We start from the raw sequence: 44107 nt of genomic DNA, 5'->3' as shown, positions 1-44107 counted from the left end.
GGGAACTCAAAGGAGACTGCCGGTGATAAACCGGAGGAAGGTGGGGATGACGTCAAGTCATCATGGCCCTTACGAGTAGGGCTACACACGTGCTACAATGGCGTATACAAAGAGAAGCGAACTCGCGAGAGCAAGCGGACCTCATAAAGTACGTCGTAGTCCGGATCGGAGTCTGCAACTCGACTCCGTGAAGTCGGAATCGCTAGTAATCGTAGATCAGAATGCTACGGTGAATACGTTCCCGGGCCTTGTACACACCGCCCGTCACACCATGGGAGTGGGTTGCAAAAGAAGTAGGTAGCTTAACCTTCGGGAGGGCGCTTACCACTTTGTGATTCATGACTGGGGTGAAGTCGTAACAAGGTAACCGTAGGGGAACCTGCGGTTGGATCACCTCCTTACCTAATGATATTGATTCGCGTGAAGTGCTCACACAGATTGTCTGATAGAAACGTAATGAGCAAAAGCGCTACCTGTTGATGTAATGAGTCACTGACTCATGCTGATACGAACCGATTAAGACAGTCAGTTTAATCGGATTTTCGTGTCCCCATCGTCTAGAGGCCTAGGACACTGCCCTTTCACGGCTGTAACAGGGGTTCGAATCCCCTTGGGGACGCCATCCGATAATGAGTGAAAGACATTATCACCGGTTCTTGGAACCGAAAACATCTTAAAGATGACTCTTGCGAGTCGTGTTTAAGATATTGCTCTTTAACAATCTGGAACAAGCTGAAAATTGAAACATGACAGCTGAAACTTATCCCTCCGTAGAAGTATTGGGGTAAGGATTAACCTGTCATAGAGTCTCTCAAATGTAGCAGCACGAGAGTGTTCTCTGTTTACAGAAACACCTTCGGGTTGTGAGGTTAAGTGACTAAGCGTACACGGTGGATGCCTAGGCAGTCAGAGGCGATGAAGGGCGTGCTAATCTGCGATAAGCGTCGGTAAGGTGATATGAACCGTAATAACCGGCGATACCCGAATGGGGAAACCCAGTGCAATTCGTTGCACTATCGTTAAGTGAATACATAGCTTAACGAGGCGAACCGGGGGAACTGAAACATCTAAGTACCCCGAGGAAAAGAAATCAACCGAGATTCCCCCAGTAGCGGCGAGCGAACGGGGAGGAGCCCAGAACCTGAATCAGTTCTTGTGTTAGTGGAAGCGTCTGGAAAGTCGCACAGTAAAGGGTGATAGTCCCGTACACTAAAATGCATTAATTGTGAGTTCGATGAGTAGGGCGGGACACGTGACATCCTGTCTGAATATGGGGGGACCATCCTCCAAGGCTAAATACTCCTGACTGACCGATAGTGAACCAGTACCGTGAGGGAAAGGCGAAAAGAACCCCGGCGAGGGGAGTGAAATAGAACCTGAAACCGTGTACGTACAAGCAGTGGGAGCACCTTCGTGGTGTGACTGCGTACCTTTTGTATAATGGGTCAGCGACTTATATTTTGTAGCAAGGTTAACCGTATAGGGGAGCCGTAGGGAAACCGAGTCTTAACTGGGCGAATAGTTGCAAGGTATAGACCCGAAACCCGGTGATCTAGCCATGGGCAGGTTGAAGGTTGGGTAACACTAACTGGAGGACCGAACCGACTAATGTTGAAAAATTAGCGGATGACTTGTGGCTGGGGGTGAAAGGCCAATCAAACCGGGAGATAGCTGGTTCTCCCCGAAAGCTATTTAGGTAGCGCCTCGTGAACTCATCTTCGGGGGTAGAGCACTGTTTCGGCTAGGGGGCCATCCCGGCTTACCAAACCGATGCAAACTCCGAATACCGAAGAATGTTATCACGGGAGACACACGGCGGGTGCTAACGTCCGTCGTGAAGAGGGAAACAACCCAGACCGCCAGCTAAGGTCCCAAAGTCATGGTTAAGTGGGAAACGATGTGGGAAGGCATAGACAGCCAGGATGTTGGCTTAGAAGCAGCCATCATTTAAAGAAAGCGTAATAGCTCACTGGTCGAGTCGGCCTGCGCGGAAGATGTAACGGGGCTAAACCATGCACCGAAGCTGCGGCAGCGACGCTTAGGCGTTGTTGGGTAGGGGAGCGTTCTGTAAGCCGTTGAAGGTGGCCTGTGAGGGTTGCTGGAGGTATCAGAAGTGCGAATGCTGACATAAGTAACGATAAAGCGGGTGAAAAGCCCGCTCGCCGGAAGACCAAGGGTTCCTGTCCAACGTTAATCGGGGCAGGGTGAGTCGACCCCTAAGGCGAGGCCGAAAGGCGTAGTCGATGGGAAACAGGTTAATATTCCTGTACTCGGTGTTACTGCGAAGGGGGGACGGAGAAGGCTAGGCTAGCCGGGCGACGGTTGTCCCGGTTTAAGCGTGTAGGGGGAGTGACCTGGTAAATCCGGTTACTTATCAACCCTGAGGCGTGATGACGATGCACTACGGTGCAGAAGTAGTTGATGCCAAGCTTCCAGGAAAAGCCTCTAAGCATCAGGTAACACAGAATCGTACCCCAAACCGACACAGGTGGTCAGGTAGAGAATACCAAGGCGCTTGAGAGAACTCGGGTGAAGGAACTAGGCAAAATGGTGCCGTAACTTCGGGAGAAGGCACGCTGGCGCGTAGGTGAAGAGACTTGCTCTCGGAGCTGAAGCCAGTCGCAGATACCAGCTGGCTGCAACTGTTTAATAAAAACACAGCACTGTGCAAACACGAAAGTGGACGTATACGGTGTGACGCCTGCCCGGTGCTGGAAGGTTAATTGATGGGGTCAGCCGCAAGGCGAAGCTCTTGATCGAAGCCCCAGTAAACGGCGGCCGTAACTATAACGGTCCTAAGGTAGCGAAATTCCTTGTCGGGTAAGTTCCGACCTGCACGAATGGCGTAATGATGGCCAGGCTGTCTCCACCCGAGACTCAGTGAAATTGAACTCGCTGTGAAGATGCAGTGTACCCGCGGCAAGACGGAAAGACCCCGTGAACCTTTACTATAGCTTGACACTGAACATTGAGCCTTGATGTGTAGGATAGGTGGGAGGCTTTGAAGCGTGGACGCCAGTCTGCGTGGAGCCAACCTTGAAATACCACCCTTTAATGTTTGATGTTCTAACTCGGCCCCATAATCTGGGGTGAGGACAGTGTCTGGTGGGTAGTTTGACTGGGGCGGTCTCCTCCCAAAGAGTAACGGAGGAGCACGAAGGTTAGCTAATCACGGTCGGACATCGTGAGGTTAGTGCAAAGGCATAAGCTAGCTTGACTGCGAGAGTGACGGCTCGAGCAGGTACGAAAGTAGGTCTTAGTGATCCGGTGGTTCTGAATGGAAGGGCCATCGCTCAACGGATAAAAGGTACTCCGGGGATAACAGGCTGATACCGCCCAAGAGTTCATATCGACGGCGGTGTTTGGCACCTCGATGTCGGCTCATCACATCCTGGGGCTGAAGTAGGTCCCAAGGGTATGGCTGTTCGCCATTTAAAGTGGTACGCGAGCTGGGTTTAGAACGTCGTGAGACAGTTCGGTCCCTATCTGCCGTGGGCGTTGGAAGATTGAGAGGGGTTGCTCCTAGTACGAGAGGACCGGAGTGAACGCACCACTGGTGTTCGGGTTGTCATGCCAATGGCACTGCCCGGTAGCTAAGTGCGGAAAAGATAAGCGCTGAAAGCATCTAAGCGCGAAACTTGCCTCGAGATGAGTCTTCCCTGGGTCTTTAAGGCCCCTGAAGGAACGTTTAAGACTAAGACGTTGATAGGCTGGGTGTGTAAGTGCAGCGATGCATTGAGCTAACCAGTACTAATGATCCGTGAGGCTTAACCTTACAACACCAAAGGTGTTTTAGAGAGATTGTAGAGATTTTCAGCGAGTTCCGAGATTGGTTTCAATGGCTGCGGGAGTGGCGGTTGGAATGAAACAGAATTTGCCTGGCGGCAATAGCGCGGTGGTCCCACCTGACCCCATGCCGAACTCAGAAGTGAAACGCCGTAGCGCCGATGGTAGTGTGGGGTCTCCCCATGCGAGAGTAGGACACTGCCAGGCATCAATTAAGCCAAGAGGCCATCCGCAAGGATGGCCTTTTTGCTATGTGCGAAAGAAAAAGGCGCAGCCAGGCTGGGTCTTGTTAGCCGATAATCTGCACTTTCCTACGAATAAATTCCTGCCAGTTATATTCGCGATTATAAATATGGTTAATGTTTAAAAAACATAACTGTTTTCAGATGAATGTAAATCAGCCCTAATTGGATTGGTTTGGCTCTCAACAATAAGCGCACCCATCAAGAAAAACTTTTATTAATCACCTTAACCATTATCTCTAATGTATTACCTAATTAATTTATATAGAAATTACCTTATAAAACAATTAGAAATATTTCATCTATGGATGATCTCCAGATAAAAGCAATATCAATGAAAACAAATATTAGTCTGACGTACCGAATCGAGTAGACTAGGTGGAGGTTCATTTCCGTATAGGTATTTATCGTTATGTCTACTGAAGGCGCGTCATTAAAAAACCACAATACCTTTGCGCTCCCGGTCAACGCAGCGCATCTGGTCATTGCCAACACTATCGAATTAATGATCAAGGTTTGGCAGAAAACGCAGAAGCGCCAAGAGCCGCTGCTGGTACTCGGTGAAGGAAGTAACGTCCTGTTTCTTGAAGACTTTGCCGGTACGGTCATGATCAATCAATTGAAAGGCATTGATATTAGAGAAGAAAAGGATGCCTGGTTCCTCCACGTCAGCTCAGGTGAAAATTGGCATGGCCTGGTTTGTCGGACCCTGGATATCAGCATTCCTGGCCTGGAAAATTTGGCTCTGATCCCTGGCCTGGTCGGTTCTGCCCCCATTCAGAATATCGGCGCCTATGGCATCGAGCTCAAAAGCGTATGTGACTACGTTGATCTATTGGATCTGAGTACGGGAGCTATCGATCGCATTTCAGCGTCAGATTGTGGGTTTGGCTACCGTGAAAGCATTTTCAAACATCATTTTCAGAAGGGGCACATCATTGTTGGCGTAGGCTTGCGCCTGAACAAACAATGGAACCCGATGCTTAATTATGGCGAGCTGGCAAAACTGGATCCGCAAACGGTGACCCCACGTCAGGTCTTTGATTCAGTGTGCGCCATGCGTCGCAGTAAGCTGCCGGATCCTAAGGTGATGGGTAATGCCGGTAGTTTCTTCAAAAATCCGTTGGTCAGTAGTGAAAAGGCCGCTGCGCTGATGCTCGAATATCCTGGTATGCCGCATTACCCACAGCAGGATGGTCAGGTGAAGCTGGCAGCTGGCTGGTTGATCGATCAGTGTGAGCTGAAAGGTTATCGTATTGGCGGTGCGGCGGTACATAGTCAACAGGCGCTTGTTCTGGTTAATGTGGATAATGCCACCAGTCAGGACGTGGTCACCTTGGCACGCCATGTGCGTAATACCGTAGCGAAAAAATTTGATGTCTGGTTAGAGCCAGAAGTACGCTTTATCGGTAAGGATGGCGAGTTGAATGCCGTAGAGGTTCTGTCATGAAGGATACCAAAGTTCCCCTCAAGCTGATTGCAATACTGGCCGATGGTGGTTTCCATTCAGGCGAGCACCTTGGTGAATTACTGGGGATGAGCCGCGCAGCCATTAACAAGCATATACAGACCATCCGTGAGTGGGGCCTGGACGTGTTTACCGTACCCGGAAAAGGCTACAGTCTGCCTGCTCCAATCCAATTGCTGGATGCCGAACGTATTCTCAGCCAATTGGCAGATAAGCGTGTCATCGTGCTGCCGGTCGTGGATTCTACCAACCAATACCTATTGGAGCGTATTGCTGAGCTGCAGTCGGGTGATGCCTGTGTCGCTGAGTATCAGCAAGCCGGACGTGGTCGACGTGGACGCCAATGGATATCTCCATTTGGCGCCAATCTCTATCTTTCAATGTTTTGGCGCCTCGAGCAGGGGCCTGCCGCCGCAATGGGTCTGAGCCTGGTGATTGGTATAGTGATGGCCGAAGTGTTGCAAGGCCTCGGCGCGCAGGATGTCAGAGTCAAATGGCCGAATGATTTATATCTTAACGATCGTAAGTTGGCTGGGATCTTGGTCGAATTGACAGGGAAAACCGGTGATGCGGCACAGCTGGTCATCGGTGCAGGTATCAATTTGGCGATGCGTGAAACTAATGCCAATGCCATTAATCAAGGCTGGATAAACCTGCAGGAAGCGGGAATTAATATCGATCGCAATGAGCTGGCCGCGACTTTGCTTAATGAGCTACGCCAATCGCTGCGTCAGTTTGAGATTGAGGGTTTGACTCCCTTTATTTCACGCTGGCATGCGTTGGATAACTTTATTGACCGGCCTGTTAAGCTATTAATCGGTGAGCAGCAAATATTCGGCACTGCTCGCGGTATCGATCAGCAAGGGGCATTATTGCTTGAGCAAAATGGTGTTATTAAGCCATTCATTGGCGGGGAAATATCGCTACGTAGTGCAGAGTAAATTATTATTAATAAGGGGCTCTAAGGCCCCTTGTCGCTAATGAAATTACTTTCTCAAACGAACACTCTCGACTGCATGATTAGCGCTTTTGGTCATAATCAGGCTCGCACGTTCGCGTGTTGGAAGGATATTTTCCTGTAAATTCAATCCATTAATTTCATTCCACAGCTGAGTGGCTATATTAACAGCCTCAGGTTCTGGCAGCTTGGAATAGTTATGGAAATAAGAATCAGGATTAGAAAACGCTCCCTGACGGAATTTAAGGAACCGGTTAATGTACCAGGACTGTAACAGTTCTTCCGGTGCGTCGACATATATAGAGAAATCAACAAAGTCAGAAACAAATACGCGATGCGGATCATGAGGATAGTCCATACCGCTTTGTAAAACGTTGAGCCCTTCCAAAATAAGAATATCCGGCTGCTCGATGACTTTATTTCCTTCAGGAACAACATCATAAATCAAGTGGGAATATACCGGAGCAGTGACGCGTTTGGCGCCGGATTTCACTTCAGAAACGAACTTGACCAGGCTGTGCATATCGTAAGACTGCGGGAAACCTTTTTTCTTCATCAGCCCGCGTTCGTTCAACACTTTATTGGGATGCAGGAAACCATCAGTGGTTATCAGCTCAACGCTACGGTGTTCCGGCCAACTGCTAAGCAATGCCTGTAATAAACGTGCGGTGGTACTTTTGCCTACAGCAACGCTGCCGGCGATGCCGATAACGTAGGGGATTTTTTGTCCATCGGTTCCGAGAAATTGCTCGAGTACGGCCTGACGGCGCAGGTTGGAACTGATATAGAAGTTCAGCAACCGCGACAGCGGCAGATAAATCTGAGCCACCTCTTCCAAAGAGAGATCTTCGTTAATCCCTTTCAGTTTAACAATCTCTTCTTCTGACAGTGTCAGCGGCACCGAATCTCGCAACGCAGCCCACTGGGTACGATCGAACTGAAGATAGGGCGTCGCTAAAGATTGATCTCTTTTTATCATAAGCCAAATTCTGCCTGTTAACGCAGGTTGGGAAAGGCGCCGGACGCCAACTCCAGATAATAAACAAGCTGCATATTATAGACAGCTTCGTTTTTGGCGTAGACTTTTTTCGCAAAAGTTATCGATTGGCGGCAGTTTATGTCAATTGTGAGAAGCGGCGCGCAGTTGATGGCAGAGGCGTTGCAAAGCGGTATCGCTAGGAAATGATACCGCTTTCATGCTAGCTGGCGATGGCAGGGGAGGTTTGGTTAACCGCGAACAGGCGTTTGTAGTAAATGACTGTCGGGTGATAGTAGCCATCGGGTGCGGCGGCATAGTCAGGTAACTCTCCGAGACAGCGATAGCCCAATGAGCGATACAGCGCCTCTGCAGCGGACCCTGCCTGCGTGTCGAGATAAAGCAGGCCGCGCTGTTGCTGAAGTGCTGACTGTTCCAATGCTTTCATCAGGGCTTGTCCGACACCGTTACGACGTGCCCGGCTGTGGACTAATAGTTTTTGTACTTCAGCCCGGTTGCGTCCATTCGGTTTCTGGCACAGCTCCAGTTGTACTGTGCCAATGACGCCGCGCTCGTCTCTGGCAATCCACAACAACAGCTCTCCTTTGGCCAAGGCAGGCCTCAGGCTGTGGAAGTAACTCTCGGCGTCTTCATGCGGGATCAGTGTGTCGTAGCCCACTGAGGCCCCATGCGTTACCGCATCGGTCAACAGGCGAGCCAGTTCATTTCGGTAAATGGGCAGCGTGGCGGCATTAATCAGGACAATTTTCATCGGTCATTCCTCCTGGGTGAAGGGGGTAATGAAGGCTAGCAATAATTGCGCCAGAGCGGTGGTGGGGGCTGTGGCGGCGAAAGCGGTGAGAAATAATGATAGTTGATGTCATTACGTGGGGCACTCATCCCTTTTTTGGTGCATCGATATCACTCACAGTTTCCTGTTTTGGGTTTACGGATTTGAGATAACGGGCACGGGGAAAGAAAGGGTCAATACTTGCAAAAAGTGGATTAAATTGTAGAGAATGATGCCTGCAGTTGATGAATCTTTGCACGCTACGCGCAGTAAATTGCAATACACCGTGCAAAATTGGGTGATTTGTGAGCGAAAGTGCAACTAACGCAATTTTTTTGTTGCATAGGTCGTCCGGTCTACCTAGAATGCGCTGCACTTGATGCCGGCTTAGCTCAGTTGGTAGAGCAACTGACTTGTAATCAGTAGGTCACCAGTTCGATTCCGGTAGCCGGCACCAATCAAGTCACAGTAGTTAAAATCTGGTGGGGTTCCCGAGCGGCCAAAGGGAGCAGACTGTAAATCTGCCGTCACAGACTTCGAAGGTTCGAATCCTTCCCCCACCACCATATCTTGCCTTAGGCAGTTAACTGGCCAGCGATAATCTCGCAACGGTTGACTTGCAGAAGGAGAAGGTGAAAGCCTTCGCAAGGTTCGAGTTGTAGAGCGCATAGCGCAAACAACTCGAAGGGTGAGAGTTAAGCGATAAACAATCCTTCTCCTCCCTTAAAATTCTACAGAAAAGTCAGGTAGCCGAGTTCCAGGATGCGGGCATCGTATAATGGCTATTACCTCAGCCTTCCAAGCTGATGATGTGGGTTCGATTCCCACTGCCCGCTCCAAGATGTGCTGATATAGCTCAGTTGGTAGAGCGCACCCTTGGTAAGGGTGAGGTCGGCAGTTCGAATCTGCCTATCAGCACCACTTCTTATTATCTCGCCCCCTGATTTTCTTTCTGTTCTGGATTCAACAAGCAAATGCTTGGTTGATGTGGTGATACCACCGATTTATCCGTGTCTTAGAGGGACAATCGATGTCTAAAGAAAAGTTTGAACGTTCAAAACCGCACGTTAACGTCGGTACTATCGGCCACGTTGACCACGGTAAAACTACCCTGACTGCAGCAATCACCACCGTTCTGGCTAAAACCTACGGCGGTTCTGCACGTGCTTTCGACCAGATCGATAACGCGCCAGAAGAAAAAGCTCGTGGTATCACCATCAACACTTCTCACGTTGAGTATGACACCCCGACTCGTCACTACGCGCACGTTGACTGCCCAGGGCACGCCGACTACGTTAAAAACATGATCACCGGTGCTGCTCAGATGGACGGCGCTATCCTGGTTGTTGCTGCGACTGACGGCCCAATGCCTCAGACCCGTGAGCACATCCTGCTGGGTCGTCAGGTTGGCGTTCCTTTCATCATCGTATTCATGAACAAATGCGACATGGTTGATGATGAAGAGCTGCTGGAACTGGTAGAAATGGAAGTTCGTGAACTTCTGTCTGCTTACGACTTCCCTGGTGATGACCTGCCGGTTGTTCGTGGTTCAGCGCTGAAAGCACTGGAAGGCGAAGCTGAGTGGGAAGCTAAAATCATCGAGCTGGCCGGTTACCTGGATTCTTACATCCCAGAACCAGAGCGTGCTATCGACAAGCCGTTCCTGCTGCCAATCGAAGACGTCTTCTCCATCTCCGGTCGTGGTACCGTTGTTACCGGTCGTGTTGAGCGCGGTATCGTTAAAGTTGGCGAAGAAGTTGAAATCGTTGGTATCAAAGACACCGTTAAGTCTACCTGTACTGGCGTTGAAATGTTCCGCAAACTGCTGGACGAAGGCCGTGCTGGTGAGAACGTTGGTGTTCTGCTGCGTGGTATCAAGCGTGAAGACATCGAACGTGGTCAGGTACTGGCTAAACCAGGTTCAATCAAGCCACACACCAAGTTCGACTCAGAAGTGTACATCCTGAGCAAAGAAGAAGGTGGTCGTCATACTCCATTCTTCAAAGGCTACCGTCCACAGTTCTACTTCCGTACAACTGACGTGACCGGTACCATCGAACTGCCAGAAGGCGTTGAAATGGTAATGCCAGGTGACAACGTGAACATGGTTGTTACCCTGATCCACCCAATCGCGATGGACGACGGCCTGCGTTTCGCAATCCGTGAAGGCGGCCGTACTGTTGGCGCTGGTGTTGTTGCCAAAGTTATCGCTTAATCGCTGATAACGTTTGACGCGACACGCGGTAAAAGGGCATCATTTGATGCCCTTTTTCTACGCTGTGAACTAGAACCTATCTCATCAGCGATTTTGCAGTCATAATCATTGGTGAGATGGGCTCTTAAAGCCGTATTGACTGAGATACGTCATAGCGTAAAACACCGAAATGCTGCCGAGCGGCATTTGATCGGTTTGGTTTGTCTTGCTGTGCGAGGCAAAGTTGTCTGTTCTGAATTCATTGTGACAGGTTGGTTTATGAGTGCGAATACCGAGGCTCAAGGGAGCGGGCGCGGCCTGGAAACGGCTAAGTGGCTGATCGTCGCCGTTCTGTTGGTTGTAGCGATTGTCGGTAACTATTACTACCGTGATTTCAGCCTGCCATTACGTGCGCTGGCTGTTGTAGTGGTTATCGCTGTTGCTGGCGCTGTAGCGCTGATGACCACCAAAGGCAAGGCCACCGTAGCGTTTGCACGCGAAGCGCGCACTGAAGTGCGCAAGGTGATCTGGCCAACTCGTCAGGAAACGCTACATACCACGTTGATCGTTGCCGCGGTAACTGCCGTGATGTCACTGATTCTGTGGGGCCTGGACGGTATTTTGGTCCGTCTGGTATCGTTTATTACTGGCCTGAGGTTCTAAAATGTCTGAAGCTCCAAAAAAACGTTGGTACGTCGTTCAGGCGTTTTCCGGTTTTGAAGGTCGCGTAGCGCAATCGCTGCGTGAGCACATCAAACTGCACGATATGGAAGAACTGTTCGGCGAAGTGATGGTACCTACGGAAGAAGTTGTTGAGATCCGTGGTGGCCAACGTCGTAAAAGTGAACGTAAATTCTTCCCTGGCTATGTCCTGGTCCAAATGGTAATGAACGATGCCAGCTGGCACCTGGTGCGTAGCGTTCCGCGCGTAATGGGTTTCATCGGCGGCACCTCTGACCGTCCGGCACCGATCAGCGATAAAGAAGTTGATGCGATTATGAACCGCCTGCAGCAGGTGGGTGACAAGCCGCGTCCTAAAACGCTGTTCGAACCGGGTGAACTGGTCCGTGTTAACGATGGTCCGTTTGCTGACTTCAACGGTGTTGTTGAAGAAGTGGATTACGAGAAGAGCCGCCTGAAAGTTTCCGTTTCCATCTTTGGCCGTGCAACGCCGGTGGAACTGGACTTCGCTCAGGTGGAAAAAGGCTGATCAATTAATCAGCAGCGAGTGGCTTTTGCCGCTTGTCAGAGGCGCGAAATTGAACTATAATTTCGCGCCTTTTGTTTTTATAGGCCTTGCTCATTGAGTTGAGCGGGGTGAAACACGGGGAGCCTCTATTGAGGCGATATTACCCAAACCGAGGAATTGTAAATGGCCAAGAAAGTACAAGCCTACGTTAAGCTGCAGGTTGCAGCCGGTATGGCTAACCCAAGTCCGCCAGTTGGTCCAGCTCTGGGTCAGCAAGGCGTTAACATCATGGAATTCTGTAAGGCGTTCAATGCTAAGACTGACAGCGTTGAGAAAGGTCTGCCGATTCCGGTTGTTATTACCGTTTATTCTGATCGCTCCTTCACTTTCGTTACCAAAACCCCGCCAGCAGCAGTTCTGCTGAAAAAAGCGGCTGGTATCAAGTCTGGTTCTGGCAAGCCGAACAAAGACAAAGTAGGTAAAGTGACTCGTGCTCAGGTACGTGAAATCGCAGAAACCAAAGCTGCGGACATGACTGGTTCTGACGTTGAAGCGATGACTCGCTCCATCGAAGGTACTGCTCGTTCCATGGGCCTGGTAGTGGAGGATTAAGAAATGGCTAAGCTGACCAAGCGCATGCGCGTGATCCGTGACAAAGTTGATGCTACTAAACAGTATGACATCACCGAAGCTGTTGCTCTGCTGAAAGAGCTGGCCACCGCTAAATTCGTAGAAAGCGTTGACGTTGCTGTTAACCTCGGCATCGACGCTCGTAAATCTGACCAAAACGTTCGTGGCGCTACCGTTCTGCCAAACGGCACCGGTCGTTCCGTTCGCGTTGCCGTATTTGCCCAGGGCCCTAACGCTGAAGCTGCTAAAGCTGCTGGCGCAGAGCTGGTAGGTATGGAAGATCTGGCAGACCTGATCAAGAAAGGCGAAATGAACTTCGACGTTGTTATTGCTTCCCCGGATGCAATGCGCGTTGTTGGTCAACTGGGCCAGATCCTGGGTCCACGTGGCCTGATGCCAAACCCGAAAGTGGGTACCGTTACTCCGAACGTTGCTGAAGCAGTGAAAAACGCTAAAGCAGGTCAGGTTCGTTACCGTAACGACAAAAACGGCATCATCCATACCACTATCGGTAAGGTTGATTTCGAGTCAGACAAGCTGAAAGAAAACCTGGAAGCCCTGCTGGTTGCGCTGAAAAAAGCAAAACCATCTCAGGCGAAAGGCGTGTACATCAAGAAAGTTAGCCTCTCCACCACCATGGGTGCTGGCGTTGCTATCGATCAAAGCGGCCTGACTGCTGTAGCGAACTAATCGCCCTGCGATTATCGCTTTGACTTGGGGCTAAGGTTCGTCTAGAATCTTATGCCCCAAGGTTTTGCTATTGGCAATAGCCATAGTGGGACAAAGATTTTTCGGTTGGAGCCTGGCCTATCCAGGCCTCCGTCCAAGACCGCAGGTGTATCGAAAGGTACTTAATCCTTCCTGCGTAGACGGTGACAGAGCCTAAAGAAAATTTTTAAATTGTCTTTGCTGGATTCTGCTCACCGTGTTTGAACGCTCTCGCTGCGTGATTTATCACAAGGTGTTGAGTGATGTGAGTGCTGGGGATTTCCCCCGGCTAAATCCAGGAGCAAAAAGCTAATGGCATTAAATCTTCAAGACAAACAAGCGATTGTTGCTGAAGTCAACGAAGTAGCCAAAGGCGCGCTGTCTGCGGTTGTTGCGGATTCCCGTGGCGTTACCGTTGATAAAATGACTGAACTGCGTAAAGCAGGTCGTGAAGCTGGCGTTTACATGCGTGTTGTTCGCAACACCTTGATGCGTCGCGTAGTTGAAGGCACTCCATTCGAATGCCTGAAAGACACGTTTGTCGGTCCTACCTTGATTGCATTCTCTAACGAACACCCGGGCGCTGCTGCTCGTCTGTTCAAAGAGTTCGCGAAAGCGAATGCAAAATTCGAGGTTAAAGCTGCGGCCTTTGAAGGTGAGCTGATCCCTGCGGCACAAATTGACCGCTTGGCAACTCTGCCTACTTACGATGAAGCAATCGCACGCCTGATGGCAACCATGAAAGAAGCCGCTGCCGGCAAATTGGTTCGCACTCTGGCTGCACTGCGCGATCAGAAAGAAGCGGCATAAGCCCTCTTTCTTAGCCTTTGCTTACGTATTTAAACTATTTCTGAATTTTAGGAACATTTGTTATGTCTATCACTAAAGACCAAATTATCGAAGGCGTTGCAGCTCTGTCTGTAATGGAAATCGTTGAACTGATCGCCGCTATGGAAGAGAAGTTCGGTGTTTCTGCTGCTGCTGTAGCTGCAGGTCCTGCTGCTGCTGCTGAAGCTGTTGAAGAAAAAACTGAATTCGACGTTGTACTGAAAGGTATCGGCGCGAACAAAGTTGCAGTAATCAAAGCAGTACGTGGCGCAACTGGCCTGGGTCTGAAAGAAGCTAAAGACCTGGTTGAGTCTGCACCAGCAGCACTGAAAGAAGGCATCAGCAAAGACGACGCTGAAGCACTGAAAAAAGCTCTGGAAGAAGCTGGCGCTGAAGTTGAAGTTAAATAAGCCACTGCTTTCTGAGTGCAGTCTGTTTTAACTAACAGACTGATGGCTGGTGACTTTTTGGTCACCAGCCTTTTTGCGCTGTAGGGCGTCAGTAGAGTTTCACACTGTTTGGCTACTGACTAACCCCAATATTTCTTTCTATCGACGACTTAATATATTGCCTTCCCTGCCGCAGCAAAATCTGCCGTACAGCGCAACGAAATGATTTAAGCGTGATAGAAACGAGTATTGCGGAAAGTGTTCCCGCTTTCCGGTCGACAAAATGGTGTTGCGTGAACCGTCCTATATCCGGACGGACAGATAGGTTCGACTTTCCAGCGAGCTGAGGAACCCTATGGTTTACTCCTATACCGAGAAAAAACGTATTCGTAAGGATTTTGGTAAGCGTCCACAAGTTTTGGACATACCATATCTCCTTTCTATCCAGCTTGATTCGTTCCAGAAGTTTATCGAGCAAGATCCAGAAGGGCAGTACGGCTTAGAAGCCGCATTCCGTTCTGTATTCCCTATCCAGAGCTACAGTGGCAATTCGGAGCTGCAATACGTTAGCTACCGTCTTGGTGAGCCGGTCTTCGACGTCAAAGAGTGCCAGATCCGTGGTGTGACGTTCTCTGCACCGCTGCGCGTAAAACTGCGCCTGGTAATCTACGAGCGTGAAGCTCCGGAAGGTACGGTCAAAGACATCAAGGAACAAGAAGTCTATATGGGCGAGATTCCGCTCATGACCGAAAACGGCACCTTTGTGATCAACGGTACTGAGAGGGTTATCGTATCTCAGCTTCACCGTAGTCCTGGCGTATTCTTCGACAGCGATAAGGGTAAAACCCACTCTTCGGGTAAAGTGCTGTATAACGCACGTATCATCCCTTACCGCGGTTCATGGTTGGATTTCGAGTTTGACCCGAAAGACAATCTGTTTGTACGTATTGACCGTCGCCGTAAATTGCCTGCGACCATCATTCTGCGTGCATTGAACTACACCACTGAGCAGATCCTTGACCTGTTCTTTGCGAAAGTAGTTTTCGAGATCCGTGATAACAAGCTGCAGATGGAGCTGGTTCCAGAGCGTCTGCGTGGTGAGACTGCTTCGTTTGATATCGAAGCCAACGGCAAGATCTACATTGAGAAAGGCCGTCGTATCACCGCTCGTCATATCCGTCAGCTCGAAAAAGACGAAATTCATAGTATTGAAGTACCGGTCGAGTACATCGCGGGCAAAGTGGTCGCGAAGGACTATATCGATACCAATACCGGTGAGCTGATCTGCGCAGCCAACATGGAGCTGTCGCTGGATCTGCTGGCCAAACTGAGCCAGTCAGGCCACAAGCGTATTGAAACGCTGTTCACCAACGATCTGGACCACGGTGCGTACATCTCTGAGACCGTACGTGTCGATCCAACAAGCGATCGTTTGAGCGCGCTGGTAGAAATCTACCGCATGATGCGCCCTGGTGAGCCGCCAACGCGCGAAGCTGCCGAAAGCCTGTTCGAGAACCTGTTCTTCTCTGAAGACCGCTATGATCTGTCTGCGGTTGGTCGTATGAAGTTCAACCGTTCTCTGCTGCGTGACGAGATCGAAGGTTCGGGCATCCTGAGCAAAGACGACATCATTGAAGTGATGAAGAAGCTCATCGATATCCGTAACGGTAAAGGCGAAGTGGACGATATCGACCACTTGGGCAACCGTCGTATCCGTTCCGTCGGCGAAATGGCTGAGAACCAGTTCCGTGTAGGTCTGGTACGTGTTGAGCGTGCGGTGAAAGAACGTCTGTCCCTGGGCGATCTGGATACCCTGATGCCACAGGACATGATCAACGCCAAGCCAATTTCAGCGGCGGTGAAAGAGTTCTTCGGCTCCAGCCAGCTGTCTCAGTTTATGGACCAGAACAACCCGTTGTCCGAGATCACGCACAAGCGTCGTATCTCTGCATTGGGCCCAGGCGGTCTGACCCGTGAACGTGCCGGCTTTGAAGTTCGAGACGTACACCCGACTCACTACGGTCGTGTGTGTCCAATCGAAACGCCGGAAGGTCCAAACATCGGTCTGATCAACTCCTTGTCCGTGTACGCACAGACAAACGAGTATGGCTTCCTGGAAACTCCGTACCGCCGCGTGCGTGACGGCTTGGTTACCGATGAAATCAACTATCTGTCTGCTATTGAAGAAGGCAACTTCGTTATCGCTCAGGCGAACTCCAACCTGGACGAAGACGGCCGCTTCATAGAAGACCTGGTCACCTGTCGTAGCAAAGGCGAATCAAGCCTGTTCAGCCGCGATCAGGTTGACTATATGGACGTATCAACCCAGCAGGTTGTTTCCGTTGGTGCCTCACTGATTCCATTCCTGGAACACGATGACGCCAACCGTGCATTGATGGGTGCGAACATGCAACGTCAGGCGGTTCCAACCTTGCGTGCTGACAAGCCGCTGGTAGGTACCGGTATGGAACGTGCTGTAGCGGTTGACTCCGGTGTTACTGCCGTAGCTCGCCGTGGCGGTGTGATCCAGTACGTGGATGCTTCCCGTATCGTTATCAAAGTTAACGAAGACGAGATGCACGCGGGCGAAGCAGGTATCGATATTTACAACCTGACCAAGTACACCCGTTCTAACCAGAACACCTGCATCAACCAGATGCCGTGTGTGAATCTGGGTGAGCCAATCGAGCGCGGCGACGTGCTGGCAGATGGCCCGTCCACTGACCTGGGTGAACTGGCGCTGGGCCAGAACATGCGCGTGGCGTTCATGCCGTGGAACGGCTACAACTTCGAAGACTCCATCTTGGTGTCCGAGCGTGTAGTTCAGGAAGATCGCTTCACTACCATCCATATCCAGGAACTGGCGTGTGTGTCTCGCGACACCAAGTTGGGGCCTGAAGAGATCACTGCCGACATCCCTAACGTGGGTGAAGCTGCGCTCTCCAAACTGGATGAATCCGGTATCGTATATATCGGTGCTGAAGTAACCGGTGGTGACATTCTGGTCGGTAAGGTAACGCCAAAAGGTGAAACCCAACTGACGCCAGAAGAGAAACTGCTGCGTGCGATCTTCGGTGAGAAGGCATCTGACGTTAAAGATTCCTCTCTGCGTGTACCAAACGGCGTTTCCGGTACGATTATCGACGTGCAGGTCTTCACCCGCGATGGCGTGGAAAAAGACAAGCGTGCGTTGGAAATCGAAGAGATGCAGCTGAAGCAGGCGAAGAAAGACCTGACTGAAGAACTGCAGATCCTGGAAGCTGGCTTGTTCACGCGTATCCATGCGGTGCTGGTTGCCGGCGGTGTCGAAGCTGAGAAGCTGAGCAAACTGCCACGCGATCGCTGGCTGGAACTGGGCCTGACCGACGAAGAGAAGCAAAACCAGCTGGAACAGCTGGCAGAGCAGTACGACGAGCTGAAATCCGACTTCGAGAAGAAGCTGGACGCCAAGCGTCGTAAGATCACCCAGGGCGACGATCTGGCACCAGGCGTGCTGAAAATCGTTAAGGTTTATCTGGCCGTTAAACGTCAGATCCAACCGGGTGACAAAATGGCAGGCCGCCACGGTAACAAAGGTGTTATCTCCAAGATCAACCCGATCGAAGATATGCCTTACGATGAAAACGGCACGCCGGTTGACATCGTACTGAACCCGCTGGGCGTACCATCACGTATGAACATCGGTCAGATCCTGGAAACCCACCTGGGTATGGCTGCGAAAGGCATTGGTGAGAAGATCAACCAAATGCTCAAGCAGCATCAGGAAGTGGCCAAGCTGCGTGAGTTCATTCAGAAGGCCTACGATCTGGGCGACGACGTCTGCCAGAAAGTTGACCTGAACACCTTCACCGACGACGAAGTCCTGCGTCTGGCAGAGAACCTGAAAAAAGGTATGCCAATCGCAACGCCGGTGTTTGATGGTGCGAAAGAGACTGAAATCAAGCAACTGCTGGAAATGGGCGGGATCCCAACCTCGGGTCAGATTACGCTGTTCGATGGCCGTACCGGTGAGCAATTTGAGCGCCAGGTTACCGTTGGCTATATGTACATGCTGAAACTGAACCACTTGGTTGACGATAAGATGCACGCCCGTTCAACCGGTTCTTACAGCTTGGTTACTCAGCAACCGCTGGGTGGTAAGGCGCAGTTCGGTGGTCAACGCTTCGGTGAGATGGAAGTGTGGGCACTGGAAGCATACGGCGCGGCTTATACCCTGCAGGAAATGCTCACCGTTAAGTCGGATGACGTTAACGGCCGTACCAAGATGTACAAAAACATCGTGGATGGCGATCACCGCATGGAACCAGGCATGCCGGAGTCCTTCAACGTACTGTTGAAAGAAATCCGCTCGCTCGGTATCAACATCGAACTGGAAGACGAGTAATCGTTTTTCCAGCTCAGGCTCCCGGCCTTAGGGAGCCTGAGGGTGGTTGTTCAGGTCACACGGGTGCGCGATTTGTCAGCGTGCACCCAACAGGTTTAACTCCGACAGGAGCCAATCCGTGAAAGACTTATTGAAGTTTCTGAAAGCGCAAACTAAGACCGAAGAGTTTGATGCGATCAAGATTGCTCTGGCATCGCCAGACATGATCCGTTCGTGGTCGTTCGGTGAAGTTAAAAAGCCGGAAACCATTAACTACCGTACGTTCAAACCAGAACGTGACGGCCTTTTCTGCGCCCGTATCTTCGGGCCGGTAAAAGACTACGAGTGCCTGTGCGGTAAGTACAAGCGCTTAAAACACCGCGGCGTGATCTGTGAGAAGTGCGGCGTTGAAGTGACCCAGACCAAAGTACGTCGTGAGCGTATGGGCCACATCGAGCTGGCTTCACCGACTGCGCACATCTGGTTCCTGAAATCGCTGCCTTCGCGCATCGGTTTGCTGCTGGATATGCCGCTGCGTGACATCGAACGTGTACTGTACTTCGAATCCTATGTGGTTGTTGAAGGCGGTATGACTAACCTCGAGCGTCGTCAGATCCTGACTGAAGAGCAGTATCTGGATGCGCTGGAAGAGTTCGGTGACGAATTCGACGCCAAGATGGGTGCGGAAGCTATTCAGGCCCTGTTGAAAAACATGGATCTGGAAGCCGAGTGCGAGCAGCTGCGCGAAGAGCTGAACGAAACCAACTCCGAAACCAAGCGTAAGAAGCTGACCAAGCGTATCAAGCTGCTGGAAGCGTTCGTGCAGTCTGGCAACAAGCCAGAGTGGATGATCCTGACCGTGCTGCCGGTACTGCCGCCGGATCTGCGCCCGCTGGTTCCGTTGGATGGGGGCCGTTTCGCGACTTCAGATCTGAACGATCTGTATCGCCGCGTGATCAACCGTAACAACCGTCTGAAACGCCTGCTGGATCTGGCTGCGCCTGACATCATCGTGCGCAACGAAAAGCGTATGCTGCAAGAAGCGGTAGATGCCCTGCTGGATAACGGCCGTCGCGGTCGTGCCATCACCGGTTCCAACAAACGTCCTCTGAAATCTTTGGCCGATATGATCAAAGGTAAACAGGGTCGTTTCCGTCAGAACCTGTTGGGTAAACGTGTTGACTACTCTGGTCGTTCTGTAATCACCGTAGGTCCATACCTGCGTCTGCATCAGTGCGGTCTGCCTAAGAAAATGGCACTGGAGCTGTTCAAACCGTTCATCTACGGCAAATTGGAGCTGCGTGGCCTGGCCACCACTATCAAAGCCGCCAAGAAAATGGTTGAGCGCGAAGAAGCTGTCGTTTGGGATATCCTGGACGAAGTTATCCGCGAACACCCGGTACTGCTGAACCGTGCACCAACCCTGCACCGTTTGGGTATCCAGGCGTTTGAACCGGTTCTGATCGAAGGCAAGGCAATCCAGCTGCACCCGCTGGTTTGTGCGGCATACAACGCCGACTTCGATGGTGACCAGATGGCTGTTCACGTACCGTTGACGCTGGAAGCTCAGCTGGAAGCGCGTGCGTTGATGATGTCTACCAACAACATCCTGTCACCTGCGAACGGCGAGCCAATCATCGTTCCTTCTCAGGACGTTGTATTGGGTCTGTACTACATGACCCGTGACTGTGTTAACGCCAAAGGCGAAGGCATGGTGCTGAGCGGCCCGAAAGAAGCGGAGCGTATTTACCGCGCCGGTCTGGCTTCTCTGCATGCGCGTGTCAAAGTGCGTATCACCGAAGAGATCAAAAACACCGAAGGCGAGTCTGTACACCAGACTTCGATCATCGACACTACCGTTGGTCGCGCCATCCTGTGGATGATCGTGCCGCGCGGTCTGCCGTACTCGATCGTTAACCAGCCTTTGGGCAAAAAAGCTATCTCCAAGATGCTGAACACCTGTTACCGCATCCTGGGCCTGAAGCCGACCGTTATCTTTGCTGACCAGATCATGTACACCGGTTTTGCTTACGCAGCCCGTTCAGGCGCTTCCGTAGGTATCGACGACATGGTTATCCCGGCCAAGAAAGCGGAGATCATCGAAGAAGCGGAAACCGAAGTTGCCGAGATCCAGGAGCAGTTCCAATCTGGTCTGGTTACCGCCGGCGAACGCTACAACAAAGTGATCGATATCTGGGCTGCGGCAAACGAACGTGTTGCTAAAGCGATGATGGAAAACCTGTCGGTTGAAGACGTGGTTAACCGTGACGGCGTTGTGGAACAACAAGTTTCCTTCAACAGCATCTTTATGATGGCCGACTCCGGTGCGCGTGGTTCCGCCGCTCAGATTCGTCAGCTGGCCGGTATGCGTGGTCTGATGGCGAAGCCGGACGGCTCCATCATCGAAACGCCAATCACCGCGAACTTCCGTGAAGGTCTGAACGTACTCCAGTACTTCATCTCCACGCACGGTGCTCGTAAAGGTCTGGCGGATACCGCACTGAAAACGGCTAACTCCGGTTATCTGACCCGTCGTCTGGTTGACGTGGCGCAGGACTTGGTAGTTACCGAAGACGACTGTGGTACTCACAACGGCATCATGATGACTCCGGTTATCGAAGGTGGTGACGTTAAAGAGCCACTGCGTGAACGCGTTCTGGGTCGTGTGACAGCAGAAGATGTTATCAAGCCGGGTACGGCTGACATCCTGGTGCCACGCAACACCCTGCTGAACGAGAAGACCTGTGACCTGTTGGAAGAAAACTCTGTCGACAGCGTTAAAGTCCGTTCCGTAGTGAGCTGTGAAACCGACTTTGGTGTGTGTGCAAACTGCTATGGTCGCGACCTGGCACGTGGTCACATCATCAACAAAGGCGAAGCTATCGGCGTTATCGCGGCACAGTCAATCGGTGAGCCGGGTACACAGCTGACGATGCGTACGTTCCACATCGGTGGTGCGGCATCTCGTGCGGCTGCTGAATCCAGCATCCAGGTGAAAAACAAGGGTAGCCTGAAGCTGAGCAATGTGAAGTTCGTCATGAACGCCGCAGGCAAGCTGGTGATTACCTCTCGTAACACCGAACTGAAGCTGATCGACGAATTCGGCCGTACCAAAGAAAGCTACAAAGTGCCTTATGGTGCCGTGATGGGCAAAGGTGACGGTGCAGAAGTTAACGGCGGCGAAACCGTTGCTAACTGGGATCCGCACACCATGCCAGTTATCACCGAAGTGAGTGGTTTCATCCGCTTCGCTGATATGGTTGACGGCCAGACCATTACACGCCAGACCGACGAACTGACCGGTTTGTCTTCTCTGGTTGTACTGGACAGCGCAGAGCGTACCGGTAGCGGTAAAGACCTGCGTCCGGCACTGAAAATCGTTGATGCCAAAGGCGACGACGTGTTGATCCCAGGTACTGATATGCCTGCTCAATACTTCCTGCCAGGTAAAGCGATTGTGCAGCTGGAAGACGGCATTCAGATCGGTGCGGGTGATACCCTGGCGCGTATTCCTCAGGAATCCGGCGGTACCAAGGATATTACCGGTGGTCTGCCACGCGTTGCGGATCTGTTCGAAGCACGTCGTCCGAAAGAGCCTGCAATCCTGGCTGAAATCAGCGGGATTATCTCGTTCGGTAAAGAGACCAAAGGCAAACGTCGCCTGGTCATCTCTCCACTGGACGGCAGCGACGCTTACGAAGAGATGATTCCAAAATGGCGTCAGCTCAACGTGTTTGAAGGCGAAGTTGTGGAGCGTGGTGACGTTGTTTCTGACGGCCCAGAATCTCCGCACGACATTCTGCGTCTGCGTGGTGTGCATGCGGTTACCCGCTACATCACCAACGAAGTGCAGGAAGTTTACCGTCTGCAAGGCGTTAAGATTAACGATAAACACATTGAAGTTATCGTTCGTCAGATGCTGCGTAAAGGCACCATCGTCAGCGCAGGTGGCACCGAGTTCCTGGAAGGCGAGCAGGCTGAAGTGTCACGCGTTAAGATTGCCAACCGTCAGCTTGCTGCTGAAGGCAAAATCGAGGCAACCTTCTCACGCGATCTGCTGGGTATCACCAAGGCTTCCTTGGCGACCGAGTCCTTCATCTCCGCAGCATCGTTCCAGGAAACGACGCGCGTTCTGACCGAAGCGGCTGTTGCCGGTAAGCGTGATGAACTGCGTGGCCTGAAAGAGAACGTCATCGTGGGCCGTCTGATCCCAGCCGGTACCGGTTACGCTTATCATCAGGACCGTATGCGCCGTAAAGCACAGGGTGAAGTGCCAGTTGTTCCGCAGGTGAGCGCGGAAGAAGCAACGGCTAACCTGGCTGAACTGCTGAATGCAGGCTTGGGCGGCAACAACGATTAATCGTTGAATGCACTCGGGATCCGGCTTGCCGGTGCCTTGCCAGATAAACCGCTCCTCCGGGGGCGGTTTTTTTTTGCCCGCTCCGGCAGGGGGAATTTTTGCTACTATGAATAAACCCAAAATAATGGCTAAAATCACCTGCGTGCTATTACAACCAAGGATTGTACAGATATGGACAGCCTGATCACCTTCGAGAAACTTACGGCAAAACACCTGCCTTACCTGTATGAAATTAGATTCTCCGTCGAAGAGAACCCGCTTCACCCTCACCAGATCCAATATCTTCATAGGACCCAGGCACTGGATGATATCAATCAGGGGGGTGGTTGGATTTGTAAGTGCGGTGATGATTACGCCGGCGTAGGTTTCGGGCTCTTTATTCCTGAACCCTTGATCGGTGGGCTGTTTGTTAAACCGGAATACCAGTCGAAGGGGATAGGTTCTGCCTTACTGAATGCAGTAACGGCATGGTTATTCGAAAATGGCGCTCAAGAGATCCATCTCACTACCGATCCGGGATCGAAGGCTGAAGCGTTTTATCAGCGGCGCGGGTGGGTTGCCATTGGCAAGGATGAGTTTGGTCAGGCGGAGCTGGTTAAACGTAAAGGTGATAAGTAATGAAAATCAAAGGATTGATAGCATTATTTCTGATGTCTCTGTTTAGCGCTCCACTCTATGCTGGCGTTGATTATTTTTATCTTAAAAAGAGTGATGGCGAGAAGGTTAAGATTACGCTAAAGGCGTTAGAGGCGATGCCATCTTCTTCGATTAAAACCTCTACCAATTTCACTCCTGAGGCCGTTTTTACCGGCGTTGAGTTTGGCGTGCTGGCAAAGGAATATGGCCTGACGGGAAGTAAGGTTCGCGCTTTTGCCTGGGATGATTATTCATATTCAATGCCCGTTGCTGAGTTGGCTAAATACAAGGTTATTATCGCCTATAAGAAAAATGGCGAGCTTATGGACGTCGCACAGTTAGGCCCTTTTGCGATTATCTATCCTCGAGATAGCCACCCAGAGTTGAACAATATTGATGTGAACGCAAAAACCGTTTGGCAGATAAAGATGCTAGAGGTTAAGTGAAATGAGCAAAAAATTTATCGGGACGCTTGTCGCTCTGGTTGCAGTGTTGGTGCTCTTAGTTTTACTGATTGCCACAAATTTCGGCAATGTGAAAGAGCGATACAAGCAGATTGAGCCCAATCTCGATAATTACTCTGTTGCTGAAATCCTCTTTTTGTCATTTGAAAGGACAAAAACCGCATTGCTGCTGGGCGATGAGGATAACTACGACGCTTTTATGCTCAAAAAGAAAATATTTGCATCAAAAATTGCCATTCTTGAGGGGCGCTCGACGTTCAGCGATGCTTTTTATTATGATGAAGAATTTATAAAAACCATTGCGGTTTTGAAGCAGCAGTATGCTGAGCTGGATCAACTTAGCGTTGAGTTGTTAAATGGCACCAAAACCAGAGCAGATATACTCTCCTTTATGGACGAGATGGAAATTACCCTGGTCGATATTCAAGAGATAATCTACAAAATACAGATAAGGAATTTCACCGAGGTTAAAGACATCATCAAAGATAATTCAGGTAAAGCCGAGCTGTTTGCTATTATTTCACTGGTGCTGATTTTCTTGATGATGTTCCTGATTTTGAAGCATGCGTTTTCACTGAAGGAGATAGTTAAGAATAAGAATATCTTTATTTCTTCCATTTACCATGAGATAGCCGGCTCAACGCAGGCCATCGTGATTGCGGCAGACATCATGGAGCATGAGTTGGTGCAGGATGAGTTAAAAAAAGAGGCCAGGCTCATCTCGCATCACGGCAATAAAATTGCAGAGCAAACGCGTGAGGTCATGGATTACTCACGGCTTGAAATGGGGGAAGTAAAGGTCAATGATTCTCTGTTTTCACTCAATGAGGTGGTTGACGATGCTGTTGCTGCGGTGGGTGGGGACGGTCGCAATAAATTTATTGTCCGGTATTCGTCTTATTCAGGGGAAGTTCATTCCGATAAATACAAGTTATATCGAATAATCGTCAATCTGTTGGGTAATGCCGATAAATATACCCATTGCGGCTTGGTAATTCTGAATGTGAAGGTTTGTCACGGTCGTCTTTATCTTCTGGTGAAAGATAACGGTATCGGCTTTAACGTGAAAAATATTAACAGATTATATAAAGCATTTAATCAGGGGGTGGAAAGAGAGACGCGCCAGGGGCTGGGCTTGGGCCTGACCATTATAAAGAACTATGTGACCAGGATGAAGGGCACCCTCAGAGTAAAATCTGTTGAAGGTAAAGGCTCGTCATTCCTCATTTGCTTGCCAATAAAATCAGTTGAAAAACAAATGGGAAAGCAACAGTGAAGAAATAATCAGCGGCTTGGCTGGTTTCTCAATCAAATGTACGTCGTAGTTTAATATCATATCGCCGATGTTTTTCTCATAGTGGTGTAACTGGCCTGTCAGGATGATGATTTGTGCATGGGTATCCACTCGGTCTTTTATCTTTTCTACGACCTTTTCTGATGTCTCGCCAAAGTCTAACAGCCAATCAAGGATAAAGGCCTCGTAGGTATATTGCTCCAGGGTGTCGATGATCGCCTTAGCGGTTGGAAAAGTCTCTGTTTCGATACCGTAGCGGGTGGTGATTTTTTTTAGCAACTCCAGGATGTCTTGGTCATTGTCGAGGATGGCAATTCTGGGTGCCGGAAGAAAGTCTATTTTCCTGACCTTATACAGCTCTGTGCCCGCGCTTTTATCTCTGCCGGTGTTAATAATAAAAAGATCGTCTTTTCTGAACGCATAGGTTTCCCCGTCCTCAATGCTGTCTACCGGCTTGTCATCAACCTCGATATTGCACCGTTTATGTATGCTGTTCATGATAAACACGCAGTTGTGGGCTCTGCGTCCTTCAAACGATTCATTGAAGTATTGAAATACTCTTTTTATCTCGTCGAGAGTGATGCCTCTTTTACCGTCCAGCTTCTGCTTGGCGCTGTTATATTGAAGGTTCAGAATGCTTGCCATGGTTGATGCGTGCTTTCTGTCACCTACCCCTTTCTGGGCCAGCAACGTACTGATTGCCTCTGCGTAATTTGGCGTTTTTTTCATGATCACCTCGATTTTTCTGGTGTTGACCACGAGCATTTGCTGTCCCGAGGTTGCCTGCTGGCTCGATTATAGATGAAGTCAGGGTGGCTGCGGCGATATCCGTTTGATTTTCATGACTAAACTCAAATTACACTCAATAGCACTCAAAAAAACACTCAAAAGACATTCACATTTTATCGTTGATATGATTAATTAGCTCTTATATGTGCGATTCGCGTTCCTGGGGGGGCTGCCTGTCTCACAGAATAAGCTGCCTGCTCCTGTCTTCAAGCTAGGGGCAGGCAGCAAAAAAAGATACACGGCCGACGCCAGGGCCATTACAGCATCAGGGACTCATCACATCACATCACATCACCGCGGCGCAGGTGGTCACACCTTGCTCGCCTGTTGATATTGTCGCACGCTTTCTGCTACTTCTTCTGGCGCCACTACGCCTTCTTTCCCGACTACGACTGCCTGTGACGTGCCCAGTGCCACAATCCGATCGCCGACACTGAAAGTATGAGTCGCATAAAAGTAACGATCGTCCCAGTGGGTAATGGTCATACTGACTTGATAACGTTGGAAGGGCTGCAGCGCCTTTTTGTAATTCATATTCAGTTGACTGACGATCGGCGACCAACGCCGCTTGAGCATCAGCTTCATTAATCCGGTTCGCATAAACATATCCACCCGATTGAGGTCGCACACCGTCAGGTAGCGGCCATTATTCATGTGCAGATTGATATCGATATCATTTAGCCATACTCGAGTTTGCAGGGTGCTGGTCAGGTCATCCATTGACATGCGCGCTTTCCAGCGTGATGAGATAAAGATCCAAATCAGTCGCAGGTACAGGTTCATGGTTATTATTCCGCCGGGGGTGAGAGGTTAAATGTGGTCCAACCAGTTAGCTTTGTCAAAATCCCCGAACCGCGTTGATGAGTGCGCAAACCGAAAAGGAAGGCCCGGATCGCGCGGGAGGGTATCCGGTACGATCCGGGGATGGGTAAGGCGGGGCCATTGAGAAGGTAACGGCCCCGGCCGGCGCCGGGTTTGGCGGCCGGCAGAGGGACTATAGCCGGTGTGATTTTCGGCACCAGCTTGGTTGATAGACTTTGCGCAGTCTATCTTTGGATTTCCCTGCAATGGTTAATGGGTTGCAGCTTATTGCGCGCCACGCCCAAGATAGCCGTCCCAGTCTTTCCACACCGGCTGCAAACCGGCATCGCTAATCGCTTGCGCCACCTGTTGCGGCGTACGGCCATCATGCGGTTCGAACTGCTCCAGTTCAGGCGGCACGTCGTCGGCATAGCCACCGGGTTGTGTCTTGGATCCGGCACTGACGCTGTTGATCGCCACCGGGATCATATGATCGCGGAAGAACGGGGATTCACGCGTCGACAAAGAAAGTTCCACGTCGGGGGCGAACAGCCGGAAAGCACAGATCAACTGCACCAGTTGCGGTTCACTCATGATCGACGCCGGTTCTATACCGCCGGCGCAGGGGCGCAAACGCGGGAACGAGATGGAATAACGGCTCTGCCAATAGGTTTGCTGCAGGTAGAATAAGTGCTCGGCCAGCATATAGCAGTCGGTGCGCCAACTGTTGGAGAGCCCGACCAGAGCGCCGAGACCGATCTTGTCGATCCCGGCGCGGCCCAGGCGATCCGGCGTGGCCAACCGCCAATGAAAGTCCTGTTTCTGCCCACGGAGGTGATGCTGCAGATAGGTGGCGGGATGATAGGTTTCCTGATACACCAACACGCCATCCAGCCCCAGCGTTTTCAGTTCGGCATACTCTTCCTGCGCCAGCGGTTGTACCTCCATCATCAGCGAACTGAAATGGCGGCGGATCGCCGGAATATGCTGGCGAAAGTAATCCATGCCGACCTTGGTTTGGTGTTCACCGGTGACCAGCAGCAGATGCTCAAAACCCAAAGCTTTAATCGCCAGACACTCGCGTTCGATTTCTGCGGCATCCAGGGTTTTGCGCTTGATGCGATTGCTCATTGAAAAACCGCAGTAAGTGCAGTCATTAGCGCACAGATTAGACAGGTATAAGGGCACATAGAAGCTGACCACGTTACCAAAACGTTGGCGAGTCAGTTGCTGTGCACGTTGCGCCAAAGGTTCCAGATAGTGCGCCGCGGCAGGGGAGATCAATGCCATAAAGTCTTCACGCGTCAGCTTGTCCGCATTGAGTGCACGCTCCACATCCCGCGCCGTCTTACTGTTAATGCGCAGCGAGATGTCGTCCCAATCCAACTGCTGCCAGCGGCGGCTGAAATCATCGGCCATCACAACGTCTCCCCGGCCTGGCTGAGAAAAGCCGTCAGCGGGCTGGAAGCCGCCGCACTACGTTGGCTACTGCCCAAACCGGCTTGACGCGCCAGTTCACCGGCTTCCAAGGCCAAACGGAAAGCATGCGCCATCTGTACGGGATCGCGTGCCACGGCGATAGCCGTATTCACCAGCACCGCATCGGCACCCAGTTCCATGGCTTCCAGTGCATGGCTCGGCGCACCGATACCGGCGTCCACCACCACCGGCACTTTGGCCTGTTCGATAATGATCTCCAGAAAGTCGCGGGTGCGCAGCCCCCGGTTGGAACCGATTGGCGATCCGAGTGGCATGACCGCCGCGCAGCCCACTTCTTCCAGCCGTTTGCATAGCACCGGGTCGGCACCGCAGTAAGGCAGCACCACAAAGCCTTCTTTTACCAAGGTTTCCGCCGCTTTCAGGGTTTCTATGGGGTCCGGCAGCAGGTATTTCACATCAGGGTGAATTTCCAGTTTTACCCAGTGAGTGCCGAGTGCCTCACGCGCCAGCCGGGCGGCAAACACCGCTTCGCCGGCGGTTTTGGCGCCAGAGGTATTGGGCAGCAGGCGAACGCCCAACTGTTGCAGCGGCGCCAGAATGGCATCATTGCCACCGCGCAGATCAACGCGCTTCATCGCCATGGTGACCAGCTGCGAACCGGAGGCCTGCAGGGCTTCCAGCATCAGCGCTGGGGTGGCGAACTTGCCGGTGCCGGTAAACAGGCGTGAAGTAAAGGTGGTATCGGCGATTTGTAGCATGTCAGCCTCCGGCGATCGCTTGAAACAACAGGATGTCATCACCGTCCTGCACCTGGTGGTTAGCCCAGTCGGCGCGCGGGATGATGGTTTGGTTGATAGCCAGCGCGGTACCCGGCTGGTGGCGTTGCAGTTGCTCCAGCAAAGCATCGACGCTCAGGGGTTGCGCCAGTTCCAACGGCTGGTCATTAAGCAGGATCTTCATGCTGCCCCTCCGCATACCGCACAGGTGCTGGCCTGGCTGAGTTGCAAGGTGCTCCAGCTTTGTTGTTTACCGTCGAACAACCGTAATTTGCCGTTCAGTGGTGAAGGCATGCCTGCCAGCATCTTTATCGCTTCCAGGGCTTGCAGCGTACCGATGACGCCGACCACCGGACCGAGCACGCCAGCGGTGCGGCAATTGCGCTGCGGTTCTGCCTGTTCCGGGTAAAGGCAAGCGTAACAGCCGTGGACATAAGGCGGTTCAATGACCAGCAACTGGCCGCTGAAACCCACCGCGCTGCCGCTGATAAGCGGCTTGTCGGCGCTGATGCAGGCGGCGTTCACCGCATGGCGGGTTTCCATATTGTCGCTGCAGTCCAAAATGAGATCGGCGCGCTCCACGGCGTGATGCAAGGTTTCGCCTTGCAGCCGTTGTTCCAGCGCAATGGCTTCAATCATCGGGTTCAGTGCCTGTAGCTGGCGCTGCGCCAGAGCGGCTTTGCTTTTTTCCACGTCGGGGCTGCGGTACAGGATCTGGCGCTGCAGGTTGGTGACGTGAAGCCTATCGTCATCGGCCAGCAACAGCGTACCGACGCCGGCGGCGGCCAGATAGAGCGCTGCAGGGGAGCCTAAGCCACCAAGCCCGACGATCAACGCCGTCGAACGCTTCAGTTTCTCCTGACCTTCCGGGCCGATATCTTCCAGCAGCAGTTGGCGGCTGTAACGCAGGAACTCTTGATCGTTCAACATGGCGTTACTCCTTGCCTTCGATCAACTGCAGCAGTTGAGCGGTGGCGGCGCGCCAGTCCGGCGCTTGAGTAATGGCGCTGACCACCGCCACGCTACCTACGCCGCAGGCCAACACGTCGGCCACGCGATCGATACTGATCCCGCCGATCGCCACCGTCGGATAGTCACTCAACCCGAGGATATGGCGTTTCAGCTCTGCCAGGCCCTGGGGAGCGGAAGGCATGTCTTTGGTTTGCGTCGGGAAAATATGCCCCAGCGCAATATAAGAAGGCTTCACCGCAATGGCTCGCGCCAGCTCGGCGTCGTCATGGGTGGAAACGCCTAAACGCAATCCGGCGCGGTGAATGGCCGCCAAATCGGTGGTCTCCAGGTCTTCCTGACCCAGGTGGACGCCATAGGCATCGTGTTTAATCGCCAATTGCCAATAGTCATTAATAAACAGCCGGGCGTTGTACCTTTTACCGAGCGCAATGGCGGCGGCAATATCCTCTTCGACCCGCTCATCCGGCAAATCCTTGATGCGCAGTTGGATCGTGGTAACACCCGCATCCAGCAGGCGAGCAATCCATTCGACACTGTCGACTACCGGATATAATCCCAGCTTGTGCGGGGTGGCGGGGAAGGGCGTGGTGATATCAGTCATTGCTCAGTTCCTCTTGCAGGTTGCCGGCGCTGTGGTAGAGCTCGCTGCCGCGTGAACGGAACTCGGCCGACATTTTTTCCATGCCGGTGAGTTGTACTTCTATCGGTTTGGCGGCTTCCTGCGCAGCGGCATAGTCGCGTACTTCCTGCGAAATTTTCATCGAGCAGAATTTGGGGCCGCACATGGAACAGAAGTGGGCGATTTTGCCGGACTCTTGCGGCAGGGTTTCGTCGTGATAAGCGCGGGCGGTAGCCGGGTCGAGCGCCAGGTTGAACTGATCTTCCCAGCGGAATTCGAAACGCGCCTTGGACATGGCGTTATCGCGGATCTGGGCACCCGGGTGGCCTTTGGCCAAATCGGCGGCGTGGGCGGCAATTTTGTAGGTGATCAGCCCCTGTTTGACGTCTTCTTTGTTCGGCAGCCCGAGGTGCTCCTTCGGCGTGACGTAACACAGCATGGCGCAGCCGAACCAACCGATCATCGCGGCGCCGATGCCGGAGGTGAAGTGGTCATAGCCCGGGGCGATATCGGTGGTTAGCGGGCCAAGGGTGTAGAACGGCGCTTCGTGGCAATGCTCCAACTCTTCGGTCATGTTGCGACGGATCATTTGCATCGGTACATGACCCGGGCCTTCGATCATCACCTGCACGTCATATTCCCAGGCAATTTTGGTCAGTTCGCCCAGCGTGTGCAGTTCGGCGAACTGCGCTTCATCATTGGCGTCCTGAATTGAGCCGGGGCGCAGGCCATCTCCCAGGGACAGTGAGACGTCATAGGCGGCGCAAATTTCGCAGATTTCGCGGAAGTGCTGGTACAGGAAGTTTTCCTGATGGTGTGACAGACACCATTTAGCCATGATCGAACCGCCGCGCGAGACGATGCCGGTCAGGCGCTTGGCGGTCATCGGTACATAGCGCAACAGTACGCCGGCGTGGATGGTGAAGTAGTCAACGCCTTGCTCTGCCTGCTCAAGTAACGTATCGCGGAACATTTCCCAGGTCAGGTTTTCCGCCACGCCGTTCACTTTTTCCAGCGCCTGATAGATAGGCACCGTGCCGATCGGTACCGGGCTGTTACGCAGGATCCATTCGCGGGTTTCGTGGATATAGCGGCCGGTGGACAGGTCCATCACCGTATCCGCGCCCCAGCGGGTGGACCAGACCAGTTTTTCGACCTCCTCTTCGATGGATGAGGTCACCGCCGAGTTGCCGATGTTGGCGTTAACTTTCACCAGAAAATTGCGACCGATGATCATCGGCTCGGATTCGGGATGGTTGATATTAGCGGGGATGATGGCGCGTCCAGCGGCCACTTCCTGGCGAACGAATTCCGGCGTGATGTTCTCCGGCAGATTGGCGCCCCAACTTTGCCCTGGATGCTGCTGGCGCAGGACATCGCCACGGATACGCTCGCGGCCCATGTTTTCGCGGATGGCGATAAACTCCATCTCAGGGGTGATTACGCCAGCGCGGGCGTAGTGCAACTGGGTGACGCATTTGCCGGGTTGCGCCTTGCGCGGCCGCGGCAGATGTTCAAAACGCAGGTGATCCAGACCTTCATCCGCCAGGCGCTGCTGGGTAAAGCCGGAACTGACGCCATTGAGCAGTTCGGTATCACCGCGTTCAGCTATCCAGCCTGCACGCAGTTTTACCAGGCCGGTATGCACATTAAGTTCAGATTGCGGATCGCCATAAGGACCGGCAGTGTCGTATACCGGAATGGCTTCGTTGGGCTGGTACTGTGGGTTGTCTTTGTCGCCGCCAAGCAGCGTCGGGCTAAGCTGGATTTCACGCATCGGCACCTGCAGATCGTTGCGTGAGCCCTGCAGATAAATCCGGCGTGAATTGGGAAAGGACACGCCCTGAAGGGTATCGATAAACTGCTGGGCTTCTTCGCGTTGCTCTTTACGGGCACGGGGTTTTTTAACGTTAGACATAGCAAGTTCCTACCAGTGTGTTGGGTTGGGAATGTTGCTTGTCTGGAGCTCGGAGGGAGTAATGATGCTGGCCGACAGGGCGGGATTATCCCTGTTGGGATCACCTGCCTGTGGCGATAGATTACTCTTGTTCCCTTCGCGGGTATTAACCCGATCAGGTTCCGCGGATCCCGAATTAACGGTCTCAGCCTGGCCAATTTGATGAACAAATCAGGCGCTAGGCACTCCGACAAGATGCCCCCAGTATAGGAGGGTGAATAAAAAAAACTACAAAATTCTAACGTGCCTGATCCAGCGCTTTATCCGGCATCGTTTGCTGCCAGGCTTCGGTCGCCAGTTGGATCAGCTTATCTTCCAGGGTAAAACGTGCCGCCAGGGTTTCACCGATATCCGACAATGCCTGATGGAGTTCCAGGCACACATCCTGATCGATATCCACTTCGGTATAGCGATCGTGAAATGCCATAATCTGTTCGGTATTTGCCCACAGTTTGGGGTAGATGTTTACCGACAGCGTCATTTTCGGACTGGATGCGCCTTCCACTTGCTTGATAATTCTGTCATAGATATGAAAATGACCGGCGGAAAGGTAATCCACCAGATTATGGCAAAAGTTCTCCAGCGCTTTTTCATTCAGCGGCGTATGCTTTTCTTTATTCGGTTTGATACCCACGAGGGTGCAATAGGCGACCAGCAATTGCTTGCGAGCCTGAAGCCATTGATCAACTAATTCATTACTACCACCAACGCGCTGAGTCAGGCTTTCCAAACGGTTGAGCATGTTTGACTCCGTAAGTAATAAAACGTAACAGTAAGTTATTAAAATGTTACAAGGCCGATTTGTAGAGTGCCAGTGAAGCTGAGGTTGTGCAACAACGATATGGAACTTGCATTAACGGGTAATGAAAATGGCTGGTGGATTGTCAGCCATGAAAGCAAACTTTGGTTACCAAACGGTGAATTGCCGTGTGGTTTGGCGGCGTCATTCTCCCTGCAGGGGCGGATGGCCAGGGCTATTGGTGAATGGGAAGGGCTGCCGGTCTGGCTGGTGCGTCAGGCGATGCCGCAGGACATGGGCTCGGTACGCCAACTGCTAGAGCTCGATCGTGGACTGTTCCAGCTCGCTGGGCGAGGGGTGCAACTGGCCGACTTCTACCGTTCCCATCGCTACTGCGGTTACTGCGGCCATGAGATGCATCTCAGTCGCACGGAGAGTGCCTGTCTGTGTGGTAATTGCCGCGAGCGTTACTACCCGCAAATCGCCCCTTGCGTGATTGTTGCCATTCGACGTGACGACGAGATCCTGCTGGCCCAGCACGTGCGCCATCGCGGTGGAATTCATACTGTCCTGGCCGGTTTTGTTGAGGTCGGCGAAACGCTGGAGCAAGCGGCTGCGCGCGAGGTAATGGAGGAAAGTAATATTGAAATCAAAAACCTGCGCTACGTCACCTCGCAACCCTGGCCATTCCCGCATTCGCTGATGATGGCCTTTATGGCCGATTACCATCGGGGGGAGATCCGTCACGATCCGAAAGAGCTGCTTAACGCCGGCTGGTACCGCTACGATCGGTTGCCGCTTTTGCCGCCGCCCGGCACCGTGGCGCGTCGCCTGATAGAGGACACCGTAGCCTTATGCCGCGAGCAATAACTCGCTACAATAGCGGCAGATGAATAAGGGAGCCCCATAAATGAATGAGTTGAAGAACGATCGTTACCTGCGCGCGCTGCTGCGTCAGCCGGTGGATGTGACCCCCGTATGGATGATGCGTCAGGCCGGTCGTTATTTGCCGGAGTACAAAGCCACCCGTGCCCAGGCCGGTGATTTTATGTCGCTGTGCAAGAACGCGGAACTGGCTTGCGAGGTTACGCTGCAGCCGTTGCGCCGCTTCCCGCTGGATGCGGCCATTCTGTTCTCCGACATCCTCACTATTCCCGATGCTATGGGGCTGGGGCTGTATTTCGAAACCGGCGAAGGCCCGCGTTTCTCCTCGCCGATTACCTGTCGTGCCGACGTGGACAAGTTGCCGGCCTTCGATCCGGAAGTGGAGCTGGGCTATGTGATGAACGCGGTGCGTACTATCCGCCGCGAGCTCAAAGGCGAAGTGCCGCTGATCGGTTTCTCCGGCAGCCCGTGGACCCTGGCGACCTATATGGTGGAAGGCGGCAGCAGCAAGGCCTTCACCAAGCTGAAAAAAATGATGTATGCGGAGCCGGCTACGCTGCACCTGCTGCTGGATAAGCTGGCAGACAGCGTCATTTTGTATCTCAACGCCCAGATCAAAGCCGGCGCGCAGTCGGTGATGGTCTTCGATACCTGGGGCGGCGTGCTGACCGGCCGTGACTACCGCGAATTCTCTCTGCATTACATGCATAAGATTGTCGATGGGCTGCTACGTGAAAACGATGGCCGCCGCGTGCCGGTCACGCTGTTCACCAAAGGTGGTGGCCAGTGGCTGGAGGCTATGGCGGCCACCGGTTGTGACGCGCTGGGTCTTGACTGGACGACCGACATCGCTGACGCGCGCCGTCGCGTAGGGGATAAAGTCGCGCTGCAGGGCAACATGGATCCTTCTATGCTGTATGCGTCACCTGAGCGTATTGCGCAGGAAGTGGAAACTATTCTGGCCGGTTTCGGTCACGGTGAAGGGCACGTATTTAACCTGGGTCACGGCATTCATTTGGATGTGCCACCAGAAAACGCCGGCGCCTTTGTCGAGGCGGTTCACGCTCAATCGGGCAAATACCATCGCTAAGGACCGGACGTGATAGATACTCAAGCCCTACGCGCGGAGCAATTGCAGCGCGCCTCGGAAGTGATTCGTTACGATGACTTCCAGACCGAGTCGCCGGCCTTTATTGCCGGTGCCGACGTGGGCTTTGAACAGGAAGGTGAGGTGACGCGTGCTGCCATTGCCATCCTGCGCTATCCATCGCTGGAGCTGGTGGAGTACCGGGTGGCTCGTGTCGCGACCACCCTGCCTTACATTCCCGGTTTTTTATCATTTCGTGAATACCCTGCGTTGCTCGCGGCTTGGGAGCAATTGCAGCAGAAGCCGGATTTGGTTTTTGTCGACGGCCATGGTATCTCACACCCGCGCCGACTGGGCGTTGCCAGCCATTTCGGTCTGCTGGTCGACGTACCGACCATTGGCGTCGCCAAAAAGCGTCTGTGCGGTAAATTCGCCCCTTTGGACGCCGCCGTCGGCGCGTTGGCGCCGCTGGAAGATAAAGGCGAGCAGCTTGGCTGGGTGTGGCGTAGCAAGGCGCGTTGTAACCCGTTGTTTATCTCTACCGGCCACCGCGTCGGGGCAGACAGTGCGTTGGCCTGGGTACAACGTTGTATGGCGGGCTACCGTTTGCCGGAACCTACGCGCTGGGCTGATGCCATCGCCTCGCGCCGGCCGGCCTTCCAGCGCTGGTTGCAGCAGCATCCAGAGGTGTCGCAATGACCGATTTCGGGTACACTGCGGCGCAGATAACGCGTAAGAGAGTGAATAATGCTACGTAACCCGATCCATTTACGTCTGGAAAAGCTTGAAAGCTGGCAACATTTGACCTTTATGGCCAGTTTGTGCGAGCGTATGTATCCGAATTACCAGATGTTCTGCCTGCAAACCGAGTTTGGCGATCCGGCGATTTACCGCCGCATTCTGGATTTGGTGTGGGAAACGCTGGTGGTCAAGGACGCCAAGGTCAACTTTGACAGCCAGCTGGAGAAGTTGGAAGAGGCGATACCTTCGGCAGAAGATTACGATCTTTACGGCGTTTACCCGGCTATTGACGCCTGTATCGCATTAGGGGAACTGATCCATTCGCGACTCAGCGGGGAGACGCTAGAGCACGCCATCGCCATTAGCGAAACGTCAATTCGCACCGTGGCGATGTTGGAAATGACTCAGGCCGGTAAAGAAATGACCGACGATGAGCTCAAGGTTTTGCCTGCGGTAGAGGAAGAATGGGACATCCAATGGGAAATTTTCCGCCTGTTGGCTGACTGCGAGGAACGCGATTTAGAGCTGATCAAAGGCTTGCGTTCTGACCTCCGCGAGGCCGCGGTGAGTAATATCGGGATAAATTTAACGCAATAAGGCAAGAAAACGTGATTTAACGCCTGATTTGTCATGCCTTAAGGCTTCACATCCGCACCCTGTCTGGTCTACATTTGGGGGGCGTAAAAAAAGTGGCTATCGGTGCGTGTATGCAGGGAGTGCTGTCAATCGGCATATCCGTCGCACTCGATGCTTTGCAAACGATAAACACACTGTAAGGATAACTTATGAACAAGACTCAACTGATTGATGTAATCGCGGACAAGGCTGACCTTTCCAAAGCACAAGCTAAACTGGCTCTGGAATCCACCCTGGCTGCTATTACTGAGTCTCTGAAAGAAGGTGATGCAGTACAATTGGTTGGTTTCGGTACTTTCAAGGTCAACCACCGCAACGAGCGCACTGGTCGCAACCCGCAGACTGGTAAAGAAATCAAAATCGCAGCTGCTAACGTGCCTGCGTTCGTTTCTGGTAAAGCACTGAAAGACGCGGTTAAGTAATACTGCGTGTTGGTGAAAAGATTAAACAGGGGGGCAATAGCGCCCCTTTTGTTTATCCGACAGGCGCTCATGGTCATCGGCCTTGCCGGTGTCCTGAGTGCCTGCAGCAGTCATTCAGATCCCCCTGCCTTTAGTGCCAGCGGCTTTGTGGCCGACCAGGGCGTTATTCGCCTGTGGCGCAAAGACGACGATCGGCATCGCCCACAGGTGCTGATGAGTGTCTACAGTCCTTATCGCGGTCCGGGCACCGTCACCACGCTGTACGAATACCAAAACGGCGAACTGCGCCAGATTAAACGCACCGATGCCGATGGCGATCGTGACTCTATTCAACTTCGCTTCACCGATGACGGCGAAGTAAGCTTTATGCAGCGTCAACTGGCCACGCGGCGTGAACAACTGACCGCCGATGAAATCGCGCTGTACCAATACCAGGCGCGTCGAGTGCTTGAAGTGAGTAATGCGCTGCGTGCCGGCAATGTGAAACTGCTGCAGGGGCGTTGGCAACAGGGCACGGTGCAAACCTGCGATGGTCAAACGTTGAAACCAGGGCTGGACGGCAGTGCCGAAGCCTGGATTGAGCGCCGCGCCCGCAACAGCAGCCAACCGGTGAATATTGCCTGGTTGGATGCGCCAGAAGGGCGTGAACTGCTGCTGGTGGCAAATGACGATTTTTGCCGCTGGGAACCGAAAGAAGATCAGCTATAAAAAAGGCCCCGCATGGCGGAGCCCTCAGAGATTTTAGCGTTCAGATCATTTGCCGCGTGCAATCGCACGATAGCCAATGTCCTTACGGCAGAAGCTGCCTGGCCACTGAATGCCTTCCGCCAATTGGTAAGCGCGTTGTTGCGCCTGAGCCACCGTTTCACCCAGTGCGGTAACGCACAGAACGCGGCCACCGCTGGTCACCACGTCGTTACCCTGCATGCGGGTGCCGGCATGGAATACCTTGCCGTCGGCGCTTTCTTGCTGCGGCAGACCCTGAATGACCTCACCGTTGTTATAGTCACCCGGATAACCGCCGGCTGCCAGTACCACGCCTAACGCAGGACGTTCATCCCATTCAGACGTTTTCTCATCCAGCTTGCCTTCCGCACCGGCCAGGCACAGTTCAACCAGATCAGAGCGCAGACGCAGCATGATCGGCTGTGTTTCCGGATCGCCAAAGCGGCAGTTGAATTCAATGACTTTCGGTTGACCGTCCGCAGAGATCATCAGTCCGGCATAAAGGAAGCCGACATAGGTGTTACCTTCCGCCGCCATGCCACGCACGGTTGGCCAGATAACCTGGTCCATCGCGCGTTGGTGGATTTCATCGGTCACCACTGGCGCCGGGGAATAAGCTCCCATACCGCCGGTGTTCGGGCCGGTGTCGCCATCGCCGACGCGTTTGTGATCCTGGCTGGTGGCCATCGGCACTACGTTTTCTCCGTCTACCATAACGATAAAGCTGGCTTCTTCCCCATCCAGGAATTCTTCCACCACGATGCGGTGGCCTGCATCGCCGAAAGCGTTACCTGCCAGCATGTCTTGCACGGCGTCTTCCGCTTCCTGCAGCGTCATGGCAACAATCACGCCTTTACCGGCAGCCAGGCCGTCGGCCTTGATGACGATCGGTGCACCTTTACTGCGAACATAGGCCAGCGCCGGTTCGACTTCGGTAAAGTTTTGGTACTCGGCGCTTGGGATATTGTGGCGCGCCAGGAAATCTTTGGTGAAGGCTTTAGAGCCTTCTAACTGAGCTGCGGCCTGAGAGGGACCAAAGATTTTCAGACCGGCGGCCTGGAAGGCGTCAACCACGCCAATCACCAGCGGCGCTTCCGGCCCAACAATGGTGAGGCCGATATCGTTGCTCTGGGCAAAAGCGAGCAGGGCCGGAATATCGGTAGCGGAGATATCGACGTTCGTAAGACCTGGTTCCAGCGCGGTACCGGCATTGCCCGGTGCTACGTAAACTTTGTCCGCCAGCGGTGATTGGGCTGCTTTCCAGGCCAGCGCGTGTTCGCGTCCGCCGTTGCCGATAATTAAAATGTTCATCAGGTGCTCCACGAAGGGCGTGCGCCGCAGCGCACGCAGCAAAAAGGATTAATGGCGGAAGTGACGCATATCGGTAAAGATCATCGCAATGCCGTGTTCGTTGGCGGCGGCAATCACTTCATCATCACGGATCGACCCGCCTGGCTGGATCACGCAGGTGATGCCAACGGCTGCCGCGGCATCGATGCCGTCACGGAACGGGAAGAAGGCGTCGGACGCCATGGCGGAGCCTTTGACTTCCAGACCTTCGTCGGCGGCTTTGATGCCGGCGATCTTGGCTGAGTAAACGCGGCTCATTTGCCCCGCACCTATGCCGATGGTCATGTTGTCGCGCGCATAAACAATGGCGTTAGACTTAACAAACTTGGCCACTTTCCAGCAGAACAGCGCATCACGCAATTCCTGAGCGGTAGGTTGGCGTTCGGACACTACGCGCAGATCGCTTTCACTCACCATGCCCAGATCGCGATCCTGCACCAGCAAGCCGCCGTTGACGCGCTTGAAGTCCAGAGCGGCAACGCGTTGCTGCCATTGGCCGCAGGCCAGCACGCGGACGTTCTGTTTGGCGGCCAGCAGGGAGCGCGCTTCCTGGCTGATGCTAGGGGCGATAATCACTTCCACAAACTGACGACTGATAATGGCCTGCGCAGTGGCGGCGTCCAGTTCGCGGTTAAAGGCGATGATGCCGCCGAACGCGGAGGTAGGATCGGTTTGATAGGCACGCTCATAGGCTGCCAGAATATCGTCGCCTATCGCCACGCCACAGGGGTTGGCGTGCTTGACGATAACGCAGGCCGGTTCGGCGAACTCTTTCACGCACTCCAGTGCCGCATCGGTATCGGCGATGTTGTTGTACGACAACGCTTTGCCCTGTAGCTGATCGGCGGTGGCGACAGAAGCTTCCTGAACATTCTCTTCTATATAGAAGGCGGCCTGCTGGTGGCTGTTCTCACCGTAGCGCATATCCTGCTTCTTGATGTAGTTAAGGTTCAGCGTGCGAGGGAAGCGACCGGAAGGCTGCTCGGTTTCGCCATGGTAGGCCGGCACCAGCGCGCCGAAGTAGTTGGCGATCATGCTGTCGTAAGCGGCGGTGTGTTCAAACGCCTTGATAGCCAGATCGAAACGGGTGGCGTATTGCAGTGAGCCGTCGTTGTTATCCATCTCGGTAATGATAGCGGCGTAGTCACTGCTCTTTACCACGATGGCGACGTCTTTATGGTTCTTGGCCGCGGAGCGCACCATGGTTGGGCCGCCGATGTCGATATTCTCTACTGCATCTTCCAGCGAGCAATCCGGGCGCGCCACGGTTTGGGCGAACGGATACAGGTTTACCACCACCATGTCGATCGGCTTGATGTCATGTTGGCTCATGATGCCATCGTCCTGGCCGCGACGGCCCAGAATGCCGCCGTGCACTTTCGGGTGCAGCGTCTTTACTCGTCCATCCATCATTTCCGGGAAACCGGTGTAGTCGGAAACTTCGGTAACAGGTAGACCGGCATCTGCCAGCAGGCGAGCGGTACCGCCGGTGGAGAGCAGTTCAACGCCACGGCTTGAAAGCGCTTCGGCGAATTCAACGATACCGGCTTTGTCAGAGACGCTGAGCAGGGCCCGGCGGATTGGACGAGGTTGTTGCATGGTTTTATCCCTTGGCTTTGGAGTCGCAATAAAAGAGCGTTACGTGAATTTCCACCTTCTACTCTCTATAAGGAAAGGTTTTTCTCTCTATAAAGGGGGTATCAGGCACAAATTCAGGTAACGCCCCCATAAAAAGGGGAGCGTTTCGTCGCGGGGAATTGTAGCGAAAACGTTTGCGTGGCGCTCGTAAATTTTCCGTGCAAATGGCTTCTGTGGATAAGTTTGTGCACAACAGGGTATAAGGCGGGCTTTTGCTGTGGAATGCAGCAAACGATCGTTTTTGTCGAAAATACCTGTTGCGGCCTGCGAGGAACTCCCTATAATGCGCCTCCATCGACACGGAACATGTGAACAACTTCACAGAGTCTCCGGGGTTCGAAGAGAAAAAATCCTGAAATTTAGGGGTTGACTCTGAAAGAGGAAAGCGTATTATACGCCACCTCGAGATAGCAAGCTACGGCGGCTAACTCACTGCTCTTTAACAATTTATCAGACAATCTGTGTGGGCACTCCACAAGACGATATCCAGAACCTTCGGGTTCAAAAAAATATCAAGTCTTGAAGAGTGACCAAGCAATAATTCATTTAGTTGACATGTTTAACTGATGAATATTACGAAAGTTAATTTTCGAGCATCGCTTCACGAGTTGAAGCAAATCAAGCTTTTAATTGAAGAGTTTGATCATGGCTCAGATTGAACGCTGGCGGCAGGCCTAACACATGCAAGTCGAGCGGTAGCACAGGAGAGCTTGCTCTCTGGGTGACGAGCGGCGGACGGGTGAGTAATGTCTGGGAAACTGCCTGATGGAGGGGGATAACTACTGGAAACGGTAGCTAATACCGCATAATGTCTACGGACCAAAGTGGGGGACCTTCGGGCCTCATGCCATCAGATGTGCCCAGATGGGATTAGCTAGTAGGTGGGGTAATGGCTCACCTAGGCGACGATCCCTAGCTGGTCTGAGAGGATGACCAGCCACACTGGAACTGAGACACGGTCCAGACTCCTACGGGAGGCAGCAGTGGGGAATATTGCACAATGGGCGCAAGCCTGATGCAGCCATGCCGCGTGTGTGAAGAAGGCCTTCGGGTTGTAAAGCACTTTCAGCGAGGAGGAAGGGTAGTGTGTTAATAGCACATTGCATTGACGTTACTCGCAGAAGAAGCACCGGCTAACTCCGTGCCAGCAGCCGCGGTAATACGGAGGGTGCAAGCGTTAATCGGAATTACTGGGCGTAAAGCGCACGCAGGCGGTTTGTTAAGTCAGATGTGAAATCCCCGCGCTTAACGTGGGAACTGCATTTGAAACTGGCAAGCTAGAGTCTTGTAGAGGGGGGTAGAATTCCAGGTGTAGCGGTGAAATGCGTAGAGATCTGGAGGAATACCGGTGGCGAAGGCGGCCCCCTGGACAAAGACTGACGCTCAGGTGCGAAAGCGTGGGGAGCAAACAGGATTAGATACCCTGGTAGTCCACGCTGTAAACGATGTCGACTTGGAGGTTGTGCCCTTGAGGCGTGGCTTCCGGAGCTAACGCGTTAAGTCGACCGCCTGGGGAGTACGGCCGCAAGGTTAAAACTCAAATGAATTGACGGGGGCCCGCACAAGCGGTGGAGCATGTGGTTTAATTCGATGCAACGCGAAGAACCTTACCTACTCTTGACATCCAGAGAATTCGCTAGAGATAGCTTAGTGCCTTCGGGAACTCTGAGACAGGTGCTGCATGGCTGTCGTCAGCTCGTGTTGTGAAATGTTGGGTTAAGTCCCGCAACGAGCGCAACCCTTATCCTTTGTTGCCAGCACGTAATGGTGGGAACTCAAAGGAGACTGCCGGTGATAAACCGGAGGAAGGTGGGGATGACGTCAAGTCATCATGGCCCTTACGAGTAGGGCTACACACGTGCTACAATGGCGTATACAAAGAGAAGCGAACTCGCGAGAGCAAGCGGACCTCATAAAGTACGTCGTAGTCCGGATCGGAGTCTGCAACTCGACTCCGTGAAGTCGGAATCGCTAGTAATCGTAGATCAGAATGCTACGGTGAATACGTTCCCGGGCCTTGTACACACCGCCCGTCACACCATGGGAGTGGGTTGCAAAAGAAGTAGGTAGCTTAACCTTCGGGAGGGCGCTTACCACTTTGTGATTCATGACTGGGGTGAAGTCGTAACAAGGTAACCGTAGGGGAACCTGCGGTTGGATCACCTCCTTACCTAATGATATTGATTCGCGTGAAGTGCTCACACAGATTGTCTGATGAAAAAGTAACGAGCAGAAATACCTTTATAGGCTTGTAGCTCAGGTGGTTAGAGCGCACCCCTGATAAGGGTGAGGTCGGTGGTTCAAGTCCACTCAGGCCTACCACTTCTCGAAGTGGAAAAGGTACTGCACGTGACTGTATGGGGCTATAGCTCAGCTGGGAGAGCGCCTGCCTTGCACGCAGGAGGTCAGCGGTTCGATCCCGCTTAGCTCCACCATATAGTCCTGTATTTCAATACTTCAGAGTGTACTGGCAACAGTATGCTGCGAAGTATTTTGCTCTTTAACAATCTGGAACAAGCTGAAAATTGAAACATGACAGCTGAAACTTATCCCTCCGTAGATGTATTGGGATAAGGATTAACCTGTCATAGAGTCTCTCAAATGTAGCAGCACGAAAGTGGAAACACCTTCGGGTTGTGAGGTTAAGTGACTAAGCGTACACGGTGGATGCCTAGGCAGTCAGAGGCGATGAAGGGCGTGCTAATCTGCGATAAGCGTCGGTAAGGTGATATGAACCGTAATAACCGGCGATACCCGAATGGGGAAACCCAGTGCAATTCGTTGCACTATCATACGATGAATACATAGTCGTATGAGGCGAACCGGGGGAACTGAAACATCTAAGTACCCCGAGGAAAAGAAATCAACCGAGATTCCCCCAGTAGCGGCGAGCGAACGGGGAGGAGCCCAGAACCTGAATCAGTTCTTGTGTTAGTGGAAGCGTCTGGAAAGTCGCACAGTAAAGGGTGATAGTCCCGTACACTAAAATGCATTAATTGTGAGTTCGATGAGTAGGGCGGGACACGTGACATCCTGTCTGAATATGGGGGGACCATCCTCCAAGGCTAAATACTCCTGACTGACCGATAGTGAACCAGTACCGTGAGGGAAAGGCGAAAAGAACCCCGGCGAGGGGAGTGAAATAGAACCTGAAACCGTGTACGTACAAGCAGTGGGAGCACCTTCGTGGTGTGACTGCGTACCTTTTGTATAATGGGTCAGCGACTTATATTTTGTAGCAAGGTTAACCGTAT

33 protein-coding genes, 7 tRNA genes, 3 rRNA genes, 1 other RNA gene, 1 riboswitch and 2 other annotated features are annotated in these 44107 nt (G+C 52.6%); of the genes, 31 read left to right on the top strand and 13 right to left on the bottom strand.

The window, feature by feature from the left end; genetic code table 11:
- Window positions 1-401 (top strand) — a sequence feature (16S ribosomal RNA rRNA prediction is too short).
- A gap of 145 nt (window positions 402-546) precedes the next feature.
- The 5 genes from M495_RS24620 to birA all read left to right on the top strand — a co-directional run bounded on the left by M495_RS24620 (window position 547) and on the right by birA (window position 6437).
- Window positions 547-622: transfer RNA gene (locus M495_RS24620), tRNA-Glu, on the top strand.
- 245 nt (window positions 623-867) lie between these two features.
- Window positions 868-3775 (top strand): 23S ribosomal RNA (locus M495_RS24615).
- Window positions 3776-3877: 102 nt separating this feature from the next.
- Window positions 3878-3993: ribosomal RNA gene (gene rrf, locus M495_RS24610) — 5S ribosomal RNA — on the top strand.
- Between the two features lie 447 nt (window positions 3994-4440).
- Window positions 4441-5478, top strand: a complete 1038-nt coding sequence (gene murB / locus M495_RS24605) for a UDP-N-acetylmuramate dehydrogenase (RefSeq protein ID WP_020828751.1) — start codon at window positions 4441-4443, stop codon at window positions 5476-5478.
- Window positions 5475-6437: a bifunctional biotin--[acetyl-CoA-carboxylase] ligase/biotin operon repressor BirA gene (gene birA, locus M495_RS24600; protein WP_020828750.1), complete on the top strand. Its 963-nt coding sequence runs from the start codon at window positions 5475-5477 to the stop codon at window positions 6435-6437. The genes murB and birA overlap by 4 nt, the downstream gene beginning before the upstream one ends.
- A gap of 45 nt (window positions 6438-6482) precedes the next feature.
- Here birA and coaA read toward each other — a convergent pair whose 3' ends face one another.
- Both coaA and M495_RS24590 read right to left on the bottom strand, forming a co-directional pair.
- A complete protein-coding gene (coaA, locus tag M495_RS24595; protein ID WP_020828749.1) occupies window positions 6483-7433 on the bottom strand; it encodes a type I pantothenate kinase in 951 nt (316 codons plus the stop codon).
- A 220-nt stretch (window positions 7434-7653) separates the two neighbouring features.
- Window positions 7654-8202, bottom strand: coding sequence for a GNAT family N-acetyltransferase (locus M495_RS24590; protein WP_020828748.1), 549 nt, complete (start codon window positions 8200-8202; stop codon window positions 7654-7656).
- Between the two features lie 399 nt (window positions 8203-8601).
- On the opposite strand from M495_RS24590, the gene M495_RS24585 reads away from it, so the two are divergent.
- The 17 genes from M495_RS24585 to M495_RS24510 all read left to right on the top strand — a co-directional run bounded on the left by M495_RS24585 (window position 8602) and on the right by M495_RS24510 (window position 25257).
- Window positions 8602-8677 (top strand) — tRNA-Thr (locus M495_RS24585).
- A 24-nt stretch (window positions 8678-8701) separates the two neighbouring features.
- Window positions 8702-8786 (top strand) — tRNA-Tyr (locus M495_RS24580).
- A gap of 46 nt (window positions 8787-8832) precedes the next feature.
- A non-coding RNA gene (locus M495_RS25285) (RtT sRNA) lies at window positions 8833-8947 on the top strand.
- 37 nt (window positions 8948-8984) lie between these two features.
- A tRNA-Gly gene (locus M495_RS24575) sits at window positions 8985-9059 on the top strand.
- Window positions 9060-9065: 6 nt separating this feature from the next.
- A tRNA-Thr gene (locus M495_RS24570) sits at window positions 9066-9141 on the top strand.
- Between the two features lie 109 nt (window positions 9142-9250).
- Window positions 9251-10435: an elongation factor Tu gene (gene tuf / locus M495_RS24565; protein WP_020828747.1), complete on the top strand. Its 1185-nt coding sequence runs from the start codon at window positions 9251-9253 to the stop codon at window positions 10433-10435.
- 258 nt (window positions 10436-10693) lie between these two features.
- Window positions 10694-11077, top strand: a complete 384-nt coding sequence (gene secE / locus M495_RS24560) for a preprotein translocase subunit SecE (RefSeq protein WP_020828746.1) — start codon at window positions 10694-10696, stop codon at window positions 11075-11077.
- A gap of 1 nt (window position 11078) precedes the next feature.
- Window positions 11079-11624 carry a transcription termination/antitermination protein NusG gene (gene nusG / locus M495_RS24555; protein WP_004953928.1) on the top strand — a complete coding sequence of 182 codons (546 nt, stop codon included), beginning with the start codon at window positions 11079-11081 and terminating at the stop codon, window positions 11622-11624.
- A gap of 162 nt (window positions 11625-11786) precedes the next feature.
- Window positions 11787-12215 carry a 50S ribosomal protein L11 gene (rplK, locus tag M495_RS24550; protein WP_015376316.1) on the top strand — a complete coding sequence of 143 codons (429 nt, stop codon included), beginning with the start codon at window positions 11787-11789 and terminating at the stop codon, window positions 12213-12215.
- A gap of 3 nt (window positions 12216-12218) precedes the next feature.
- Window positions 12219-12923 (top strand): 50S ribosomal protein L1, encoded by a 705-nt coding sequence (rplA, locus tag M495_RS24545; RefSeq protein ID WP_004953932.1) that lies wholly within the window; start codon window positions 12219-12221, stop codon window positions 12921-12923.
- Window positions 12924-13253: 330 nt separating this feature from the next.
- Window positions 13254-13751: a 50S ribosomal protein L10 gene (gene rplJ, locus M495_RS24540; protein WP_020828745.1), complete on the top strand. Its 498-nt coding sequence runs from the start codon at window positions 13254-13256 to the stop codon at window positions 13749-13751.
- Between the two features lie 62 nt (window positions 13752-13813).
- Window positions 13814-14179 carry a 50S ribosomal protein L7/L12 gene (gene rplL / locus M495_RS24535; RefSeq protein WP_012004743.1) on the top strand — a complete coding sequence of 122 codons (366 nt, stop codon included), beginning with the start codon at window positions 13814-13816 and terminating at the stop codon, window positions 14177-14179.
- A 334-nt stretch (window positions 14180-14513) separates the two neighbouring features.
- Window positions 14514-18542: a DNA-directed RNA polymerase subunit beta gene (gene rpoB / locus M495_RS24530; protein ID WP_020828744.1), complete on the top strand. Its 4029-nt coding sequence runs from the start codon at window positions 14514-14516 to the stop codon at window positions 18540-18542.
- A 118-nt stretch (window positions 18543-18660) separates the two neighbouring features.
- A complete protein-coding gene (gene rpoC / locus M495_RS24525; RefSeq protein ID WP_020828743.1) occupies window positions 18661-22881 on the top strand; it encodes a DNA-directed RNA polymerase subunit beta' in 4221 nt (1406 codons plus the stop codon).
- Window positions 22882-23052: 171 nt separating this feature from the next.
- The gene (locus tag M495_RS24520) at window positions 23053-23499 is read left to right on the top strand and encodes a GNAT family N-acetyltransferase (RefSeq protein ID WP_020828742.1); all 447 of its coding nucleotides are present in this window, start codon (window positions 23053-23055) and stop codon (window positions 23497-23499) included.
- Window positions 23499-23963 (top strand): oxidoreductase, encoded by a 465-nt coding sequence (locus M495_RS24515; RefSeq protein WP_020828741.1) that lies wholly within the window; start codon window positions 23499-23501, stop codon window positions 23961-23963. Before M495_RS24520 ends, M495_RS24515 begins: the two co-directional genes overlap by 1 nt.
- Before the next feature lies 1 nt (window position 23964).
- Entirely contained in the window at window positions 23965-25257 is a 1293-nt protein-coding gene (locus M495_RS24510; protein ID WP_020828740.1) for a sensor histidine kinase, read from the top strand.
- Here M495_RS24510 and M495_RS24505 read toward each other — a convergent pair.
- The 9 genes from M495_RS24505 to M495_RS24465 form a co-directional block, all read right to left on the bottom strand.
- Window positions 25225-26040: a helix-turn-helix domain-containing protein gene (locus tag M495_RS24505; protein ID WP_020828739.1), complete on the bottom strand. Its 816-nt coding sequence runs from the start codon at window positions 26038-26040 to the stop codon at window positions 25225-25227. The genes M495_RS24510 and M495_RS24505 overlap by 33 nt on opposite strands.
- A gap of 333 nt (window positions 26041-26373) precedes the next feature.
- The gene (locus M495_RS24500) at window positions 26374-26847 is read right to left on the bottom strand and encodes a thioesterase family protein (protein ID WP_020828738.1); all 474 of its coding nucleotides are present in this window, start codon (window positions 26845-26847) and stop codon (window positions 26374-26376) included.
- Window positions 26848-27150: 303 nt separating this feature from the next.
- Window positions 27151-28284, bottom strand: coding sequence for a 2-iminoacetate synthase ThiH (thiH, locus tag M495_RS24495; RefSeq protein ID WP_020828737.1), 1134 nt, complete (start codon window positions 28282-28284; stop codon window positions 27151-27153).
- Window positions 28284-29063 (bottom strand): thiazole synthase, encoded by a 780-nt coding sequence (locus tag M495_RS24490; RefSeq protein WP_020828736.1) that lies wholly within the window; start codon window positions 29061-29063, stop codon window positions 28284-28286. Before M495_RS24490 ends, thiH begins: the two co-directional genes overlap by 1 nt.
- A gap of 1 nt (window position 29064) precedes the next feature.
- Window positions 29065-29265 (bottom strand): sulfur carrier protein ThiS, encoded by a 201-nt coding sequence (thiS, locus tag M495_RS24485; RefSeq protein WP_020828735.1) that lies wholly within the window; start codon window positions 29263-29265, stop codon window positions 29065-29067.
- On the bottom strand, window positions 29262-30011 hold the full coding sequence (locus M495_RS24480; RefSeq protein WP_020828734.1) for a HesA/MoeB/ThiF family protein: 750 nt from the start codon (window positions 30009-30011) through the stop codon (window positions 29262-29264). Before M495_RS24480 ends, thiS begins: the two co-directional genes overlap by 4 nt.
- Window positions 30012-30015: 4 nt before the next feature.
- Window positions 30016-30654 carry a thiamine phosphate synthase gene (gene thiE, locus M495_RS24475; protein ID WP_020828733.1) on the bottom strand — a complete coding sequence of 213 codons (639 nt, stop codon included), beginning with the start codon at window positions 30652-30654 and terminating at the stop codon, window positions 30016-30018.
- Window positions 30647-32590, bottom strand: coding sequence for a phosphomethylpyrimidine synthase ThiC (gene thiC / locus M495_RS24470; protein ID WP_020828732.1), 1944 nt, complete (start codon window positions 32588-32590; stop codon window positions 30647-30649). Before thiC ends, thiE begins: the two co-directional genes overlap by 8 nt.
- A gap of 114 nt (window positions 32591-32704) precedes the next feature.
- Window positions 32705-32829, bottom strand: a riboswitch (TPP riboswitch).
- A 38-nt stretch (window positions 32830-32867) separates the two neighbouring features.
- Window positions 32868-33371 (bottom strand): Rsd/AlgQ family anti-sigma factor, encoded by a 504-nt coding sequence (locus M495_RS24465; RefSeq protein WP_020828731.1) that lies wholly within the window; start codon window positions 33369-33371, stop codon window positions 32868-32870.
- 99 nt (window positions 33372-33470) lie between these two features.
- Between M495_RS24465 and nudC the strand changes: the two genes are divergently transcribed.
- The 6 genes from nudC to M495_RS24435 all read left to right on the top strand — a co-directional run bounded on the left by nudC (window position 33471) and on the right by M495_RS24435 (window position 37847).
- Window positions 33471-34238: an NAD(+) diphosphatase gene (gene nudC / locus M495_RS24460; RefSeq protein ID WP_020828730.1), complete on the top strand. Its 768-nt coding sequence runs from the start codon at window positions 33471-33473 to the stop codon at window positions 34236-34238.
- Window positions 34239-34278: 40 nt separating this feature from the next.
- Window positions 34279-35343, top strand: coding sequence for a uroporphyrinogen decarboxylase (gene hemE / locus M495_RS24455; protein WP_020828729.1), 1065 nt, complete (start codon window positions 34279-34281; stop codon window positions 35341-35343).
- A gap of 9 nt (window positions 35344-35352) precedes the next feature.
- Entirely contained in the window at window positions 35353-36039 is a 687-nt protein-coding gene (gene nfi / locus M495_RS24450) for a deoxyribonuclease V (protein ID WP_020828728.1), read from the top strand.
- A gap of 48 nt (window positions 36040-36087) precedes the next feature.
- Window positions 36088-36678: a YjaG family protein gene (locus M495_RS24445; protein WP_004953973.1), complete on the top strand. Its 591-nt coding sequence runs from the start codon at window positions 36088-36090 to the stop codon at window positions 36676-36678.
- Between the two features lie 188 nt (window positions 36679-36866).
- A complete protein-coding gene (hupA, locus tag M495_RS24440) occupies window positions 36867-37139 on the top strand; it encodes a nucleoid-associated protein HU-alpha (RefSeq protein ID WP_012004757.1) in 273 nt (90 codons plus the stop codon).
- 69 nt (window positions 37140-37208) lie between these two features.
- Entirely contained in the window at window positions 37209-37847 is a 639-nt protein-coding gene (locus M495_RS24435; RefSeq protein ID WP_020828727.1) for a DUF1481 domain-containing protein, read from the top strand.
- Window positions 37848-37892: 45 nt separating this feature from the next.
- Here M495_RS24435 and purD read toward each other — a convergent pair whose 3' ends face one another.
- Together purD and purH are read right to left on the bottom strand one after the other, a co-directional pair.
- A complete protein-coding gene (gene purD / locus M495_RS24430; protein ID WP_020828726.1) occupies window positions 37893-39176 on the bottom strand; it encodes a phosphoribosylamine--glycine ligase in 1284 nt (427 codons plus the stop codon).
- A gap of 48 nt (window positions 39177-39224) precedes the next feature.
- Window positions 39225-40814, bottom strand: a complete 1590-nt coding sequence (gene purH / locus M495_RS24425; RefSeq protein ID WP_020828725.1) for a bifunctional phosphoribosylaminoimidazolecarboxamide formyltransferase/IMP cyclohydrolase — start codon at window positions 40812-40814, stop codon at window positions 39225-39227.
- Between the two features lie 666 nt (window positions 40815-41480).
- Between purH and M495_RS24420 the strand changes: the two genes are divergently transcribed.
- The 3 genes from M495_RS24420 (at window position 41481) to M495_RS24410 (ending at window position 43288) form a co-directional block, all read left to right on the top strand.
- Window positions 41481-43023 (top strand): 16S ribosomal RNA (locus tag M495_RS24420).
- Window positions 43024-43098: 75 nt separating this feature from the next.
- Window positions 43099-43175: transfer RNA gene (locus tag M495_RS24415), tRNA-Ile, on the top strand.
- A 37-nt stretch (window positions 43176-43212) separates the two neighbouring features.
- Window positions 43213-43288 (top strand) — tRNA-Ala (locus tag M495_RS24410).
- Window positions 43289-43493: 205 nt separating this feature from the next.
- Window positions 43494-44107 (top strand) — a sequence feature (23S ribosomal RNA rRNA prediction is too short).

Origin of the sequence: Serratia liquefaciens ATCC 27592 (assembly GCF_000422085.1) — a bacterium.
In the GTDB taxonomy this organism is placed as follows: domain Bacteria; phylum Pseudomonadota; class Gammaproteobacteria; order Enterobacterales; family Enterobacteriaceae; genus Serratia; species Serratia liquefaciens.
The sequence above is the reverse complement of the archived record's forward strand: the minus strand, read 5'-3'. Positions and strand labels throughout refer to the sequence as shown.

Coding starts and splice junctions, on each gene's coding strand:
- murB (WP_020828751.1), top strand. CDS start 4,441: ATGTCTACTGAAGGCGCGTCATTAAAAAACCACAATACCTTTGCGCTC.
- birA (WP_020828750.1), top strand. CDS start 5,475: ATGAAGGATACCAAAGTTCCCCTCAAGCTGATTGCAATACTGGCCGAT.
- coaA (WP_020828749.1), bottom strand. CDS start 7,433: ATGATAAAAAGAGATCAATCTTTAGCGACGCCCTATCTTCAGTTCGAT.
- M495_RS24590 (WP_020828748.1), bottom strand. CDS start 8,202: ATGAAAATTGTCCTGATTAATGCCGCCACGCTGCCCATTTACCGAAAT.
- tuf (WP_020828747.1), top strand. CDS start 9,251: ATGTCTAAAGAAAAGTTTGAACGTTCAAAACCGCACGTTAACGTCGGT.
- secE (WP_020828746.1), top strand. CDS start 10,694: ATGAGTGCGAATACCGAGGCTCAAGGGAGCGGGCGCGGCCTGGAAACG.
- nusG (WP_004953928.1), top strand. CDS start 11,079: ATGTCTGAAGCTCCAAAAAAACGTTGGTACGTCGTTCAGGCGTTTTCC.
- rplK (WP_015376316.1), top strand. CDS start 11,787: ATGGCCAAGAAAGTACAAGCCTACGTTAAGCTGCAGGTTGCAGCCGGT.
- rplA (WP_004953932.1), top strand. CDS start 12,219: ATGGCTAAGCTGACCAAGCGCATGCGCGTGATCCGTGACAAAGTTGAT.
- rplJ (WP_020828745.1), top strand. CDS start 13,254: ATGGCATTAAATCTTCAAGACAAACAAGCGATTGTTGCTGAAGTCAAC.
- rplL (WP_012004743.1), top strand. CDS start 13,814: ATGTCTATCACTAAAGACCAAATTATCGAAGGCGTTGCAGCTCTGTCT.
- rpoB (WP_020828744.1), top strand. CDS start 14,514: ATGGTTTACTCCTATACCGAGAAAAAACGTATTCGTAAGGATTTTGGT.
- M495_RS24520 (WP_020828742.1), top strand. CDS start 23,053: ATGGACAGCCTGATCACCTTCGAGAAACTTACGGCAAAACACCTGCCT.
- M495_RS24515 (WP_020828741.1), top strand. CDS start 23,499: ATGAAAATCAAAGGATTGATAGCATTATTTCTGATGTCTCTGTTTAGC.
- M495_RS24510 (WP_020828740.1), top strand. CDS start 23,965: ATGAGCAAAAAATTTATCGGGACGCTTGTCGCTCTGGTTGCAGTGTTG.
- M495_RS24505 (WP_020828739.1), bottom strand. CDS start 26,040: ATGCTCGTGGTCAACACCAGAAAAATCGAGGTGATCATGAAAAAAACG.
- M495_RS24500 (WP_020828738.1), bottom strand. CDS start 26,847: ATGAACCTGTACCTGCGACTGATTTGGATCTTTATCTCATCACGCTGG.
- thiH (WP_020828737.1), bottom strand. CDS start 28,284: ATGGCCGATGATTTCAGCCGCCGCTGGCAGCAGTTGGATTGGGACGAC.
- M495_RS24490 (WP_020828736.1), bottom strand. CDS start 29,063: ATGCTACAAATCGCCGATACCACCTTTACTTCACGCCTGTTTACCGGC.
- thiS (WP_020828735.1), bottom strand. CDS start 29,265: ATGAAGATCCTGCTTAATGACCAGCCGTTGGAACTGGCGCAACCCCTG.
- M495_RS24480 (WP_020828734.1), bottom strand. CDS start 30,011: ATGTTGAACGATCAAGAGTTCCTGCGTTACAGCCGCCAACTGCTGCTG.
- thiE (WP_020828733.1), bottom strand. CDS start 30,654: ATGACTGATATCACCACGCCCTTCCCCGCCACCCCGCACAAGCTGGGA.
- thiC (WP_020828732.1), bottom strand. CDS start 32,590: ATGTCTAACGTTAAAAAACCCCGTGCCCGTAAAGAGCAACGCGAAGAA.
- M495_RS24465 (WP_020828731.1), bottom strand. CDS start 33,371: ATGCTCAACCGTTTGGAAAGCCTGACTCAGCGCGTTGGTGGTAGTAAT.
- nudC (WP_020828730.1), top strand. CDS start 33,471: ATGGAACTTGCATTAACGGGTAATGAAAATGGCTGGTGGATTGTCAGC.
- hemE (WP_020828729.1), top strand. CDS start 34,279: ATGAATGAGTTGAAGAACGATCGTTACCTGCGCGCGCTGCTGCGTCAG.
- M495_RS24445 (WP_004953973.1), top strand. CDS start 36,088: ATGCTACGTAACCCGATCCATTTACGTCTGGAAAAGCTTGAAAGCTGG.
- hupA (WP_012004757.1), top strand. CDS start 36,867: ATGAACAAGACTCAACTGATTGATGTAATCGCGGACAAGGCTGACCTT.
- M495_RS24435 (WP_020828727.1), top strand. CDS start 37,209: ATGGTCATCGGCCTTGCCGGTGTCCTGAGTGCCTGCAGCAGTCATTCA.
- purD (WP_020828726.1), bottom strand. CDS start 39,176: ATGAACATTTTAATTATCGGCAACGGCGGACGCGAACACGCGCTGGCC.
- purH (WP_020828725.1), bottom strand. CDS start 40,814: ATGCAACAACCTCGTCCAATCCGCCGGGCCCTGCTCAGCGTCTCTGAC.